The following is a 48,869-nucleotide window of genomic DNA, read 5'->3' on the forward strand; positions in this document are numbered from 1 at the left end:
GTTGCTGTTGAAGTAGTAGCAGAACTCACCGCTCTCGCACACGCCGTTACGACCCGCCGCCGAAGCGGGCGCCGCGGTGACGAATGCCGTCCCGCCGAGCGCCATCATGGCGGTCGCCGCGGCGAGGATCCTGGTGAAAGTTCTCATGCTGTTCTCCTTGTGTCTGCTTCTGCCTGCGGAGCCTGGGGTTCGGACGAGTCAGCGACGCCGGTACTCCTCCCAGGTGCGGATGGCCACCTTCGGGCCGTCGTCCGGGCCACGGCCGGCGAGCCCGTTCAGGCCGAGGTAGTAGTCACCGACCTGGCGCTGGGCCTGGCCGGAGAGTCCGGTGTCGCTGATGGCGACGGCGTGGACGTGCCACGGCCAGTCGGCTTGATCGGGGCTACGCACCCATGCCGCGAAACCGACACGTCGCAACGCGCGGACGACCGCGGTGCGGGTGGCGGAACTCATCCCCTTGACCGAGATGTCGACGACGCCGCCGCCGTCGTGGGTGCCCGCGGACGTGGGGTCGCCGCCGGGGTTGTACGAACCCTGATCCAGCGTGAAGTCGCGGCCGAGCAGCCGCTTCGCCTCGGCCAGCATGCTTCGCGTGCGGGTGTTGACGACGAAACCGTCGGTGGACACCCGTGTGCCCGGGTCGATGACGTGGGTGACCCTGAAGCGGCCGGCTCCGAGCCTGGTGAGCGACGCCTTGCCCGGCAGGCCGTTGGCGGCGAGACCGGTGAAGCCGAGCGACTTCTGGTACTTCGCGAAGGCGGTGACCGTGGTGGTGCCGAAGTAGCCGTCCACCCACTTCGCGTCGAGCAGGCGCCGGTCGCGCAGCGCCCGCTCGACGAGGAGCACGCCGGCCTTGGCGCCCGGGGTCAGCGTCTCGTCAGGCCGCCGCGGGTCGATCTGGGCCGCCTTGACGGTGGCTTCCATGTTCACGCTCGGAAGGGCCCCGGCGTCGGCCGCCTGCGCCGCCGACATCCCGGACACTCCGGTCAGCGAAGCGAGCAGGGCGGCCGCCACGAGGGCAGCGGCGCGTGGAGGCAGCTTCATCGTTACTCCTGGTCTCAGGCGCTGGGGGCGATCCCTGTGCGGCCGAATCCAAGGTTTCGGTTTGCTCGCGTGTCCACAAGAAGATCTTGTTGTCAGCCTGTCCGACAGGCTTCCCGTACAGGCGTGCGCGCCATCTGACAGGTGATTCGACGGCGAATGAGACGCACAGCCCGCGACCGCGCAGGTTCTGGCCGGCGCGAGAACCTGCCCGAGCTTCGCGACGGTGTGATGGAACGTGACAGGACCGGTCGTACGTCATCCGCGTCGAGGACCCGGAGACCGCTGAGGGCAAGCCCGGGCGGGTGAGCGGCTTCGCCACGGAAGACGAGGCGAAAGCGGCCCGCGACGAGGCGCGCGTCAGCGCTCAGCGTGGTGAGTACGTCAACTCACGATCGAGGGATCGGCGGGCGCGATGCCCGCGTTCCCTTCGCCTGCTCCGGCCTTGGGCCGGGCCGTGCTGTTCTGTGCTGCACCATCATCAGTGGCTTGTAAGGATGCACCCGATGAACTTCCCGCAGGTGCTCGGACACGGCTGCTCTCGCGGTGGGTCGGCCTGGCCCCCGGCGGGTCCTGCCCAGGGCGGGCCGGAATCAGCCGGCGGTGCAGGTGACGGTGGCTCCGGTGCCGGTTCCGTTGCCCTGGAACCCGAAGTTGGTGCTCTGTCCGGCCGCCAGCCGCCCGTTGTAGCTCTGGTTGGCGACGGTCACGGTGCCGCTGGTGCCGGAGCTGACGCCGTTCCACAGGGAGGTGATCGTGGCTCCGCCGGGCAGGGTGAGGGCGACCCTCCAGCCGTTGATCGCGGCGCCGCCCGCGGTGACGTTGACGGCGGCGACGAACCCGCCGGCCCATTGGTCCTGCACCGAGTAGGTCGCCGAGCAGCCCTGGGTGCCGGGGCTGGGTGTCGGGGACGGGGACGGGGACGGGGACGGGCTGACGGTGGGTGACGGGGAGGGGGAGGGGGTGCCGCTGTCGAGCGTGAGGTTCTTCTGCTGGATCTGCCACTGGGTGCCGCACAGGCCGCAGTTGGGGCCGACGAAGTTGGCACCGGCCGTCGTGTCGCCCTTCAGCCGCCACTTGAGGTACAGCACCGCCACGCGGCCGAACTCGCCGCCGTTGGGCTGGCCGTAGGTGCCGCCGTGCCCGACGTTCAGATTGCCCATGAACGCGGGCAGCCCCGCGGGCAACTTGCCCCAGTCGTCGATGGCGTTCGGGTAGGCGATGTCACTGGGCCCGCCGATGAAGTAGGCGATCGGCTTCGTCAGCCGCCTGAGCTGGTAGTCGTCGGAGTCGTTCAACAACCCGCTGCTGAAAATGGTGGTCGTGGTGATACGTGGGTCGTTGGAGACGGCGTAGGCCTCCAGCCCCCCGCAGGAGAAGCCCCCTGCGGCGATCCTGCCGGTGTCGAGCCTGCCGTAGTACTTGCCGCCCTGGCGGCTGTTCTCCGCGACCGCCCAGTCGATGGACTGGGTGAGCATCTGGGACGTCGTCGAGCCGGAGCCGTTCGGGCTGCCGCTGGCGATGGCCAGGAATCCGTGCGAGGCGATCTCGCGGAGGAAGTTCAGCTGCGACGTCCCGTTGGCGGAGCAGCCTCCGTTGCCCCATACGAAAACGGGAAGTTTCTCGGACGGGAGGGTTTCTGGCCGGTAGATGGTGTGATTGGGCAGGCCGGTCGAGGTCTCGTAACCAGCCGGATAGGGACCCGAGTTGAGGGCCGCCGCGGCGCTCGGCGTCATGGTGAGCGCCGCTGTTCCGGCACCGACCGTGGCGACCACGGCCGCCACTACCGCGCTGATGATCGAGCGTTTTCTCATTTCGCCCTCCAAGGGTGTCAAGACAGCGCTCTACGTCCGATGTGGCATGCGCGGCGCACGCCGGCAGAGCCCGACAGCGGCACTACCACTCCCACCGCGGCCAGGCCGGCCGGCGCCGACCGAATCTGAAGATCGGTGTGGCGGACCATCGACGACAAGTCGCGCTCGTGTCGGGCGGAACGAGCCGACGAGAGCAACGTGCAGTTACTATCACTGCGGTGATAAAAAGTGTCAAGCAAGCGCACTCGGTCGGTTGAGCGGTACGCGCGCGAACCGGAAACGCCCCTGAGGCATTCGGCCCCGGGCGTGGGCCGGCCGATCACGCGAACCCTCGGGACGGCGCCACCAGTCCCCTGCCCGGCGATGGGAGGACGCGCCGGCGCAGGCGGCTCCAGCGCAGGTCACAACACCTGACCGGCCTGACGCTCCGGCGGGATCCCGGCGGCCGGCGGCCGGTCGAGAAGCCGGTGCGCCGCAGCCGTCGCGAAACGCGCCCTGGCGACCGGGCAGTCGTCCGAGTGAATGAAAGTTTCTTTTCAGCCGTCCCCGCCGGCCGGGGCCGATACGGAGTTCTCCGATGCCTCGAAGTGGGTGATCCAGGACGCGGCGTCCGGCCAGTACGGTGTCGCGACCCGGATGAGCCGCGCCTCGGCGAGCGAGCCGAGAGCGGAATGGATCTCCAGCATCAGGTCCCTGGCAGCCTTGCGGGGCCACGGTGCCGGCAGGAGGTGCTCGGGGAGGTTCGGGTCGATGTCAGGGAACTTCCGCCAGGAATCCATGACGGAGGTCCGTGCCACCAGCGCCCGGGTCGCGTCGACCTCCCCGTTGCGGACGGCCACCCGCAGGTCCGAGTACCGCGCGATGAAAGCCTCGTAGGCCGAGGCGAGGCCGGCCAGATCGTAGGCGGCGGCCGGACCGTGCGGGCCGGTCTCCTCGTCGAAACGGGCGTGCATCACCGACCATCGGCTGCCGTCGACGGCGTTCAGGATGTCGTGCAGCGCCTGAGCCACCGGACCGGAGTCGGATCCGGGCCGGATCCACACGCTGTCGTACAGCCGCGCGAAACCCAGCGACCCCAGAGCCTTGCGGACCGCGTGCCGTGGGGCCTGGCCGGACTGGGGGATCGAGAAGGAGACGGTCACCCAGTCGCCGGTCCACCGCGGCGGGCGTGCGCCGAAGCTCAGAAAGTGATCCATCCGGGAGCGGTGCCTGGCGATCGCCTGAGGCGTGAGGTGGTACACAGGCGGCCGCCTGGGTCCCCGCACGGCGATCAGGCCACGCTTGGTCAGCCGGGACAACGCGGCCCGCGCGCTGGACTCGCTGATGCCGAACTCCCTGAGCATCGCGACCACCGCCACCGACGGAAGGTCGGCATCCGAGGAGTCGAGGTACTCGCCGAGCAAGGTCGTCAGCAGGTGCTGCGGGTTGGGACCGGCCTGTGCCCGCGGGGCTCCGACGTCGTCCGAAGACACATGGACACTCACGTCATCAGCTTGCCTCACGACAACGCCCTTGCCGAACGGCTCCGGGCCCGTGCCGTCGCCCTGGAGTTCCTCCCGGCGAACTCGAGGCCCCTTTCGTGATCAGCCCCAGTACGGCGGGACGCAAGGAGGCCGTCCGTCCCGGCATAGCGGCGTCGGCCCGTGCGCGCGATACGAAGCGTCGGGGTAGCCCAGCGTCTGCCGCGGCGCATTCGACGGCCCGGTGATCAGCCCACGACGTGGCACCCCATGGCGCCTGACCTGGTGGCTGGTGATCGCCGTGGTTGTTTTTGGTGATGCGGTCCCTGCGCCGGCAGATCGGCCGCGCTGCTCGGTGAGCCGGGGCGAGGAACGAACCCCGGATCGTCGATCGCCACCGACCGCGGCGGACATCGGCCACCCGTGGCGATCACAGGGCTGTGTGAAAGCGGCGGCGCGGCCGAAGGCCGGCGGACTCACGCCCTGGTCGGGCGGTGGATACAGGCCGGGGGCGTGTGACCGTGTAAGAGGGTGTCGCTGTACGTCCCCTCCGTGGACGCAACCGGGACGGGTTCACTTCATCGGTTGCCCACCTTCCGGTAGAGCCGGAATGCCTACGTCGGTCAGTCCGCTGGGTGCGGCTCGACATGGTGATTCAGGTAGGGGTACCGGCCGGCGCCATGATCGACGACGGTGCTGCATCGGTACCGGATATCGTCGTCGCCCGGCTCGGCCACGCCGGCCCGTCCACCATGCTTCGCGTTCACGCCCACGTGGTTCGAACGGCGGAAGCCTCCGTGGCCGACGTCTTCGCGGATGCCGGTGGCGAGCAGGAGAAACGCCCTGTTGGCGAGGGTGTTGGCAAGAAGGCCCCTGATGGCGTAATGCCTGTTCAGGGGGCTTCTTGCATATGTGCGTCCGGAGGACTCGAAACCCCGACCGTATGATCCGCGGGGAAAGGCAGATGCCTCGTCAGCGGCGTCTCGCCCTGCTCAGATGGTGGTTACGGGCCGGTGGAGGGTGATCCTGCAAGGCGGTGCCGCCGTATCGACCGCTGTACGGCCCTCCCTCATGAGCTGTGACGTGATCTCTCGCTCAGCGCTCATCACACGCGGGAACTCCCTCGTCCGGGCCCCTCCGTGGCAAGTGTTCCGCGCCGCGTTCAGGGCCGGGCCGCCCGCTCCGGCGTTCGGACCGCGCACAGGCCGGTCGCCCTCCTCATGCCGACGCCGGCGGTCGGCCCGCACCGCCGCGGAAAGCGACCTCCCGTTCAGCCGACGGCCATCCGCTACCCTCGCTCAAATTGATCGTTTCCGGGAGAGGACGCCGTGACGCAAGAGCCCGGATCAGAAGCGCGATCACCAATGGCGGCGGTGCTGCGCTTCGGTGCGGTTCTGGCGGTGTCAGGGCCGGTGATCCTGATGACGTTCGGAGCCGGCAGGCAGAGCGTCGGCTGGTTCTGTTCCGCGACGGATTCCGCCCCCTACCCGGCGGGGGGTCCTTACGCGCTGGTGAGCGTGCCGGGAGAGTTGCTGTTCTGGGGTGTTCTCCTGCTGCCGGTCGTCGTGGCGGGTCTTCTCCTGCGCGGGTCACGTCGGGCCACGCTCACGGCGGTCGCCGCGGTCGGCGCTGTGCTCGCGTTCGGACTCTTCATCGCGTTTCTCCTGCCGGGCCCCGACCCGTGCACCGGGCAGGAGCGTATGGCCGTACCGCCCTGGCCCTTGATCGTCTGCTATTCGGTGGTCGCGGGGGCGCTGCTCCTGGCGGCCCGGTCACCACTGCACCGCAGACCGCCGCCCCCAAGATGGCACGAGACCATCATGTGGACGGGAGCCGTCGGCGCCGCGGCGTGGGCGGCGGCATTCCACCGCTTCCCGGTCACGTTCGGCAGTTTTCTCACGGTCGTCTACACCGACGCCGAGGCTCCGGAGTCGTTCTGGAACGACCTCGCATGGTGGTCCGGTTGTGCCGACATGATCGGCCTGCCGGTCGTTCTCGTCGCGTTGGCGGCAACCGCGAGAGCGGCGGCCTCCGCCCGATGGGAGCGACCGGCCGGCACCGCGGTCGCGGCGGTTCTCCTCCTCTTCCCGCTCCTCGACGTCGTGGAGTACGTCCGCTGGTACGGCGAGGACATCCAGATACCTCTCGTCGATTCGGTGCGGTGGCATCTGCTTCTCGCGGCCGTCCTCGTCGCGTCGGCCGTCTGGAGCCCCCGGCAGCGGATCTCCTGGGCCGGAACCGTTCGCCTGGCGCGGCACATGATCCGCGGACAATCGAAGGACGTGATTCCCGGACGGGCGAAGAACGTCGCCGTCGCGGTCGTGATCGCGGCCACCGCCGTCTGGCTGGTCGTCTCGTCTTTCACCCCGACACGGTAGGAGGAGCACAACGAGACAGATTTCACACGACACGGAGCAACATCTACGCCGGAGCACTCAGTCACGAGTGAACGACGCTACCCAGGTCGGCGAGTTCGCGGCCTGGTCGGACAGTAGAAGCGGACTGATGGGATGTGATCGGGTAAGGCGGTGTCGCCGTACAAGCTGCCGTACATCGTTCAGCGTGACCGATCAACGGCGGCGGCTCGTATGCCGATCTTTCTTCGCCGGCGGAGGCGATGGACACAGACACCGTTGATCGGCTACGCATGCTGATGCGCGCTCTCACAGCGCGCAGATCTTGATCCCCACCTGCCCGTCACCGTCGGTGACCTGCATGTGGCGGCGACGATCGACGTCAAGTGGGCCTGGCCTCGCCCAACCGCGACAATCGTCGTCGACCGGACCACAGCCGAACAGTGGCCACAGGATGCGCCGGCCGGCCTGATCGCCCACCAACTCGGCTACATCGCGCTGGGACACATCAGTTTCGAGGTGTACGTCTTGAGAGCCGCTCGGCACATCTTGCCGGTAGCCGCCGCGGTGATAGCCATATGGGGACTGATCGAGTTCACGATGCTGCCGGTGCTGCTCCCTGTCGGCGCCGGCCTGCTGTTGGCCTACCAGGCCGTACTGTGGATCTTGCGTCGCCGGGTGTACGCGTCCGATCGGTTCGCGGTCGACCTGGTGGGCGCCGCTCCGGCGCGGGCCATTCTGCGTCTGCTACGTGGAGGCGGCATTAGCAAGATCAGACTTATCGCCCAGCGATTTCCACGAAAGATCCCGTGGCGGCGGTTCTACTGATTTTTCGCGAACTCCACTCGCGTACCGTAGGTCGCGCGACCATGGCTGATCGCCGTATGGCGTCTGAGGAACAGGCCGTGGTGCCGGCCATGCCGGCGCAGGACTTCCCCGGAAGCGAGGATGTCAACGCCGTTCGAAATGCGATCACGCTTGTGAAGGGGCGCGGTAAGAGGCGTCTCGCGGCGTGGAGATCATGAGCGGATGACCGTGTCGACTGTCTGCTCTGTCGTTCGTCGCCATACACGCCTACTTTGCGGCTGGTGGCACGGACCTGAGTCGAAGGCCCTGACGGCGTCCTCAGAAGATCACCGAGAACTTGTCGGCGACCGGTAATGCTTCCGATATTCCGGACATGGACGGGTGACCGATGATCCATGTGAGGAGGCCGGATGGGATTCGATCCCCACGGCCGGTTCGTGCAGATATACGAACATGCCTATCGCCCCATACTCGGGTACGTCCTGCGCCGGTGCCAGGATCCCGACGACGCAGCCGACGTGGTGGCCGAGACGTTCGTCATCGCGTGGCGGCGGATCAACGAGATCCCGCCGGGGGACGAGGCCAGGCTCTGGCTGTACGGCGTGGCCCGCAAGGCTCTCGCCAACCACCGCCGCGGCGAACGGCGGCATGAGCGGCGCACCGCCGCGCTGCGCGAGCAGATCACCGCTTCTCCGGCGCTGGCCGGGCCGCCACCGGCCGAGTACACGCAGCTCGGCCGGGTCTTCAAAAGTCTGAACGACGATGACAGGGAGCTGCTGTCGCTGGTCGCCTGGGAGAAGCTCGACACCGAGCAGGTGGCCCGCACACTCGGTATCACCCGCAACGCCGTACGTGTCCGGCTGCACCGCGCACGCAAGCGGTTCGCGCGCGCCCTGGACGGCGCGGGGATCGACCTTCCGCTCTTCGAGAGGACCGCACTGTGAACATGGATGATCTCGCCAGGGTGCGCGACGACGACCTGAGCGGCGAGCCGGCCGGGCAGGCGTCTGGAGCGGGGGCCCAGGCGCTGCTGGCCTCGATCATGTCGGAGCCGCCAGGGCAGGGCCACAGGCCACGCGCCACGTGGCTGCGCGGGCCGATACCGTGGCTGGCATCGGCGGCGAGTGTGGTCGCCACGGTTCTGGTGGTCACCATGGTGACGGCGCCGGATGAGCAACGGCCGGCCCCTTCGCCGGCGGCCTCGACCAGCGCGCAACCGTCGGCCCGCCAGATGCTGCTGTCCGCCGCCGCCGCCGTCACCGCCACGAAGGCACCCGTGTCGGGGACGTACTGGCGTACCGGCACGGTTTCCGGCATGGACGCGATCTCCCCGGACCGCGGCTACGTCATCAGACGGCTCTCCTCTAAGGACCAGTGGCTGGCGCGCAGGCCCGGGGCGCAGAGTTGGTGGATCACGCAATTCCTCGGCGCGAAGCCACTCACCCCTGAGGACCAGGCCGCCTGGCGGAAGGCGGGTTCGCCGACCCGGTGGAAGTACCCGATGGACATGAGCGGATACGTCGGAGCCTCCTCGTCGGAGGTGGTGCGAGCCGAGGCGGAGGAGAAGACGGCCACACGATTGCGCGGCAAGTGGAAGGGCTCGGGCGGGGATCTGGCCAAGGAGCTCCTCACCTGGGAGGAGCTCCGCCGCGTTCCGAGCGGCGAGCGGGAACTGCGCGCCTACCTCGAGCAGCGCCTCACCTCCCAGACCAAGGCCGACTACGGGCAGGACCCGCGATCGCTGGAGGCGGCCCTGCGGGAACTCTGCATACAGGTCGTCTTCGGTCTGCCCGTCTCACCCGCCGTCCGCGCCTCCGCCTACCGCATCCTGGCCACCATGCCCACATTGGAGTCCCTGGGCAGGACGAAGGATCCGCTGGGCCGCACGGGCGAGGCATTCGGCTATCAAGTGACTCCCCGATTCGGGCAGAAGAGCGCCATCCAGGTCGCGTGGGTGATCGACCCCGCGACGGGCCTGCCGCTCACGCGCCTGACGACGACCACGGTCGAGCTCGCCGGCGGCCGTATCGCGAAGACCACCAGCTTCACGGCCTACCAGCGGGTGGGCTGGACCGATGCCGAGCCGCCGCTGCCCGCCAAGCGCAGTTGACTCCCTCCGTTCCCGGCCCAGGCCCGATGCGCAGCACAGGGCCTGGGCTCGCACCCTGGCGATGGAAAGGTGATCACCCGCCAAGTCGCCGCCATCGCGTCCTGAACGGACCTCCGCTCAAGTCCGTGTCACCAGCCGCGAAGTAGGCGCGACGGCATCGGACTCGCTGATCCGAAAATCGGACAGTGCGTGGGCGGGCGGCAGCGAACTGTTAACAAGAAGCTCGAACGACCAAGAAACCAAGAAAGCCCCTGATGGCGTAATTCCTGTTCAGGGGTCTTCTCGCATGTGTGCGGCCGGAGGTACTCGAAATCCCAACCTTCTGATCCGTAGGTTCCCAAACAAGGTCCAAAGTGTTCAGATCAGTTCGCCACGCAGGTCACGAACGAGCCGTCTGTTCACGTCAGTCCATCTCGGTCCGGGATCGTACGGCCCGATGGCTCCCAAGTTGGCTCCCAGGGTTGGAGCGTCGACGGTTTTACGGCGCGTCCCTGTTTACGATGCCTCATAGGCTGCGAACTGCAACAACATGCTTTCTGGTAGGCCGTTCGGCGGTGGCCATCCCGCGTATATCCCGTACCCTGTTGATCGAGCTCAGGCCCCGCAAGCCGGGGCTGACGGTCTCGGACTTAGACGGAGGCACCGTGAATGGCCACTGGTGAGCCTTGGACGGGTAACGATCGAGATCACAACGATCAGTGCCATTCGCGATGGGGTGCGTCGTTGAATCGCTCCACCGCCCAGCCTGAGTACCTGGAGGAGTGGTACTACGCCCAGTGCGGAGGATGCAGTTTCTGGATCGCGTTGAGCGGTCAGCTCGGCTTGGACTACGGCGCCTGCACCAACCCCGCCTCGTCGTTTGACGGGCGGGTGCGTTTCGAGCACGACGGCTGCGTGCGGTTCGTCGGCCGCGAGGACGGCTCGTTCGGGTAGCAACCCCAGCCAAGCGGCATGAAGCTGGATCACTACGTCGCGCGGATTCTCATCAGTGGTCGCTCCAGCTGACTGACGCTCCTATGTGCAAGGGCACTGCGCGGAGTTTCGTCACGAGCCGTGTTTGTCGGAGGACAAGGCCAGGTAGGCGGCGCCAGCCGAGTTTAGGACGTTGATCCACTCAGGATGGTCGAGATAGGCGTTGTCCGGAGCGGCAGGGCCGAGGTCATCGAGTACGTGCAAGAGGGCGTCGACCACCGTCTGCACGAGCTCGGCTTCTCGTTGATCAAAGAAGAGATGGGGGATCAGTGTCCGCGCGCCGTGTTGGTCGGTGAAGGTGTCGTCGATGAGCCAGTGCACGGTCGCGGTGAGGTCCGGCCGTCCTTTCCCGGATCGCCAGTGTTGGTCCTGATAGTCGCGGTCACTCAGGGCTCGTAGTGCCTCGAGTACGTCCTTGCGTCGCTCTGGCCAATGCGCGCGCTGTTTGCCCAGATGTTCTTCCTCCACAGGTGCCAAGCTAGTGCTCGGGGCTGAAACGTAGGCTGTTTAGTTCTTGGCGGAGCGCGTCGCGTTGATCGACTCGGTCATCTCGTCCAAGGTAAAGAGCGTCTTGGACGGGCCGCTCATGGTCCAGCCGTGCTCACCAGGCTCCCAGAAGATCTCAACCTCGGTTCCCTCGTGGGGGTCACCGCCCTTGGTCACGTCTTGTGTGGTCGTGACGTTGAGATTCTCGACGCGAAGGGACCAGTTGTCCCCATCGTGGACATCGATCACGACGGGAGTCTCGTCCGGAAGTCCTTCGAGGTAGTTAGAAAGCGCGCGCACGGTGAGCATGAATGCAGAATGACACGGTGCTGCTGTTCTGCGCACCGCCAACCCTGCCTGATCATGCCGTCGCTGTCAGCACTTGCCAGCAGTCATCGGGCAGAACCTCCACCTGGAGTGGAACACCGCCTACCGCTTCATGGCTCGATAACGCTTGAGGAGAACCGTGATCCTGCCGTAGTCACGGGCGCCGTTCAATTCGGTAAGCATGTCATCGGGGCATAACTCATAGAGGTCGCCCCACCAGCGACGCACCTTGTTGTCCCAGATCCGGTAGCCGCCGGGAACGCCTCTGGCGACGTAGCGCCTCCTGCCCATTGTTCACCATCCTGCAATCAGCCAGTCCAGGGGTCAAGCTCGGCGATCACCCACGCTGCTCGGTGAGCCAAGGTGAGGCACGAACCCTGGATCGTCGATCGCCCCAAGCACGTACGGCGGCCGGCCACGCCGTGGCGATCGTAAGGGCTGCATCTGTATGGCGGCGCGGCAACCCCGCCCGGAGCGATCGGTCAGTACGGCGCGGCAGGCGTGCGGTGCCCGGCCCGGTGTCCCGCCGCCGTCCGGGACCGGCCCCCAGGCCGCCCGCCCGGACGGCGGCGGGCGGAGGGCCGGGGGTACGGCGGCGCGGCGCGCCGCCGCTTGATGCTCGGCAACCTGTCCGACCCCGACACCTTCTCTCACCTATTCTCGAAATTGACGCAGAAGGCCGGCCTCGGTCACTGGCACCCGCACGAGCTGAGGCACTCCGGGGCCTCGCTCATGCTCGCCCAGGGCACACCGCTGCACGTCGTCTCCGACGTCCTCGGACACGCCAGCATCGAGATCACCAAGGATGTCTACGGGCATCTGACGGAGGGGGACAAGCGGGCGGCGTCGGCGGCGATCTCCGGGGCTCTGCTGAGCAGGCCCACGTCTTTGGCTCCCAAGTTGGCTCCCACAGACACCGAAGAGACCGGCTGAGCGACACAACGAAAAAGACCCCTGATGGCGTAACGCCTGTTCAGAGGCCTTCTTGCATGTGTGCGGCCGGAGGTACTCGAAACCCCAACCTTCTGATCCGTAGCCAGTTTGAGAACGTCCACCGACGTCCACAGGTGTCAGAAAAGGCTGCTCAGAGACGCCTCACACTTGATCGCCTTCCATAGATGTCCACCCGCGTCCAGGGACGGTGTTAGCACTTTCGTTAGCAGGATCAAGCGCATCGCAAAGGAGCGTTGTCGGACCCGATCGCTACTCTCCCGCGCATGGCAGTCCCCGAGATCATCCCCATCAGCTACGAACCCGACTACCGCACCGACACCATCGGCCTCTGGGAGGGCGGGCAATTCCTCGGCTCCGTCATCGCCGCCTTCCCCGACGGCTGCACCATCACCGATGACTGGCCCGCGCACCAGCGTTGGCACGCTGTCCTGCACACCTTCGACGCCGCCGGCCACCACCTCGACTCCCGCATCGAGCGCGCCGGAACCGACGACCACCACCGAACAGCCATCAACGCCGCGCAAGAGCGGTTGAAGCAGTGGCTCGCCATGCTCCCCGGCCTTCGCTTCGGCAACATCGCCATCCGCCCCTTCCGGCGAGAATTCAACGGCGTGCTGTTCGGCCTCGTCATCGAGACCTTCGAAGGCACCGAGCATGCCGAGCTCTACCCGGACAACCTCGGCTTCTACGAACCCTGGGACGGCTTATACGACACCTGAGCAGCTGACCCGAAGGGCAAGCAAGCGCCTCGTCCGAGGAGCCTTCCCGATCCGGTGGCTGCCACGGACCGGCGACATGTGATCATGTAAGGCGGTGTCGCTGCATACACCCGCCGAACGCGCCTCGGGCTGTACGGCACCGCATAGGATCGGCCACGATGCCATAAGTAGGAGGATTCCGGTTGACGAGCACGAGGGTACGCCCCCATGTCGCCCTCGTCCTGGGACGGACCCGCGCCGCGCTGTTAGCCTTCGACGGCACGATCTGTGACCTCTTCGCCGGCGTGGACACCGAGGCGATCGCCGAAAGGATTCGTGACCGGCTCTTCGCCCAAGGGCACAGGATGTCGCTCTTTACCTCCATCGAGGCCGACCCGCTGCGGATGCTGAGATACGCCCACCACGTCAGCCGGGCCTACGGCACCGAAGCCGAGGAAATCGTCCGGGACGCCGAGATGGCAGCGGCTCTGACGGCCGTACCCACCCCGGGAGCACGCGAGGCGCTGCAGGCCTGCCAGGCCGGCGGCAGACGCGTCGCCGTGGTGGGGGACACCTGCTCCGCCGCCATGGAGACCTACCTTGAGACACACGACCTACGGCACCTGGTGGGACCGGTCATCGGACGCGAGGAGCACCGGCCTTCGTCGAAGGAGCCGATCGGCCTGGCCCTCGCACGGCAGGTGGTGAAAGCACTGGGCGCGAACCCATCCGAGTGCACGGTGGTCAGCCAGTCCATTGAGGGAATGTACGCGGCGTCAAAGGCCGGCATCCAGGCGATCGGCGTGGTCGGCAAATACGGCAACCGCAAGCATCTCGCCGGCATCGGTGGTATCGATGGTATCGGCGGCTCAGTCGTCGTCTCCTCACTGTCTCAACTGGCTGGTGCGCTCACAGCTGTCCCCATCGCAGACGCCTTTGAGGCATCACCTGAGCGGCTCTAGCCACCGGCACGTCCATACGAGGCCGAAAACCATCCCCGCAACGTCATGGGCACTGGCCTGCTGAGCAGTCATCGCAAAACCACAAGACCCCTTCATTACGAGTCAACGGCACGTCCCAGGTTGGTGGCCTTACGTCCTGGTCAGACGGTAGATACGGGTCGGTGGCGTGTGGTCGTGTGAGGCGGTGTTGCTGTACGGGGCTGCTGTACAGCGCTCCTCTCCACGCTGCGACATGGCCACTCGATCACCGCTCGTGTAAGGCGGTGTTGCTGTATCGGCTGCTGTACGGCATTCCTCATCCCTCGTGAGGTGCGGCGTGGCCTTTCGCCGAATCGGCGTCGAGCGATTCCCCCAAGACCGGCTCTGAGCCAAGATGATCCGAGCACCGTGACATGGGAGGGCGCATGATCGTGTTCACGTGTGCGGGCTGTGACGCCTCGCTGACCTTGCCCGTGTCGCAGGTCGCGCTCCCCGCCCACGCCCATCGGAAGTACGGCCACGAACTCCTTCCTGTTCTCATGGAGCCTGGGACCTACGCGGTGGATCCGGAACCCTTCGGACCGCCGTGGCGGCGGTGGGAGGAGATCGGCGCGGAGGAGGCAGAGGCGCGCGGTGTGTACGCGCCGGTCTTCGCCCTGTCGTACGGGCCGCCGGGAGCGGTCGCGGTCGCACTGGGCGACGTCCGCGGGACCGTTCTGATTCCGGAGCGATGCGACGGCCGCTGCTGTGGTCTGGACAGCAGGAACGGCCCCAACCTGGCGTGCGCGCAGTGCGGTCGTGCCGTGGCCACCCTCATCGACGACTGCGGGCACTGGCAGGTGGTGTGGCTGGACCCACGCGCCGTACGTTCCCTCAACGTCGACGCGTCCGCTCACCGAGTGCTCAGCTGGGAGGAACTGCGAGAGCAGCCGGACAGACCGCCGGTTGATCCGATCGGGGCATGGAGCCCGGTGTGGGAGGCGGCGGTCTCGGTGGCGCTGGCCCACCTACTGGCCGCGTCGGGCGGTGCGCGGGTCGTGGTTCCCGACGGCCCTGTCGCCGACGCGTTCCGTCCGGCGCTCGACGCCCTGCTCCCGGCCGGGCCGCCGACGAGGAGCCTGGCCCTGGCCGGGCCGGGACTGCCCGCCACGGTCACGGACATCGCCTTGGTTCCACGGCACCCGCAGACTGGAGAGACATGGTCGACCGGCACGAAGGCGGCGGTGCCACTGGCTGCCGATGTGTGGGCGTACATGGCCTTCAGCCGAAATCGGCGGCTCCACCCCGCATCGGGCGGGCTACCCGACGGCGTCTACTGCGATGACCCACCACCACCGCCGCCTCGCAGCCCGTTCCGGCTCGACCGGGAAATGTTCCTCCACGCGCTGGCACGACTGCCGGAGGTTCGCGAGCCATGGCTGCGTACGGTTCACGACGACGTACAGGACCGCCGATGCAACCTCCCGTTCTGGTGGTAGGAAGACGCGCTCATGGCCGACGTCCCGGTCTGTTGCCGACGGCCCTTGGTAACGTCCAGCGGAATGGCGTGTGAGTTGATCTCCGCGTGATCCTGTTTCTGAGCTTCCCCCGCAGGACGAACACCTCGTCTGAGCCGAGGGCACTGACGGCGTCCTCAGCAAATCACCGAAACTTGTCGGCGACCGGCAATGCTTCCGATGTTCCGGGCATGGACGGGTGACCGATGACCCACGTGAGAAGGCGGATGGGATCCGATCCCCACGGCCGGTTCGTGGCCCTGCTGACGATCGGTGTCATCAGAAGTGGGCGGTAACTGTGCCCTCGCGTTCCGATATCACGCCTGCATGCCACCGCAGCTATCGGACATTCGAGTTGGCAGCGGCACTCTGCGTCACATACGCAGGCTCCAGTAAAGCCACAATGACCGCCAGATGGTGGGACATCGAGTACGCCTTCCACTGGGCACCAGATCCCGGACCGATGTCCTCGCGTGCGGCTAAGTCGATCCGCTGGTCTCCCCAGGAGAAGGTGGGGCCTTCGAGCGGCCAGTCACGGGATTTCAGCAGATCCCGACAGAGACGGTAAAACGAATGGTGTCTGCCGCTTGGATCCTTCGGCTGTCGATAGAAACGCCACTTCTCGGCCACGGTGTAGCGGAGGTTGGGATCGGGGCGCAATCCCTCCGACGGCGGGCCGGGGTGATCGACTCCATAGTCACCATAGTGGATTCCAGGCCAGCGCTGACAGATGTGAGTCCACAGCTCCGCCTCTAGCCTAGGGATTGACATAACTCTCTGGCGCGGAGTGTTAGCGAAGAAATCGGGCGCCGGGAACGAGCCGGCCGCGATGGTCACTGAGCACCAAGGATGGTCCTGCAGATGCCGCACAGGCCCAGATAGACGGGCGACCGTGTCACGAACGTCCTGGATGAATCCACAGTCAAGCACGACGTCGGCCCGCTCAACAGGTAGCCCCAGGGCATCGAGCTGCTCAAGGAGAATGCGCGAATCGCTGAGGTTATACACATAGGGCTCATTCACGCGAAGACATACGCCTATGTGATGGGCTCCCACTATGTGTCTCACTCCTTCGAGACTACGCGGATCGTCTTCGGGATAGACGACAGGCCGAAAGGAGAAGTTAAAAGCTCCAAGTTCTGCGTCAAGGAGATTCAGAGCCTCCATCGGGGCTGACCCCCCGAAACGTACTGCCAGAGGTGCCGCATCAAACGCAAGAACCAGATCGTGCAGGCCATATGTTTTTATCTGTTTTGCAATTCTCTTCACAGTGGTTTTGATATCGCCGTCGCCGTCTCGTGGTACGACCTCGACAATTGGACGGATGTTACGCCTGACCAGGTCGCTCGCATTTTCCAGCGCCTGCAAGTTGGGCGAGCGACCTTTCATGATCGGCACGTATACCGCCATAACTCGGTTCTCCGAAGGGGTTGGCGAACCTGTCTCCGGCGCAGCGGCCCTGTACCATAGGCGGCCACCTCGCCCGGTCATTTCTGACGATGAGGCCAGCCAGTAGAACCGTCAATGTCCACGACGACATACTTCGCAATCGCGCACTACTAGAGATGCTCGTGAGACTAGATTGGCGACAGAATACTGCTAAGTGCATAAAAATAGGAAAACCGTTCTGACATAAAGAATCGACCCGACACTATGTTCCCGCACCCGAGAACGGCTCCCTACGGGGCACTCAGCATCCCTATTTACAGCGGCTGGCCGACATCGGCGAGACCCGCAGTTGCCGGGCCACCTCGGCCTGCGACGTTCCCTGCGCGAACACCTCCGCCGCCCGCAGGCGCACCGCCTCACGTCGCACTCTGTCTTTGGCGGTCAATCCACCGCCCTCCGGATACCTCGTAACTCCGGCACACCGAACGCGAGGTCATCCAACGGTCATGAATCACCATTGATGATCTAATTCCCGAGCTTCAACTTCAGTAGGTCCACACGGACCGACCGAAGAAAGCCTTCCAGGATGCTCCGGGGAGGCTTTCGTCGTGAGTCTCGCGGACTCACCACTCGGGAAGTTCGTGAGCGTCGGGATAGAGCACGATGATCTTCTCCAACAGCTCAGGGCCGCCTGTCTGCACATCCCAATGACCGCTGTCGAACGCCCGGATCCTCACCTGCGGTTCCGACGAACTGTCGGCATAGCCCACCAGCTCCCCATCGATGAGCTGGCCTTCCCCGCTGAACAGGTCGATGAGACGACTCGTGGTCACCAGTGAGTTCGCCCTGGCCTCGGTGATCGCTTCGATCTCCGGAGAGACGAGCCAGTCGATGATCAATCGCCAGCGATGCCCCTCGATCAAGGTACCGAGGGAAGCGAGGACCTCCGCCAGGCCGACGTAGTGGCCTCCTTGCCAAGCCGCGAACGAGAGGACACGGATCCCGGTCACGTGCTTCACCCTCCCCTGCGGCGGACGCCTCTCACGCGGAGCAGACCCAGGACACTCGATCAGTGGCGGCCGTCAAACCCCGTTGCTGTATTTCGCTGCTGTACGGGTACGAAAAAGGCCCTCCGGGATCATCCCGGAGGGCCTTTGACCTGCTGTGCGGCCGGAGGTACTCGAAACCCCAACCTTCTGATCCGTAGTCAGATGCTCTATCCATTGAGCTACGGCCGCTCGCTGCGTAAGCAAGCATAGCGGGTTTTGGGCGATGCCTCGAACCGGTTAAACGATCGCCCTCCGATCCGCGCGTCGACGCCGGGTTCCTCGGTGGGGACGGGGATCCGGGCAGGGTGCCGAAGAGGCCGTACCTCGGCGGGCGGGAGGATCGAGGTGAGGACGCCGGGGAAACGGATCTCCATCTCGGCGAGCCGGAGCTCGTGGCGGCGGAAGCCGCCTTCCGGGGTGACGCGGAGGAGGCCGGCCTCGCGGAGGGCTTTCAGGTGGTGGGAGAGGGTCGGCATGCTCACTGGGACGTCGAACCGGCCACAGACCACGCCTCCGGCCTCGGCGGGCCGGCGGACGGCCGAGAGGCGCACCTCGTCGGCGAGGGCGTTGAGCATGCCGGGGAGTGTGACGGAGGCCACGCATTGGGATCGCCGGTGACCCCGGCCTTGATCCCGGCGTCAACGGCTCTTCTCGGGAGATTCCGCAGTACCCCTACCGCGCCCGGGGCATCGTCGGCGCTGATGAGGTGCCGATGGGCCGGATACATCCTTGTGTGTACGGGTGACCCGTCCCGAGCCGGACCCGCGGGCCTCATCGGGGTGATGAGATGGGAGGCATGAGACGAGACGACGCGCTGTGGGCCGTGGCGTGCTTCGTCAGCGGTCTCCTCCTGCTCGCCGCGGGCGCCTACCAGCACCGATGGGCCTCCGCTCCGCTGTTCGCCGGACCGCTGGCGATCGCGTGCGCAGGGGTCGCGGTACGGCGGAGCAGGCCGCTGCTCTCGCTGGGACTGGGGGTCGCGGCCTTCCTCGGCGACTTCGCGATGGGCCCGTCCCTGGGCACGGTGCTGATCATCACGGACAACCTCTACGCGGGGGTCAGGTACGGTCCGCGGGCGCTGGGCCGGTGGATGCTCGGCATCACCTCGGTGATCGCCGTCGTGGCGGGCGTGATCGCGGGGGCCCTCTTCAGGCACTGGTCGGCCGCCGCCATCTTCCTCGTCCAGGGCGGCCTGGTCGGGGTGACCCCCGTCTTCACCGCCATGCTCACGAGGCAGCTGCAGGACCAGGCGCTGTCCGAGCGCGCGAGGGCCGAGCAGGTGGCGCGACTGGCGGAGCTGGACCGGGCGGCGGCGGTGCAGGCAGAGCGGACCCGGATGGCGCGGGAGCTGCACGACATGATCGCCAACCACTTCAGTGCGATCGCCATCCAGTCCACCGCCGTCCTCTCCCGCAGGGACCTGGACGCGCGAGCCGTACGGGAGGTGCTGGCGTCCATCAGGGAGAACAGCGTCGAGGGCATGGGAGAGATGCGCGCCATGATCGGGTTGCTCCGGCAGGACGGCGAGGAGCCGGAGGCGACCAGGCGGCGGTTGACCGAGGCCGGAGAGCTGGCCGAGCGGGCACGGGAGGCGGGACTCGACGTCCGGATGCGCGTGGACGGCGAGGCAAGGGAACTGCCCGCCTCGGTCGACCTGGCCGGTTACCGGATCGTCCAGGAGTCGCTGACCAACGCGCTCAAGCACGGCGGCAAGGCCGCCGACGTGGTGATCGGCTACCGGCCGGGGCTGGTCACGTTGACCGTGGACAACCCGATCGACGGCGCGGGGCGGGGGCTTCCCGGCGCGGGTGCGGGGATCATCGGCATGCGGGAGCGTACGGCCCTCGTCGACGGGGTCTTCGAGGCCGGGCCGTACGACGACGGCTGGCGCGTCCGCGCCGAGCTGCCCACCCGGGAGATCGCATGACCACCCGGCCGCCCAGCGGGAGATCGCATGACGACCCGACCACTCGGCCGGGGGATCGCGTGACCACCCGAACGCCCGCCCGGGAGATCGCATGACCATCCGAGTCCTCGTCGCCGACGACCACGCGGCGGTCCGTGCCGGGATCGTCCTCATCCTCGACGGCCACGAGGACGTCGAGGTCGTCGGCCAGGCGGCCAACGGGGAGCAGGCCGTCGAGATGGCCCTCGATCTCCGTCCCGATGTGGTCCTGATGGACATCCGGATGCCGAAGCTCGACGGGATCTCCGCGACGCGCGAGCTGAGCGGGATCACCGACGTGCTGATCCTGACCACGTTCGACCTCGACGAGTACGTCTTCGGGGCGCTGCGGGCCGGAGCCGCCGGGTTCCTGCTCAAGAACACCGACGCCGACGCCCTGGTGGACGCGGTGCGGGTGGTGGCCAGGGGCGAGGGGCTCATCGCGCCCGCGGTCACCCGGCGGCTGATCTCCGCCTTCGGCGCGTCGGTGCCCGAGCGCAGGTCGTACGAGGTCGGCGGTCTCACCCCGCGCGAGCGCGAGGTACTGGCCTGCATCGGGCGAGGCCTGTCGAACGCGGAGATCTCCGCGGAGCTGGACATGGCGGAGGCGACGACGAAGACCCATGTCAGCCGGTTGCTGAACAAGCTGGGTCTTCGCAGTCGCGTTCAGGCCGCGATCCTGGCCCAGGAGCTCTCCGCCGAGAAGTGATCCGTCCTGGCCCACGGGCACTCCACTGGAAAGTGACGCGGTCTGGCCGGGAACCCTCCGCCGAGAGGTGACGCGGCCTGGCCAGGAGCTCTCCGCGAAAACCTGGTCAGGAACCCTCCGCGGAAAGGTGATCCGGGAGAGCCCGGGTCAGGAACCCTCCGCCGGGACGTACAGGGAGAGGGTCTCCGCGACACAGGCCGGTTTCCTCCCGTCCTCGATCTCCACGGTCATGCGCACGTTCGACAGGTAACCCGAGGGGGTGCCCTTGAGGTCGACGAGCTCGGCCCCGGCGCGGATCCGCGCGCCGACCGGGACCGGCGCGGGGAATCGGACCTTGTTGAGCCCGTAGTTGATGCCCATGGCCAGGCCGCCCACCTGGATGAGTTCCGACATCAGGGAGGGCAGCAACGACAGGCTCAGGTACCCGTGGGCGATGGTGGCGCCGAACGGCCCCTGCTTCGCCCGTTCCACGTCCACGTGTATCCACTGGTGGTCGCCGGTCGCGTCGGCGAACAGGTTGACCTGCTCCTGGGTGATCTCGCGCCACTCGGTGTAGCCGAAATGTTCCCCGACGGCGGCCTTGAACTCGGTGATGTTGGCGAAAGTTCTCATGTCCGGAACTTTATTTCGTTGAGGGTACGGCGAGAAGGTTCACCACCGTGAACTCCTTGCCGCCGCCCACTTCCCTCGTCGTGCACATCGTGCCGTTCCCGGTGGGGGCGGGCGCGCCCGACGGGCGGGGACGGCCGCCGGCGTCGGCCGTCCCGCAATCCTCGACGGTCCTCTCGTCGGCGTCCCAGTAGAGGATCGAGCTGGGCGAGGAGGAGATTCCCGTCCCGTAGCCCCCGCCCCCCTCCCGCATCCGGGACATCCCGGCGGCGAGGCCGGTGACCGCGTCGTACACCGTCACCAGGGGAATGTACGCGTCCCGCTCCCCGCTGAAGGGGGACCCCATCATCCCGAACCTGTCGACGACTCCTCTCCCCGCGCTGAACCCCGGCAGGAGCCTGCGGTCAGAACCGTCCGGCCGCTGGACCACCGCCGTGTCCCCCTGTTGCCCGAAACACCAGACGGGGCCGCACCGGAAGCCGCTCCCCCCTGCCGGGACGCTCACCTCGGTGGTCCGGCCCGTCTCCAGGTCGACCGTCCTGGTCTGGTTCTCCGGCCCGCCCTCGCCCTCCCTCCCCCCGACGTCGACGGCCAGCGGCCAGGTCAGCAGGTGGAGTCCGTCGGTGTTCCCGAGCCTTTCCGGGGTTCCGCCGCTCACCGGCATGCGGTAGATGCCCCCTCCGCTCACCGACCACAGGAGGAAGTTCGAGTCGACGGCGATCCGCGTCACCTTCGCGAGGTCACCGGTGACCTCGCCGACCCGCTTCGCGACGCCGCCGGAGCGGGGAACGACCCAGAAGTCGGCCCATTCGTCGGAGTCGTTGGGCGTCTCCCCCCACCAGGCGATGTAGTCGGAGCCCACCTCGAAGTCCTGCACGAAATAGCCCTTCACCCCCGTGACGGGCATGGTCGTGAGCACGGTGCTGCTGCGGTCGGCCGTGTCGTACACCTCCAGGCGGCCCGATCTCTCGAACGACGACTCGGCCGAGAGCAGCAGCTTCGTGGCGCTCAGGCCGGTGACCGGGCGGTACCTGTGGCCGTCCGCGGCCCGGACGGGAATCGTGGAGACCGCCATGGGCCAGACCTCCGCGACGGGCCGGACGTCGATCGGCGCGGTCTCTTCCCTGTTCGCCGGTCCTCCCGCTCCGTTCTGGACCGGCTGCTCGGTGTCTCCGGCCGCGCCGCCCGATGGCGCCGCCTGGGTCAGGCTCACACCCTCTCCGCCCCTGTTGGGGAGGGTGTCCCTGACCACCGCCATGCCACCGACCACCGCGATCATCCCGGCGACCGCGAGCACCGACTGCGTCCGCACGCGCCGGCGCCGCCTGCGCTGCCTGCCGATCGTCACCACCAGGTCCTCGACCGGCTCGGGCGCGGACCGCGCCGCGCAGGCCAACGTACGGACCAGCGCCTCCTCGTCCCTGTGGCTCATCACACTCGCTCCCCCTCAAGAGCGGCCGCCCTGATCCTGAGCTTGTCCAGCGCGCGGGCCGCCTGGCTGCGCACCGTGCCCCGCGAGACACCGAGAAGATCGGCGATCTCCTGGTCGGAGAGGTCCTCGTAGTAGCGCAGGACCAGTACCGCCCGCTGTTTGGGCGGCAGGCGCTTCAGCTCGTTCCACAGGCCGACCTCGTCTCCGAGACGGTCGTCGGTGTAGGCGGCCTCAGGCACCGTCGCGACCAGCCGTTCCCTGTGCAGCCGCCGCCAGACGCTGATGTGCAGGCGGGCCATGGTCGTACGGACGTACCCTTCCGGATCCTCCCTTCTCCTCACTCTCGGCCACGCGTCCCCCAGACGCATGAGGGCCTCCTGTGTCAGGTCGGCCGCGTCCTCGGCGTTCCCGGTGAGTACGTAGCCGTACCGGTACAGCGCCCTGCCCCGTGCGGCGACGAAATCGGTGAACTCCACGCATCCAGGGACGCTTCAGGGACACGTTCTGTTGCATTCCTTTTCATCTGTCTCCGGCATGCCGCTTTCCGGCTGGCTTCTGCCAGCTTTTCGTACGGTCCGCATCTTGTTTTCGCTGTACGGCCCGCGACGCAACACCGGCCGTTCACGCGGGTTCCCTAGCGTGCCGCCATGAGACGACGCATGACGATCACCATCGGCGCGGCCGTGCTGGCACTGGCGGTGTCCGCACCGGCGGTGGCCGACCCCGGGCAGCCCGGCTCGGGCCTTCCCACCTCCGGCGGCGCCGGTACCCAGCAGGCGGATTCACAGCAGTCGGGTTCCGGTCACTCCGGCCACTCTGGATTCGGGCGCGCCACGCTCACCGGGTTCGCATCCCTGCCCGCGCTGACCTTCGTCCCCGGCAGCGAGCCGTCGGGGTCCCAGCTCGGCACGGCTCCCATCAACGGGGTGACCCCGCCGTTCGCCGGGCAGCCGGTGCAGGGCTTCAGCGGCATCGTGCGGCGGCACGACGGCACCTTCGACGTGCTGTCCGACAACGGTTTCGGCGCCAAGGACAACAGCGCCGACTTCCTGCTGCGGGTGCACCGGGTGAAGCCCGACTTCCGTCGTGAGAAGGTGTCGGTGCTGGGCGGGTTCAACCTGAGCGACCCCGACAGGCGCGTCACCTGGCCGCTGACCCGGCCGGACCGGAAGCTGACCGGCGCCGACTTCGACGTGGAGTCGATCGTGCGGACCCTCGACGGCACCTACTGGATCGGGGACGAGTTCGGCCCGTTCCTGCTGCACTTCTCCTCCTCGGGCAGGCTGCTCGAGGCTCCGGTCCCGCTGCCCGGCGTGAAGGCCCCGGAGAACCCCTCCCTCAACGGCGAGCAGCCGAACCTGGGACGGAGCAAGGGCTTCGAGGGCATGGCCCGCTCGGTCGACGGCCGCACGCTGTACCCGCTGCTCGAAGGCACCGTGACCGGCGACGCCGCCGGGACGCTGCGGATGAACGAGTTCGACCTGCGCAGGCGGGCCTACACCGGCAAGCGCTGGACCTACACGCTGGAGAGCCCCGACAACGCGATCGGCGACATGATCGCGGTCGACCGGCACCGGTTCCTCGTCATCGAGCGTGACAACCTCCAGGGGGACGCGGCCAGGACCAAGCGCATCTACATGGTGGACACCCGCCACGCGGACCTGCGCAAGACCCTCGTCGCCGACCTGCTCGACCTTGCCAACCCGCGCGGCCTGGGCGGGTTCGGGGAGACCTTCCGCTTCCCGTTCCAGACCATCGAGGACGTCGTGATCCTCGACGACCGGACCCTGGGCGTGCTGGACGACAACAACTTCCCGTCCTCCGCCGGCCGCACCCCGGGCAAGCCCGACAACAACGAGTTCATCACCGTGCGCCTGTCGCGCCCGCTCCAGGCCGACATCCGCGTCTATCTGTGACGCCCGTGGGCCCTTCCTCCCCGCTCCGCGAGCCCTTCCTCCCTTCCGGGAGGGAGGGCTCGTCCCTTCGCGGGAGGAAGGGCCCGGCTCTTCCCGAGGGGCCCGGCGCTGAGCCGTCGCGCTCCTGGCGTGATCCGACCCGGTGAACATTCCCGGCATTCCCGTTTCCCTTGCCGCGCGAACAATTACGACAAAACAGCAAATAACAATAGATAAGATCTCATCAGTCTTCACGGCGCCATTTATTTGCTCTGCCCCAACCGTTTCAATGCGCTATCTCATGGTCCGGGGGGTATCTCCTAGCTGCTGTCACTTATGGGGCAGTGAGGGATATCAGATGTTTTCGGAACCAGAAATGAGATGGGGAAATAACGTGCTTCCTCGAAAGAGCGGACGGACACCGGGGGCGAACTCCGGCAGGCAGGTGGGCGTCCTCGCCATCGCGGCAGTCGCCGGCATCCTCATGACGTCGAACCAGGTACCGGCCGGCGCCACCATCGGGCAGGCCCGGGTGCTCGGCTCGATCTCACAGCTGAATGCCGACAGCACTCCCGGCGACCGGTTCTCCGGCCGCCCCGACCCCTCCCGCCGCCAGCATCGCGGGCACGAGACGAGGCCTTCCGACAGGTGGCGGGGAAGGTCGCAGCGCCACCAGGATCGTCCCTACGACCGCTACCGCGGACGCAGGGGCGACAACGCCGCACCCGCCGGGCGCCAGCGCCTTTCCCGTTCCGAGCGGATGATGCGGGAGCTCCAGGAGGACCCGTCGTTCCCGGAGATCATCGTTCGCGAGAAATGAGCCCGATGGGCGACCGCCCGTACCGGCCGTGACAAGGCGCGAGAGGACGAGGTCGAGAGACGGGGCGCCGGACCTCGCGCGCCACAGGGGCGAGGACGGGGCGCCGGGAACCGGCGGGTGACCGGTACGGCAGGACGAAGAAGAGCGGCCGGCCGCCCCGGCACCGGATCGGGCGCCACCGAGTCGCGGAAGGAACGCGCGTGCCGTACCGGCGCGTATCGGTGCGCATCGGTACGGCACACATCACCTCGTCCCCCTCCCGGCGACCCGACTCCCGTCCCCCCGGCCCCCTCCTCCCTCTGCCAGCTGAAATCATCCATTGAACGCCATGGATGAATAATCATTACAAATACGACTAAATCATAGATGAGGTGCAGGTTTTCCTTCACAACACTGTTTATTTGCTCTTCCTGAACTATGACGGCGCGTTATCCGAATAAGCCTCGGGTATCTCCTGTCCGTCGTCACTTCCGTGACCGCATGACAGATCCGAATGTTTTCGGAATTAGCAATGATATGGGGAAATAACGTGCTTCCTCGTAGTAGCAGATGGGCGTCAGCCCTTTCCGGTAAGCGCGCCGGCGCTTTGGCCGTCGCAGCGATGGCCAGCATCCTCATGATGTCGTCGAATCAGGCGCCGGCGAACGCCACCGGGGGGACGAACCTTCTCGATCTCGCCCCCTACAGCGACACCGGGGGCGCCGGCGGCAAAGCCCGTTCTCGACATTCCGCGCACCCTGGCGAGAAGCCCCTTCTTCGCCCGTGCCGGCCCTGCCGATGCCCCAAGGGTGCCCGTGACTGTGACTGCCCGGGCGGTCGCGGCGGGGACGGGTGCGGCAGGGACGACCGGGATCGGGACCGAGACCGAGACCGGGACCGGGACCGAGAGCGGGACGACGATGACGATGACGCAGTGATCGCCATTCCTGTCCCCATCCGTACACCTGTCAGGCCGGCCGGCACTCCCGTCGGCACTCCCACCAGGTCCGACCCCGGGCCCGCAGGACCGGCAGGACCCGCGGGACCGGCAGGACCCCCAGGACCCGCAGGACCCCCAGGACCCGCGGGACCGGCAGGACCCGCAGGACCCCCAGGACCCGCGGGACCGGCAGGACCCGCAGGACCGGCGGGACCCGCAGGAGCGGACGGACTGGACGGACCCGCAGGACCGGCAGGACCCGCAGGAGCGGACGGACTGGACGGACCCGCAGGACCCGCAGGACCCCCAGGACCCGCAGGACCGGCGGGACCCGCAGGAGCGGACGGACTGGACGGACCCGCAGGACCCGCAGGACCGGCGGGACCCGCAGGAGCGGCGGGACCCGCAGGAGCGGACGGACTGGACGGACCCGCAGGACCGGAAGGACCCGCGGGGCTGGCAGGCCCTCCGGGACCGGCGGTACTCGTGGAGTCACCCCGTCCCACGGGGTGCGCGATGGCCAGTCCCCTGGTCGTTCTCCAATCCATGTGCGCGGTCGCTCCTGTCAGCTTTCCCGTCGTTCCCGTCGCCCTTTCCGGGCCTCTCTGCGTCCCCGCTCCTGTCAGCACCATCGACGTTCTCCACCTGTCAGGAAGCATCGGGTGCGTGTAGCTCGTGGCGGGGCGGCGCACTTCCGTGACCCGCACGGGACAGGACGCGAACCGCTTCGACACGGGCACGACCTCACGGAATCCGTACGGCACCGGACCGCGCCGTCATCAAGCCCGATGACGGCGCGGCCGTAGCCGACCGGCACGGCCACCGATGTGATCCATCCGGGATGGGAACCGAAGATCACGCGGTGGCCGTGCCGGCGCGCGTCCACGGCCCGGCAGCCGAGCGTCGCCCTTTCCAAGAGCACGGCAAGCCGGTTCCAAGGTGGTTCTCGCAGACTTGGTCCGCCGCCCTTGGCACAGGACGAAAGATGCTTGCGATGAATGCCACAGAACGCCCGTACACCCACGAGATGGTGGTAGTCCACCGCGTCTTCCGGCGAGAGTCCGGTTTGATGCCGAGATTCGTCAGGGCGGTGCCCGAAGGCGACACGGCTCGCGCGGCCGAGATCGCCGAGCACTACCTCGACTACGCCGAGGGACTGCACCACCACAGCGCCGAGGACGAGCTGGTGTGGCCACTGCTGCTGTCTCGGGTCCGTCTGGAGAGGGACATGGTGGTACGGATGGAGGACCAGCACGGCCGGATCGCCGAGACCCTGACCCGGATCGCCGAGGTGCTGCCCGAGTGGCGGCGCACCGCCTCGAAGGGAGCCGGTGAGAAACTCGCGATCGCGATGGAGGAGCACCGTACCGCCCTGGTCGAGCATCTGGACGACGAGGAGCGGTACGTGCTGGCGCTCGTCGCCGAGCACATGTCGGTCGCGGAGTGGGAGGCCGTCGGCGCCCGCGCGGTGGAGCAGATCCCCAGGAAGAAGCTCCTGCTCTCGATGGGCGCGATCCTGGAGGAGACCACCCACGAAGAGCGCGGGTTCTTCCTCGGCAAGTTGCCGGCCGTCGCCCGGCTGCTGTGGAGAACCGTCGGCCGCCGCCGGTACGCCAAGCAGGTGTCGCGTCTCCGAGGGCCGCTGGCGGCGTGAGCCCGGCCGGCGGGGCCGCCCGATGAGCCCCCGGCCGGAGTCGGGGAACGAGCCTCGCTCTGGAACCGGGTACGCGTCAGGGTCTCCATCAGTCCCGGGTCGTTTCAGTCCCGGGTCGTTTCAAGCCCGGCTGGTTTCAGGTTCGGGTCGTTTCAGGTCCGGGTCGTTTCAGGCCGACAGGGCCGCGCGGGCCGCCCTGAGGCGTTCCGTCTCGTCGCGGTCCGAGTCGTCGCCCGAGACCTCGTCGGCCCATGCGAGCAGGCGGTGCAGGTGGGAGTCGGTCATGGCCGTGACGACGCGGTGGCTGCCGACGAGGACCTCTCCGCCGGTCCCGTCGATGGTGATGAACGTGCCTTCCGGGACGGTGTGCCCCCCGGCTCGCACGCAGGCGGCGGCGACGTCGACCGTGAGGTCCGCGGCTCCCACGACGGCGGGCTTGCCCATCGCCCTCGCGACGACGGCGGCGTGGCTGGCCGGCCCGCCGCGCGCGGTGACGACCCCCGCGGCGGCGGCCAGGCCGTGCATGTCGAGCGGGGAGGTGTGCGGGCGCACCAGGATGACCGGGCCGTCGGCGGCCATCCGCACCGCCCTGTCGGCGGTGGTCGCCACCCTGCCGACCGCGACCCCCGGGCAGGCGCCCAGCCCTCGGGTGAGGATGTCACCCGCGTCGGCCGCCTCGATCCGGGGCGTGCGAGCGTGGCGAAGATGGTGCGGAGAGATCCGGAGCAGCGCCTCGCGGCGGCTGATGACGCCCTCGTCGGCCAGCTCCACCGCGACGCGGACGGCGGCGCGTCCGACGAGGTTGCCGGGCCGCACCTGCAGGACCCACAGCTCACCCGCCTCGAAGGTGAACTCCAGGTAGCAGGTGTCGCGGTAGTGCTCCTCGATCCGGCTCATGGCTTCCAGGAGGCCGGCCCACACCGCCGGCTCCCGTTCGGCCAGCTCGGACAGTGGCCGGGTCACCGACCTCCCGGAGACGACGTCCTCACCCTGGCGACCGAACAGGACCTCGCCGAACGGAACGCTCTCGCCGGTGTTGGGGTCGCGACTGAACGCGACACCGGTGCCACTGTGGTCGTCGCGGTTCCCGAACACCATGGCCTGCACGACGACGGCCGTGCCGAGCTCGTGCGGGATGTCGTGCAGTTCGCGGTAGGTCTTGGCGCGCGGCGTGTCCCAGGACGAGAACACGGCCCTGACGGCCGGCTCCAGCTGCCTCGTCGCGTCGTCCGGCACCGGCCCGCCGGCTCGTTCGCGGATGAGGGCCTCGACTCCCCGGATCGCGTCGGCGAGGCGCGTCCCCTCGTTACCGGCCCCGCTACCGACCTCGTTCCCCGCGCCGCGCTCGGCCGCTCCACGCGCGGCGGCTTCCAGGCTCTCCGGTTCCGTGCCGAACACCGCCGAGGCGTAACTGGACAGGAAGCGCAGGCGCGAGTCGAGCGCGAACCGCGGATCGCCGGTCTCGGCCGCCAGCCCCGCCGTGGTCTCGGCGGTGAGACCGAGGTTGAGGATCGTGTTCATCATGCCGGGCATCGACACGCTGCCGCCCGAGCGGACCGACACCGTCAGTGGCCGGTCGGGCCCGCCGAGGCGCCGTCGCGTGGTGGCTTCGAGACCGGAGACGGCGGCCGCCAGCTCGGCGTCGAGCCCGCCGGGAAGCTCCCCGTCACGCAGAAAGGCGCGACACGCCGCGGTGCCGACGACGAACCCGGGCGGCACGGGCACGCCGAGACGTCGCAACACGACAAGGCCGTACCCCTTGCCCCCGAGGACGCTCGCGTTCTCCTCGACCTCGGCAGAAATCGGGTGAATCCACACCATCGATGTAGCATATCGACGTGCCGAACCCACCCCATGTGACCAGCGTCGACCTGTTGACGCTCCACACGCTTCGCTGCATCGGATTCGCCGGCCTCGCCCGCGTGGCCCGGGCGACGGGACTCCCCGAGCCCGACGTCGAATCCGAACTGATCGATCTCGCGGTGGCCGGCCTCGTCACGCATGCTTCGGGTGACTTCGGCGGGTGGGGGCTCACCGAGGCCGGTCTCGCCGCGGACGCCGAGCGGATCTCCGCCGAGCTGGACGCGGCGGGCACCCGGGCGACGGTGGCCAAGGCGTACGACGGCTTTCTCGTGCTCAACCCGGAACTGCTCGATCTCTGCACGGCGTGGCAGATGCGATCCGTCGACGGTGTCGCGGTACCGAACGACCACACCGACCCCGCCTACGACTCACGGCTCCTGGAGCGGTTCGCGGACCTCGACCGGCGTGTCGACGACGCCTGCGCGGATCTGTTCGCGGAGATGCTCCGGTTCCAGCGGTATCGGACCCGGCTCACCACCGCGCTCACGCGCGCCAGGTCCGGCGCGCTGGACCACGTGTCGGACGACCTCGAGTCCTACCACAGCGTGTGGTTCCAGCTTCACGAGGACCTGCTCGTCACCCTGGGCATCCCGCGACACTGAACCGTCCCGGCCCGTCCGGAGGTCTCCTTCCCGGTCAGGTCCCGACGGCCCTGTTTCAGGTCCCGACGGTCACGGTCAGATCCCAACGGTCCCGGCCAGGTCCCGACGCCGCTCTCCGGTCAGGTCCCGGCGGTCGTCCTCGAACCGTCCGATGGTGAGAACCCGGCCCGTCCGATGACGGGAACCCCGCCGCGTCCGGTTGGGCGCGGCGGGGTTCCCGTGGCTTACTTGATCCCGTAGGCCCTGATGACGGTCTCGGTGAAGGCGTTGCCACCGGTGTCGGCGGCCTTGACGCGCAGCGAGGCGAACTTGCCGCGCGCGCCGGCCGGGTGCCAGGTCTCGGCGGACCAGGTGCCCTTGCCGGTCGGATGCACCAGCGTGGGCCACCAGGTGCGGCCGTCGTCGTAGGAGATCTCCGCGGAGAGCGTGCTCACCCTCAGGTCGGGTGAACCCTCCTGGCGCTGGACCCGCAGCGGGATGCGCATGTGGCCCGTACCGGCATAGTTGCGGTCGTCCAGCTCCGGGCTCATCCTGACGACCATCAGCGGCAGCACCTGTCGCTGTCCCGGGTCGGGGGTCTTGGACCTGAACCGCCACTCGGCACTGACCCGCGTGGAGAACTTGGTCATGGCCGGATCGCGGTCGGCGGTCTTGGTGAGCCGGTACTCGCTCTCCTTCCCGTCGGCGGGCACCTCGATGTTGCCGGGCAGGTAGGTGTCGGTGAAGATCTCCTTGCCGTCGCGATAGAGCTTGGCCTGCGGGGCGGTGTACTCGCCGTAGGAGAGGCGCTCGGGCACGCTGTCCTCGAACAGCCCGCCGGCGAACTGCAGCATGTTCTCCTCACGCCAGGAGTAGTCCCCGCCGGGCATGAGCCCTGCCGCGAAGACGCCGGCGTTCCAGCGGTCGGAGGCCTTCTGGCCTGCGCGGTAGACGGTGGTCTCGCCGAAGAAGAACTGGTCGATGTTCTCCACGATGTCCAGTGCCTTGTACTGGATGAAGGAGGGGTACCAGCCGGTGTCGCCGGGCGTGTAGTACTCGGTCCGCTGGAACGGGAGCGGGAAGTGGGACAGGCTGCCGTACGGCATCCAGGCCAGCTCCGTCCCGTACAGCACGGGCAGGGCGAAGTGCTCGCCGAACTTGGCGTCCTGCTGGGTGGCGTACGTGGAGGTGACCTTGGCGAGGTCGCGACCGCGCGGGCGGTAGCCGGGGTCGGCGGGGATGCGCGGCTCGGCCTTCATCAGGTGGTAGAAGTAGGGGCTGTCGTTGTAGGTGCCGTCGCCCTTCGGCTTGGCCCACTGCGTCCAGCGGTAGTAGGCGAACTTCTTGCTCGCCGTACGGGTCGTGGGGATGGCCTTGATGCCCTCGATCCGGTCCGCGCCCCACATGTCCGCCAGCTCGACGTCCACGCCCATCGGCTGGACGCCGTCGGCGAGCTGGATCATGCCGAGCATGCCGATGGCCAGTCGCGCGGTCGGCTCCTCGGTGCGCACGTCCACCGGCTTGGCCTTGCGGGCGTCGGCGGTGACGGTGCGGTCGGCGTCGAGGGTGAACTCCGGCTCCGCGGACATCACCAGGGTGCCGTCGTGGTCGAGCATGAGGGCGACGATCGTGTAGCGGCGTCCCTTCTGCAGCCTGAGGTCCAGCGTGCCGCCGGAGATGTCGTAGTTGACCTGCTCCTTGGTGTCGAGGTCGATCACTCCGGCGAAGGAGTTCTGCACGGGCTGCCCGTCCGAGCCGGTGAAGGCCAGCTTGAGCCCGTGCTTCTCCGGCTCGACCCGCATGCCGATGCCGGTACGCACGGAGACCTCGCCACCGGTGGCGATGACCGTGCCGCTGTACATGCCGATCGCGCCCGGTTCGGCGGTCACCTCGACCTGCGCGGTGCCGTGCGCGGGCACCTCCACCGTGGTGGCACCGAGCTTGAACGGCGTCACCGTCTCACCGCGGCCGTCCTTGGCCTTCACGCTCAGGTCCAGCCGTACGGCGGCGTCACCGTCGTTGCGGTAGGTGAGCGTGCTCTTCCTGGGCTCGGAGGCGGGCAGCTCGACCTCTCCCAGGCTCAGCGAGGCGGGCTCGGCCGTGACCTTCTGGGCGACGGCGCGGGCGACGTCCACGCGGCCGGAGCCCTGGACGTAGGCGCCGAGCTCCTCGCCGGGCGCGGTGGAGGCCATCAGCGCCGCCTTGATCCGGTCGGCCTTCCAGTCGGGGTGCAGACCCGCGACGATCGCCGCCGCTCCCGCGACGTGCGGGGTGGCCATGGACGTGCCGCTCATCTCCGTGTACGAGTCGTCCGCCGAGATGCCTCCGGCCCTGGCCGCGACGATGCCCACGCCGGGCGCGATCAGGTCGGGCTTGACCGCGGCGTCGCCGACGCGCGGGCCGGTGCTGCTGAACTGGGCGACCGTGTCGGCGTCACGGTAGGAGGCGCCGACCGACAGCGCGTGGTCCGCACTGCTCGGCGAGCCGAGCGCCTGGGGGCCGTCGTTGCCCGACGCGATGACGAACAGCGTGCCGTACCGCTCGGAAAGCGTGTTGACGGCCTGCTCCAGCGGGTCGACGCCGGGGATGTCGGGACCGCCGAGGCTGAGGTTGGCGACGCGGGCGCCGCTCTCCGCCGCCCAGGTCATGGCCTCGATGATGCCCGAGTCCGGGCAGTTTCCGCTCTGCTCGCAGACCTTGCCGATCAGCAGCTTCGCGCCGGGGGCGACACCCTTGTACTTGCCGCCGGAGGCGGCGCCCGATCCGGCGATCGTGGAGGCGACGTGGGTGCCGTGGCCGTTGAGGTCGCGGACGTCGGGCTCGGAGGTGAAGTTCTCGGTCTTGGTGACCAGGCCCTTCAGGTCGGGGTGGTCGGGGTCGTAGCCGCTGTCGAGCACCGCGACGGTGACGTCCTTGCCGGTGTGGCCGGCCTCCCAGGCCTTGGGCGCGCCGATGTGCGGGACGCTGACGTCGAGGGACAGCCTGGCCTTGCCGTCCAGCCAGATCTTCTCGGGCGCGGACGCCGCTCCGGCCTGACCGGACGCCTGCCCGGACAGGGACTTCCAGAGCGTGCCGGCGGCGGCGCGGGGCTCGCTCCTGGCGATGCCGTTGATCGCGGGCAGCGGACGCCCGCCGGCGGCGCGCAGCGTGGCGGCGTCGGTCTGGCCGGAGTACGTCACGATCAGCGGGAGCGCCGGGCTGGCGGCGTCGTCGTAGCCGAGCTCGGCGAGCCGGGTGACGTTGAACAGACGGGGGTCCAGCCTGCCTTCGGCCAGCAGGGGCATCGCGTCCACGGGGACGATGCTGAGCCCTTCCTTGGCCCGGCGGTGGACGAACTTGATCTTCTCCCTGCCGGGGCCCGGCTCGACGTCGAGCTGGGTCTGCTTGCCGGGGAGCACGCGGAGCGTGACCTTGTCCCCGGTGATGAGAGTGATCGTCTTGGGCGGTCCGGCCTTCGCGGCGGCCTGCCCGGCCTGGGGGGAGGCCGAGGTCTTGGGGGTGGGGGCGGGGGTGGGGGACGCCTGGACCGGCGTGGCGGCCGCTATCAGGGCCGTTACCACACTGCCGATAAGGACGGTTCTCTGAAGCACAACCCGATTTCTAACGGTATGCGAATTTTGGTGACAAGGTGGTTTCTGTGGCCTATTGCGGCAACTGCCGGAAGTGGCCAAGCTCGTAGGCATGCTTGATGACGGTCCGGCGCTGGAAGTGGTGGGGATCAGCGCGTTCGACGAGCGGATCTACCGTGAGGTGCTGGCCTGCCCCGGCATCACGGTGCAGGAGCTCGTCATGAGGAGCGGGGAGAGCTCGGGGCGCATCCAGGCGTCGCTGGGCAGACTTCGCGCCAAGGGCCTGATCAGCCGCCTGTGGGGACGGTCGCCCCGCTGGACGGCGACGAACCCCGGGACCGCCATCCGCTCGCTGGTACGCGGCATGCAGAGCAACCTGGACCGGCTCACCGACACGGCCGACCAGCTGGAGGAGACCTTCCGCACCGCCGGCCAGGACCTGGAGGAGGGCGGCCAGTTCGAGGTCCTGGCGGGGCCCGAGGAGCAGGCCCGATGGTACGTCCGGCTGCAGCAGGAGGCCAAGGAGGAGGTGCTGACCTTCGACCGGCCTCCGTACGTGCTGGACTATCACAACCCGGTGCAGACCGGCCTGCTCCGCAAGGGCGTTCGCTACCGGACCATCTACGTGCCCGAGGCGTTCGACCACGCGGGGGCACTCGACGAGGTGGGCAGCCTGGTCAAGGCGGGCGAGGAGGCGCGGGTCCTGCCCGAGCTGCCGTTCAAGATGGCGCTCGTCGACCGGCGGCAGGCGGTCATGCCGCTGCACATGGACCCGCCGCTGACACGCGGCGTGCTGATCAAGGGGTCCACCATGGTGGTGGCCCTGGTCGAGCTGTTCGAACGCCTGTGGCAGGAGGCGCTTCCGATCTACCCGCAGCCCGCGTCCCGTGACGGCGCTCCGGAACCGGCCGGCGGACCCGGCCACACCGACGAACAGGGGTGGGCGGAGCTCGACCCGGACGATCGCCGGCTCCTGGCGCTGCTCTCGGCCGGGCTCAAGGACGACGCCATCGCCCGCCAGCTCGGCACCAGCCCGCGCAGCCTCCGCCGCCGCCTGCGCCACCTCCTGGACGAGCTGAACGCCGAGACCCGCTTCCAGGCGGGCGCCCAGGCCAGCCGCCGCGGCCTCGTGTGACCTCTGGAACGGAGGTTTCCGGGTTTCCGGGTGAGGGTCTTCGAACCGCGAGGGCCCGGCCACCGGGCCGTGCCCTCCCAGCTACCGGCGAGGCCTCTCGGGTTCGTAGGGCGCGCCGGTGAGCTCGCGCGCCTGGACAGGCTCGCCGTCGACGAGAACGAGATATCGATCCGAGCGGTCCTGCGCGCCTCGCTCCGCCCGCTGAGCGAACCGGTCCGCGCCATGTTCCGGCTGCTCGGGCTGCATCCCGGCCCCGAACCGTCACTGGCCGTCGCCGCGGTCCTGTCGGGCATGACGGCCGATGAGGCGCGAGAGCCGCTCGACCAGCTCGTGTCCGTCCACCTGCTCGCGCCCGTGTCCGGCGACCACTACGCGATGCACGACCTGACGCCTCCCCCAGGCCATGAGCCACTACCTGACCTCCCTGGAGGTCAGCGAGACGAGCTGTGGCGATCGGGACATCGCCCAGATCCTGGTCAGCATGAGCACGCTCCATTCACGACATGGGCGCGTGCGAGGAGGCGACATCGTGCGGGGAACGCGCCCTCTCTCTCGCCACCTGGACCGGTGACACCCTGCTGCGGGCGGAAGCGTACGAGGCGCTCGGCCTCGCCCACGCCTCGCTGGAACGCGCCGGGGAGGCGGTGGCCCGTCTCGAGGCCACCCTGGCGCTCTTCGAGGACCTCGGGCACCGCAAGGCCGGAGTGGTGCGCGACCACCTCGACCGGCTCGGTGCCGCCCCGCCGGGTTGACCGTCCTCCCGGGGCGGGGCTCCGGCGTCCCTCCGGGGGCGGGCACTCGACGTCGAGCGTAACCCCGACGCAGACCAAGGCCCCGTAACCCGTACACACGGGAGCACCCGTTCCCTTCGTGGGGGCGGGTGCTCTTTCTCGCGTCGGGACAGGGGCGGCGGGGAAACGGCACGACCGGTACACCGCCCGCAAGCGGTCGCCGCCGACCGGCAGGATGCTCGCGCGCGGGTCCGCGCGCCCAGATTCGGCCGGGCCCACCCGGTCGCCGGACGCCCTCCGAACAAGCAAGCGTGCGATTGGAATCAAGGCGATGCGCGATCCTCCAAGAAAACACGAGTCGGCCTCATAGAAATCTTGACGCCACTGGCGCAACATGTTGTGATCTAGGCAGTCGTTGTTCCATGGTCATTTAGTGGGAAATGGGGCAGTTGTGAGGGTTCTCCGGCGTGCGGCCGCGATGGTCGCGCTCCTGGTGGGCGCGGTCGGCGTCCAGGTCATCCAGGGCGGAGCGGCGCAGGCGGCTCTGCCCACCGCCGCCGTCGCGCTCGGCGACAGTTTCGTCAGCGGGGAGGGCGCGGGAGACTACCAACCCGTCGTCGACACCTCCGGGACGGCACAGGGCTTCCCCGGCTGGTCGGCGGCGAACAGCAACGCCTACTTCTGCCACCGGTCGGCGAACGCCTCGTTCTTCAAGGCGTCGTTCCCCGGCATTCAGGACCGCTTCAACCTCGCGTGTTCCGGCGGCCGGCCCGCCGACATCGCCAACGCCTCCAGCGCCCGCCCCAACGGCCGCTCCGTCGCCTCGCAGCTCGACCAGCTGCGCGCCGTCGCCCAGACCCACGACATCGACGTCGTCCTCATCGGCCTCGGCTCCAACAACAGCCAGTTCACCTTCGGCGACGTGGCCACGCTGTGCGCCAACCGCTTCATCGCCGACGCCTGGACCGGCTGGTGGGAGTTCTGGGCCTACCTGGGCGGCGACGTGCCGCAGGAGCCCTGCACCGTCTCGGACCTGGCCTCCGACGCCGAGGTGGCCGCCGCCACCACCGAGACCACCGCCGCCCTGCGCCAGATCCTCGACACCCTCGCCCAGGTCGACGCCGACGGCGTCCACCAGGTGGTCCTGCAGAACTACACCAACCCGCTGCCGCTCGACGTCGCCCCGGAGTACCGGGACGAGGACAACCGCACCGACACGCGCGACAAGTTCCGCGACCTCGGCGCCGAGCGGTACGCCGCCGGCTGCCCGATCCACCGCGCGAGCCTCGCCCCCGGGCACGTGTTCTCCCAGAACCTCGGCAACCTCGTCAGGAACGCCTACAACACGCTGGCGGCCGAGCGTCCGGCGGCCAACCTGCGCGTCCTGGACGTCCAGAAGGCCTTCGACGGGGCCCGGCTCTGCGAGAACCCCGGCAGCCCGGAGAACGCGCTCGCCACACCGGTCCGGATACAGGAGTCGCCGAACGGCAACTTCGTCACCAGCCTGTCCGGCTGGGACAAGATCCGCGTCCAGAAGGCGGCGAACACCTGCGGCACCTACTTCCAGACCTGTCAGGAGGCGTGGCACCCCAACGCCGCGGGCCACGTCGTCCTCGGCCAGTGCCTGACCGGCGCCCTCACCGCCGCACCCCGCACGGTCGTCACGTGCGCCCGTAACCCGAACGGCTCGCTGACCATCTCCTGACGTCTCCTCTCGACGCACGACGGCGCGCGCCCCTCCTCCGGGGCACGCGCCGTCCCGCGTTCCGCGACGACCGGCTCGGCCGATGCTCCCCATAGTGTGATCCCGTGACCAAGAACTTCGTGATCTTCCAGGCTTCCGTCGACCATGGGGATGTGCTGGGCGAGATCCACGCGGAGTCCTGGAAGGCGGCCTACGCGGGCTTCTTCGCCCCGGAGTTCTGCGCCGAGGCGGTGAGACACCGGCGCGGGAAGTGGCACGACGTGCTCGCCAAGGGGCAGGACACCGTCCTGCTCGCCGCGCTGGACGGGCGTCCGCTGAACTTCTCCTACTTCGGTTCCTCCCCGACGCGGCCGGGAGCGGCCGAGATCTTCGGCTTCTACGGCCACCCGGACGGCTGGGGCACCGGCAGCGCGGGCGCCCTGATGACCGCGACCCTGCGCAGGCTGCGCGAGACCGGCTTCAGCCGGGTGCACCTGTGGACGCTGCGCGATACGTCCCAGTCACGCCGCTTCTACGCCAAGAGCGGCTTCACCGAGTCGGGCGCGGTCCGCGGACACGACTTCGGTGACGGCAACCTGATCGACCAGGTCGAGTACGAGTTCGCCCTGACCGCGAGAACGCAGGAATGACCCCGCGGTAACGAACCCGTTCTCCGCCGAGTCCGCCTCGGCATGCCGGCCCGTCACGACACCTCGATGACCGGCCGGCCGTACTCGCCGCCGGCGACAGGGGCACACCGGAGCGGCACCGCCGCCAGGCACCTCCTCCCGTGGCCACCCTCCCCGATGCCGATTCCCGATCTTGACAAGTATCAGTCGGTGCCAAATACTCGGATCCGACTGATAGGAGGCGATCGATTGAGTACGACTGGTCGGCGCCCGGTGTCCAACTCGCTGGGGTTGGCGGTGCTGGGATTGCTGATGGAGTCGCCGGCGCACCCCCACGCCATGGCAGCCACGCTGCGGGAACGTGGCATGGACCGGGTGTTCAAGGTGACGACCGGCTCCCTGTACGACGTGGTCCGAGCGCTGGAACGCGCCGGATGGATCGAGACGCGGGAGACGGTCCGGGTCGGTGCCCGGCCGGAGCGCACCGTCTACCAGCACACCGCGCTGGGGCGTACGGAGTTCGTGCGCTGGGTGGACGAGCTGATCCGCGTCCCGGCCGACGAGTACCCGAAGTTCCTGTCGGCGGTCAGCTATCTCGGCGCGCTCGGGCCGGACGGCGCCGTGGCGGCGTTGCGGGAGCGGACCGGCCGGGTGCGCGCGTCGCTGGAGGAGGTCCGGCAGGGACACCGCGAGGTGTTGGAGGCCGGCGAGGTGCCGCGCCTGTTCGTGGTGGAGGCCGAGTACGCGGTGCGGATGCTGCAGGCCGAACTGGACTGGCTCGAGGAGATCACCGCCGATATCGAGACCGGCCGGTTGGCCTGGCCGGAACCCGTGACCGGCTGGGTCCGCACGAGTGGTGAGACCCGGTGAAGGAAATGTCGACGCGAGGAGGTTCGATGAAGGTCATGGTGGCCGGGGCGGGACCGGCCGGGTTGATGCTGGCGGCGGAGCTCGCACTGGCCGGGGTCGAGGTGACGGTGGTGGACCGGCTGCCGCGACGATCGCCGTTCTGCCGCGGCTTCACTCTCAACGCCCGCAGCCTGGAGCTACTGGACCGGCGCGGCATCGCCGACCGCTTCCTGGCCGAGGGCCCGGCCGTGCCCTACGGCATGTTCGCCGATCCGAGCCGGCCGCTGGACCTGACCGCCATGGACACCGATCACCCGTACGTGCTCGGCATCGCGCAGACCCGGGTCGAGGAACTCCTGGAGCAGTGGCTGGCCGAGCTGGGTGTGACGGTGTCCTGGGGACACGAGGTGACCGATCTCGCTCAGGACGGGGACGGTGTCGAGGTGACCGTCCGGGCCGGCGGCCGGCACCATCGCCGGCGGGTCGGCTATCTCGCCGGCTGCGACGGCAGCCGCAGCGTCGTGCGCAAGCTCGCCGGAATCGGCTTCCCCGGCACCGCGGCCACCACGTTCGGCCTGCTCGCCGACGTGGAACTGGCCGACCCCGCCGACCTGCCCTTCGGGATGACCGACGGCGAGCACGGCACGGTGTTCGTCATCCCGCGGCCCGGCTACGTACGAATCGTGCTCGACGAGCCGGCCCCGCCCGCCGACCGCGACGAGCCGGTGCGGCCGGCCTACTTCCAGCGGGTGCTGAACGAGGTGCTCGGCCGCCCGGTGGAGCTTCGCGACCCGCGCTGGCTCACCAGGTTCTCCGACTCGGCCCGGCAGGCGGACCGCTATGTCGCGGGACGGGTCGTGCTGGCCGGGGACGCCGCGCACATCCACCCGCCGGCGGGGGCGGTGGGGGTGAACGTGGCGTTGGCGGACGCCGTCAACCTCGGCTGGAAACTCGCCGCCACCGCGCTCGGCCACGCGCCGGACGGCCTGCTGGACAGCTACCACCGGGAGCGGCACGAGGTCGGGGCTCGCGTGCTGCGGACCACCCGCGCGCAGGCGATCCTCGGGCGACGCCTCCCGGAGCTCGGTCCGGTCCGGGAGCTGTTCGGCGAGCTCACCGGCCTGCCGCAGGTCGGTACCTACCTCGCCGAACTGGCCACCGGGGTGAGCACCCGGTACGACCCCAGGATCCCCGGCGAGCACCCGTGGCTGGGCAAGCTCGCGCCGAACCTGAAGCTGGCCATGGGCGAGAGACGCACCAGCGTCGCCGAACTGCTCCGGCCCGCGCGTCCGGTGTTCCTCCGATTCGGCGATCGCGTCCTGCCGACCGGCGCGGACGGCGCAGTGGACACCTACCACGTCCGCTGCCCCGAACACCCTGAGCTCGAGGAGCTGCTGCTCCGCCCCGACGGACACACCGCCTGGATCTCCACCACCACCGACCCGCAACCCACCGGCACCCTCGCCACCGCCCGGGCCACCTGGTTCGGTGTCCCGGCGCACTTCTCGCACGGCCCGGCCGAGCGGGCGAATTCCGGCCCCACCGTCACGTAAGGACGCGGGCACGAACCCCCGGGCGACCGGGGCCACCCGTGGTGTCCCGATCTTCGACGGGCCGATGCCGAGCAACGAGGCGCCGGACCGTCGATCGCCTCCAGCCTCGTACGGAAATCAGCCGCCCTCAGGTGATCATGAGGCCGATCTCATGGCATAACCTGCGAAGGCGGGCAAGTCGACGGGAAAAGGGAGCGGCGAAATGTACATGGGGATGACGGGCTGGTTCGCGCTGGCGGTCTTCTGGCTGATTGTCGGCCTTATTCTGTTTTTCATCATCTATGGAGCCGTGAGACTGGCTCTCAAGCATGACCGTCGAAGTCGAGGGCGCTGAAACGACGAAGAGCGGCCGACCCGGCAAGGCGGGGAAGGCCAGATTCTCTGCTGAGCCCTGAATGATGTGTCACCACACGAACAAAGGCAGCATGTTGGACTTCACGGTCAGATACGAGCCCACTCCCGATGAAGTGGCGCGAGCACTCGGACAGGGAATCAGGCAGCAACTCAAGATCGCCTATCTGGTGCTGCCGTCGGTCCTGATCGCGTCAGGGCTTGGCTGCGTTCTGATCGGCTCCACATCCACGGGCGTCGCCATGCTGGTGGGAGCGGTCGTCTTCCCGCTCGTGCTGACCTGGTCGATCCGACGTACCGGCAAGCGGCAGCTCGCCCACCTCTGCGTGCCGACCACCCTCCGGTTGACCAGCGACGGATACGAGTGCCGAACCGACCAGTCCGCCACCACGATGCGATGGTCGCTGTTCGGACGGATCGTCACCGGCCCCGAGTTCTGGCTGTTCTTCGTGAACAGGCAGTTCGCGGGCTTCCTCCCCAGGCGTGCTTTCAGCAGCGAGCAACAGACCGAGCTTGATGACTTCATAGCCTCTCGGCAGAACACGAGGATTTCCTGATCGCCGGTTTCCACCTCCTCTTTTCGCCCTCCTGGCGGGTTGCACAGCAGGCGCGGTTCGACCTTCCGATCCGTAGATCCTCGAACGGTCTCCAGGATCGTTCGGATCCGTCCGGCTCAGGTCGCAATCGCCTACTCGGGTAGCTTCCAAGATGGCTCCGCGGCACAAGGAGTGGGCTGGGGCGACGCTCAAGGTCAGGTCAGGGCGCTCCGGATGGTCACCTCCGTGAACGACCGTCGGCTCCGTTCGGCCGTCGCTTCTTCGAACCGCGGTGAGATCCTGCGACCGGACGCACCCGTGTGGAGCGGGCCGCGCTGATCGCTGGGCTCACCAAGTGATGGAGAGGTGATCGGTCGAGCCGGTCAGGGCGGGAAAGAGAAGGGGCTCGGATCCTGGCCGTTCGGATCGGTTCAATCTGGACCAGCGGACCAGCGCGCTCAGCCGGTCTGTCTGGAACGGCGTGGTGCGGCGGTGAACCGCAACCCGAACCGGGTCGTCACTTCACAGACACGCGTACCCCATCCGCCTGCTCATTCAGTCTGCCGCCGCCCTGCCCGCAGGGAAGCGGGGCGGATCCGAGGTCAAGGTGAAGCGCCCTGCCGGAGGTCGGCTGCCGGTTCCGCTACGTCTGGGCCTGGACCTTCGAAACCGTCCGTATGACGTCGGTGTTCGTCCATCGGTCGTGAAGCGCCCGGCCTTCAGGGTCGAGAAGCGCCCACACCCCATCCACGATGAGAACGGCGGGCCCGGCGAACGGCACGAAGATCAGGAGCGGGAAGATCAGCGTGCGAAGAGCCGTCCTTCCCACCGCCGGCCGTACCGTCGTCCTCGTGGAGACGAGGCCGATGCGCAGCAGGCGCTTGCCTGGTGTCCGTCCCCACAGGCTGTGTTGCGCCCAGAAGTACAGAAACACGAGGAACAGGACGAGTAACGGTTCGGGATCTGCGTTGTCCAGCGACAGCCCCGCCTCGTTCAAGAGCCCGTAGCCCAGGTGGATGGAGGGGAAGAACTCGTCGACGCCGGTCAGCACCAGGATGGGTTGGACGACGAAGGTGAGGACCACGATGACGATCGCGTAATCGACCAGTAGCGCCACCGGCCGGCGCCAGGTGACACCGGCCGACGAGGCGACCTCCGGCTGTTTCGAGGTGGCACCGCTCATCGTCTGGGTGACGAGCAGGACGAGCGCGGCGGCGCCCAGGAGGCAGAGTTGGGTGCTTCCCCAACTGCTCATCACCGTGGCGAACCACTCGGCACTGAGGATGGGGATCGGACCGCCGCACTCCTCCGCCGAGGTGTAGAGGGGAGTCGCCGGTTTGATGACCGCGATCAGAACGAGAACGCCCGCCGTTCGCCGGCCCACGCTCCGTGGATCCCTGCGGCCCAGGCAGGCGAGAAATCCCCCCAGGACCAGCAGCGCGGGGATGGCCCATGCCTCCACGTTCTGCATGATCCCGTCGAGATCGCCTCGCAGGGGGTCCAGGGGCGATGTCTCCCACACCCCGGAGCTCATGCAGACGTGCGTCTCGACCGGACCGGAGTGAAGCCGAAAGTGCCACTCCTCCCAGGTCGGGAAGGCGGCGACGGCCGCGGCCACCATCCAGGTCGGCAATGCCGGTCTCGACAGCCGGGGGAAGTTCGACAAGGTGGTCCTTTCACAGGCTGCGGCACACCTTAGCGATCTTGGGACGACATGCGCCGATGACCGACCGGGATCAGTGGAGAGGTGTTCCGACCGGTGGAACCCAGGAGGCTCATACTCCTGACATCCTGCTTGCGAAACGGCAGTGGCCTGGTCAGGCCGTCCGAGCTTTCATGGCGCGCCAGCCGAAGGTGGCGGTGCCGGCCAGGAGCACCACCCCGGACAGCACGCCGCTGACGAACGGTACCCAGGCGACGGCGGCCGTCGACGCCAGGACAAGACCGGCGGCGCCGAGCAGGGTGAGAACCACACCGGGTACGGCGATGCCCCGGTCCTTCCAGACCGGCGCCAACGCGATGAAGTGCACACCGACCACGAACGCCACCCAGGCCACGTTGGTCTGCTCCGGACGTCCCCAGGCGGCGAACATCCGGATTCCGCCGAAGAGCGGGATCGCCTCAGCGACGACGATCAGGTGGCCACGGCCGAACATGTTCCGGTGCGGGCCTGCGGTGGGCTGCTCCTTCCGGGCTGTGGCGGACCACATGGCGATGACGCTCGCGGCCCCCGGACAGGCGCGGCCACCCGCAGGAAGTTCACGGTCACGGTGTTCAGCGGGCTTTGCGCGTTGACGACGAAGACCGCGCCGACCAGTAATCCAGTCATCCGTTGCATGACCTCATTGAAATCGTGCCGGATTCCGCCCACATGGGGGCCAGGGCGAGGATGAGGTCCGCCTGGCACCACCGCGCCGCTCCGCGCAGCTACGCGAGCACCGCCGGCACCCGCCGGTTGTCGTCCTGAGTCACGGGCGGCTCGAGCTTGACGAACACGCCGGCCACATGCTTGCCGACGGCCGCCTCCATGATCGACAACGCGCGGGCGACAGCACTGTCGGAGCGCCCTTCGGCGAGCAGAGCGAGCACCTCGCGCTCGCGCGGGGTCAGCCGGTGCCGGCTCAGTGGCCTCCATTGCCCCTGGCCCAGGTCCGTTCGAACAGGTCGATGAGGATGGTGATCAGACCCTGCTGCCTGATCACCAGGGCGCCCGGCGAATAAGCCACGGGGATGATCCGGACGAACGCCGCTGTGCGCTCGAAGACGAGCACCTGCTGGATCGGCTCGTCGACGATCCGGTGCGAGTCACCGACGGCATGCGGTTCCCTGACCCGGGCCGCCTTACGAGGATCGTCCAACACGCGCGCGTGAACGATCGTGCGCATCGTCATGCCGCGCCGCAGGGCGTCGAGCACGCTGCGCCTGCTCTTCTGCTCCTGGCGGCCCTTCTCCGGCGAGCCCACCGGATGCATGGCGCGCAGCTCGCCCGCCGAGTGGGTGGCCTGCGCGATCCGCCGCCGGACGAGCTCATGGAGCGAGGCTCGACCGGCCCAGGCTTCACGACCTGCGCCATGCCTGTGCCTCGTTCCCGCTCACCTTGGGTGCCTCGCCTCGGGCCGTGACGAAGGCGCCGGGTCACAGCCGGATCGGGCTGATCATGAACACGTAGACGCATGTGCTCCCGGACGTCGAAGGAGACCTACCAAGACTTGAACCAGTCAATATCTTAAATTATTCATGTTCATGAGGGTATGTTGGAGTCATGACCGCATCCCAGCCCCCGACCACCGCCGAGGAGCTGCGAGGTGCCGGCCTACGGGTGACGGCGGCCCGTGTCGCGCTGCTCGAAACCGTCCGAAACGGCGACCATCTCGGTGTCGAGGCGCTCACCTCGGGAGTGCGTGACCGTATCGGCCAGGTCTCCCTGCAAGCCGTGTACGAAGGCCTCCACGCGCTCACCACCGCGGGGCTCGTCCGCCGTATAGAACCGCCGGGCAGTCCCGCCCTGTTCGAGGGGCGGGTCGGCGACAATCACCACCACATCGTGTGCCGATCGTGCGGTGTCGTCGCCGACGTCGACTGTGCGATCGGTGAGGCGCCCTGCCTGACGGCGTCCAACGATCACGGCTTCGTGATCGACGAGGCCGAGATCATTTACTGGGGCGTGTGCCTCAACTGTTCCACCGCCAGCTGATCCGGAAGGATTTCCATGACCGAGAACCACGACGCGATCGTCAACGACACGAAGAGCGGGGGTGAAGCAGGCGGCTGTCCGATCGCGCACGACTCCGTGACCGCGCGTGGCAGCGAGAGCGAGAACCCGGCCATCGACTCGCCGACTCCGAAGACCGGCGGTCGTCCGCACACGAACCGGGACTGGTGGCCCAACCAGCTCGACCTCTCGCCATTGCGCGCGCACTCCTCCAGGAGCAACCCGCTGGCAGAGGACTTCAGCTACGCCAAGGAGCTCGAGCAGCTCGACGTCGAGGCCCTCAAGCAGGACATCATCGAGGTGCTCACCACCTCGCAGGACTGGTGGCCGGCCGACTTCGGCCACTACGGCGGCCTGATGATCCGGATGAGCTGGCACGCCGCGGGCACCTACCGCATCCACGACGGTCGCGGCGGGGCCGGCGACGGCTCCCAGCGTTTCGCCCCGCTCAACAGCTGGCCCGACAACGCCAACCTCGACAAGGCCCGCCGGTTGCTGTGGCCGGTCAAGCAGAAGTACGGCCAGAAGATCTCGTGGGCCGACCTGCTCGTGCTCGCCGGCAACGTCGCCCTGGAGTCCATGGGGTTCAAGACCTTCGGCTTCGGTTTCGGCCGCGAGGACATCTGGGAGCCGGAGGAGATCTTCTGGGGTCCGGAGGACGCCTGGCTCGGCGACGAGCGCTACGTCACCGAAAATGAGATGTCGCCGGACGTCGGCGCGACCGAGATGGGTCTCATCTACGTCAACCCGGAGGGTCCCCGCGGCAACGCGGACCCGGCCGCGGCGGCGTATTTCATCCGCGAGACCTTCGGACGGATGGCGATGAACGACGAGGAGACCGTCGCTCTCATCGCCGGCGGCCACACGTTCGGCAAGACCCACGGCGCCGGGAGCGCGGACGGCCATGTGGGGCCGGAGCCCGAGGGCGCGCCGCTGGAGTCGCAGGGGCTGGGCTGGCTGAGCACCTACGGCAGCGGCAAGGGCAAGGACACGATCACCAGTGGTCTCGAGGTGACGTGGACCGACGTGCCGACACAGTGGAGCAACCGTTTCTTCGAGATCCTCTTCGGCTACGAGTGGGAGCTCACCACGAGCCCCGGTGGCGCGAAGCAGTGGGTCGCGAAGGACGCCGAGGCGATCATCCCCGACGCCCACGACCCGTCGAAGAAGCACAAGCCGACGATGCTCACGACCGACCTGTCGCTGCGCGTCGACCCGGCGTACGAGAAGATCTCCCGTCGCTTCCTGGAGCACCCCGACGAGTTCGCGCTGGCCTTCGCCAAGGCCTGGTACAAGCTGCTGCACCGCGACATGGGTCCGGTCAGCCGCTTCCTCGGACCGTGGGTCGCCGAACCCCAGCTGTGGCAGGACCCGGTGCCGGCCGTCGATCACGAACTGGTGGGTGACGGCGACATCGCCTCCCTGAAGGCCAAGGTCCTGGAGTCCGGCCTCACGACCGCCCAGCTGGTCTCCACCGCCTGGGCCTCCGCCGCGAGTTTCCGGTCCACCGACAAGCGCGGCGGCGCCAACGGCGCCAGGCTCCGTCTGGAGCCGCAGCGGAGCTGGGAGGTCAACCAGCCCGAGCAGCTCGCGACGGTCCTGGAGACCCTCGAGGGCATCCAGCGTGAGTTCAACGAGGCCGGCGGCGCGAAGATCTCGCTTGCCGACCTGATCGTGCTGGCCGGCTCGGCCGCCGTCGAGAAGGCGGCGCGTGAGGCCGGCGTGACGGTGACGGTGCCGTTCCGCCCGGGCCGCACCGACGCCACCCAGGAGCAGACCGACGTCGAGTCCTTCCGGGTCCTCGAGCCCCGCGCCGACGGGTTCCGCAACTACCTGTCCTCCGGCGAGAAGACCCCGCCGGAGGTGCTGCTCGTCGACCGCGCCTACATGCTCAACCTGACCCCGCCCCAGATGACCGTCCTCATCGGCGGCCTGCGCTCTCTCGGGGCCAACGTCGGCGGTACCCGGCACGGCGTCCTCACCGACCGGCCCGGCGTGCTCACCAACGACTTCTTCACCAACCTGCTCTCCCCGGGCACCCGGTGGAAGGCATCGGAGTCCGAGGAGCACGTGTACGAGATCCGCGACGTGAGCACCGATGAGGTGAAGTGGACCGCCACCGCGGTCGACCTCGTCTTCGGCTCCAACTCCCAGCTCCGAGCCCTCGCGGAGGTCTACGCCAGCAAGGACGCCTCCGACAGGTTCGTGACCGACTTCGTCGCGGCCTGGACGAAGGTCATGGAACTCGACCGGTTCGACCTCGCCTGATCCGTTTCCACCCGACGAGCCCGGTCGAGCCACCACGCTCGACCGGGCTCGTCCGCTGGCGGACCCGGCCAGACCACGCGCGGGTCACGGGAGACGCGCGGCGAGCCATGGGCGCCACCGGAGGCGGTGAAATGCTGCGCGATCGCCGCATCCAGATCGGCACGCCGCCGCTCACGAGCGGTGACAGCGCGGTCTTTCCACTTGTAGAACCAGGATCGCGAGACTCCCAACGCCCGGCAGGAAGTGATGCGGCTGATGCCGTGCTCGGTCTTCCGGGGGCGGGTGAAGGCCACCGTGCTCACCGGCCCATCGCCTCGTTGACCCATACACCGAGCGCTTGAGGACATCCCGCTCCATCTCCAGCTCGGCGCGTTCCTTGGCCCACTCAGCCCGCTGCCTGCGTAGCCTGGCGAGTTCCTCCCGCTCCGATTCGGCCAGTTCCCCGCCGTTGGTGTCCTGCTCGCGGGCCAGCCGATCCATCTGCATCCAGTTGGCCAGCGTGCCCGCGTTGATGCCCAGATCCTTCGCGACCTGCGCGATCGGCTTTCCTGTCTCCCGCACGATGCGGACTCCGCCCGCCCGGAACTCCGGGTCGAACCTGCGTCTGCTCTCTCCCACGACCCGACCTTCTCCTTAGGTCAGGTCTCCACGCTAGGAGGGGAAGTCCAGCAAAGGTAGGTGGACCTGTGCAGCAAGGGTTGTGTTGCCTTGCTGCACAGGAGCTTTGGCATCTGTTCCGTTTCTGTCCGCGTGGCCCTCGGCCGGGTGTCGTGGTGATGGTCAAGGAGCTGAGCGGTCGCGGGTCAGCGATCGATCAATTTGCGGTGTACGCACCCGAGGTTGCGTCCGCCTTCACGGCGTTTGTGTTGTGGCTGGGCAGGCCGGTGTTTCGAATGTCACGCCGTCCAGAAGGTTGCCGGTCGCCGGGTTACCACCTGCGGTCGACACCGACTCGAAGGAGAACCGGGTGACGGTCTGTCCCGGCGGGACGACGTAGGTCCCGGTGTAGCGGCGCCAGGCGGTGTTGCCGTCGGTGATGTCGGGGGAGGTGGCTCCGGCGGGGGTCTGGGCCACGGCCGCACCGGGAGCGCCGATGAGCACGTGCATCACGTCCGTGCCCGCGACGCCCCGGTGATACAGCGACCAGGTCATGACCGTTCCGGGAACGGTGGGCAGGTCCTGATACAGCGTGGAGAACTGGTTGGCGTTGAGTTCGGCGAACTGCTGCCCATCAGCTGATGGGACCCCGGTGTAGCCGGTACGCCAGAACTCCACCAGGCGGTCGCCGGCAGTGGTCTGCCAGCCGATACTCGGGTTGATCGAGGCATCGGGGAGCATCTGGAACCCGGTCACAGGTGGCGCCTCGAAGCTGCCGTTGACCAGGCGGATGGGCGTATCGGTGCAGGGGATGGTGACGGTGACGGTGGCAGTGGCAGTCCCGCAAGCAGTAGTGATGGTGTAGGTGAAGGTGTCGGTGCCGACGAAGCCCGGAGCGGGGGTGTAGACCACGTTGGTGCCGGAGATGGT

At 68.3% G+C, this 48,869-nt stretch carries 44 protein-coding genes and 1 tRNA gene; 25 read left to right on the forward strand and 20 right to left on the reverse strand.

Annotation, left to right across the window (positions count from 1 at the left end; genetic code table 11):
* Positions 1-198: 198 nt before the first annotated feature.
* The 3 genes from ACTOQ3_RS41325 to ACTOQ3_RS41335 all read right to left on the reverse strand — a co-directional run bounded on the left by ACTOQ3_RS41325 (position 199) and on the right by ACTOQ3_RS41335 (position 4,339).
* A complete protein-coding gene (locus ACTOQ3_RS41325) occupies positions 199-1,044 on the reverse strand; it encodes a peptidoglycan-binding domain-containing protein (protein ID WP_440089361.1) in 846 nt (281 codons plus the stop codon).
* A 590-nt stretch (positions 1,045-1,634) separates the two neighbouring features.
* Positions 1,635-2,855 (reverse strand): cellulose binding domain-containing protein, encoded by a 1,221-nt coding sequence (locus ACTOQ3_RS41330; protein ID WP_440089363.1) that lies wholly within the window; start codon positions 2,853-2,855, stop codon positions 1,635-1,637.
* 536 nt (positions 2,856-3,391) lie between these two features.
* Positions 3,392-4,339 (reverse strand): PaaX family transcriptional regulator, encoded by a 948-nt coding sequence (locus ACTOQ3_RS41335; RefSeq protein WP_440089364.1) that lies wholly within the window; start codon positions 4,337-4,339, stop codon positions 3,392-3,394.
* A 611-nt stretch (positions 4,340-4,950) separates the two neighbouring features.
* On the opposite strand from ACTOQ3_RS41335, the gene ACTOQ3_RS41340 reads away from it, so the two are divergent.
* From ACTOQ3_RS41340 to ACTOQ3_RS41365, 6 genes are all read left to right on the forward strand, one after another.
* Complete coding sequence (locus ACTOQ3_RS41340) at positions 4,951-5,262, forward strand: hypothetical protein (protein WP_440089366.1); 312 nt, start codon at positions 4,951-4,953, stop codon at positions 5,260-5,262.
* A gap of 474 nt (positions 5,263-5,736) precedes the next feature.
* Positions 5,737-6,693 carry a hypothetical protein gene (locus tag ACTOQ3_RS41345; RefSeq protein WP_440089367.1) on the forward strand — a complete coding sequence of 319 codons (957 nt, stop codon included), beginning with the start codon at positions 5,737-5,739 and terminating at the stop codon, positions 6,691-6,693.
* 339 nt (positions 6,694-7,032) lie between these two features.
* Positions 7,033-7,497, forward strand: coding sequence for a M48 family metalloprotease (locus ACTOQ3_RS41350; protein WP_440089368.1), 465 nt, complete (start codon positions 7,033-7,035; stop codon positions 7,495-7,497).
* Positions 7,498-7,886: 389 nt separating this feature from the next.
* Positions 7,887-8,420 carry an RNA polymerase sigma factor gene (locus ACTOQ3_RS41355; protein ID WP_440089370.1) on the forward strand — a complete coding sequence of 178 codons (534 nt, stop codon included), beginning with the start codon at positions 7,887-7,889 and terminating at the stop codon, positions 8,418-8,420.
* 2 nt (positions 8,421-8,422) lie between these two features.
* Positions 8,423-9,586 (forward strand): CU044_5270 family protein, encoded by a 1,164-nt coding sequence (locus tag ACTOQ3_RS41360; protein ID WP_440089423.1) that lies wholly within the window; start codon positions 8,423-8,425, stop codon positions 9,584-9,586.
* 648 nt (positions 9,587-10,234) lie between these two features.
* Positions 10,235-10,519 (forward strand): DUF3027 domain-containing protein, encoded by a 285-nt coding sequence (locus tag ACTOQ3_RS41365; RefSeq protein WP_440089371.1) that lies wholly within the window; start codon positions 10,235-10,237, stop codon positions 10,517-10,519.
* A 111-nt stretch (positions 10,520-10,630) separates the two neighbouring features.
* Here ACTOQ3_RS41365 and ACTOQ3_RS41370 read toward each other — a convergent pair whose 3' ends face one another.
* Both ACTOQ3_RS41370 and ACTOQ3_RS41375 read right to left on the reverse strand, forming a co-directional pair.
* Entirely contained in the window at positions 10,631-11,026 is a 396-nt protein-coding gene (locus ACTOQ3_RS41370; RefSeq protein WP_440089372.1) for an SCO4402 family protein, read from the reverse strand.
* 39 nt (positions 11,027-11,065) lie between these two features.
* Positions 11,066-11,353 (reverse strand): hypothetical protein, encoded by a 288-nt coding sequence (locus ACTOQ3_RS41375; protein WP_440089374.1) that lies wholly within the window; start codon positions 11,351-11,353, stop codon positions 11,066-11,068.
* Between the two features lie 633 nt (positions 11,354-11,986).
* Between ACTOQ3_RS41375 and ACTOQ3_RS41380 the strand changes: the two genes are divergently transcribed.
* The 4 genes from ACTOQ3_RS41380 (at position 11,987) to ACTOQ3_RS41395 (ending at position 15,442) form a co-directional block, all read left to right on the forward strand.
* Positions 11,987-12,304, forward strand: a complete 318-nt coding sequence (locus ACTOQ3_RS41380) for a tyrosine-type recombinase/integrase (RefSeq protein ID WP_440089375.1) — start codon at positions 11,987-11,989, stop codon at positions 12,302-12,304.
* 284 nt (positions 12,305-12,588) lie between these two features.
* Positions 12,589-13,044, forward strand: a complete 456-nt coding sequence (locus ACTOQ3_RS41385; protein WP_440089377.1) for a hypothetical protein — start codon at positions 12,589-12,591, stop codon at positions 13,042-13,044.
* Between the two features lie 182 nt (positions 13,045-13,226).
* Entirely contained in the window at positions 13,227-13,985 is a 759-nt protein-coding gene (locus ACTOQ3_RS41390; protein ID WP_440089379.1) for an HAD hydrolase-like protein, read from the forward strand.
* A 404-nt stretch (positions 13,986-14,389) separates the two neighbouring features.
* Positions 14,390-15,442: a hypothetical protein gene (locus ACTOQ3_RS41395; RefSeq protein WP_440089380.1), complete on the forward strand. Its 1,053-nt coding sequence runs from the start codon at positions 14,390-14,392 to the stop codon at positions 15,440-15,442.
* A gap of 357 nt (positions 15,443-15,799) precedes the next feature.
* Here the strand turns inward: ACTOQ3_RS41395 and ACTOQ3_RS41400 are convergent, their stop codons facing one another.
* The 4 genes from ACTOQ3_RS41400 to ACTOQ3_RS41415 all read right to left on the reverse strand — a co-directional run bounded on the left by ACTOQ3_RS41400 (position 15,800) and on the right by ACTOQ3_RS41415 (position 18,473).
* The gene (locus tag ACTOQ3_RS41400; RefSeq protein ID WP_440089424.1) at positions 15,800-16,849 is read right to left on the reverse strand and encodes a beta family protein; all 1,050 of its coding nucleotides are present in this window, start codon (positions 16,847-16,849) and stop codon (positions 15,800-15,802) included.
* A 623-nt stretch (positions 16,850-17,472) separates the two neighbouring features.
* Complete coding sequence (locus tag ACTOQ3_RS41405; RefSeq protein ID WP_440089382.1) at positions 17,473-17,859, reverse strand: hypothetical protein; 387 nt, start codon at positions 17,857-17,859, stop codon at positions 17,473-17,475.
* 155 nt (positions 17,860-18,014) lie between these two features.
* A tRNA-Arg gene (locus ACTOQ3_RS41410) sits at positions 18,015-18,087 on the reverse strand.
* Positions 18,078-18,473, reverse strand: coding sequence for a helix-turn-helix domain-containing protein (locus ACTOQ3_RS41415; RefSeq protein WP_440089384.1), 396 nt, complete (start codon positions 18,471-18,473; stop codon positions 18,078-18,080). Before ACTOQ3_RS41415 ends, ACTOQ3_RS41410 begins: the two co-directional genes overlap by 10 nt.
* 221 nt (positions 18,474-18,694) lie before the next feature.
* Here ACTOQ3_RS41415 and ACTOQ3_RS41420 point away from each other — a divergent pair, with 221 nt between their 5' ends.
* Positions 18,695-19,825 (forward strand): sensor histidine kinase, encoded by a 1,131-nt coding sequence (locus ACTOQ3_RS41420; protein ID WP_440089386.1) that lies wholly within the window; start codon positions 18,695-18,697, stop codon positions 19,823-19,825.
* 91 nt (positions 19,826-19,916) lie between these two features.
* Positions 19,917-20,552 carry a response regulator gene (locus ACTOQ3_RS41425; RefSeq protein WP_440089388.1) on the forward strand — a complete coding sequence of 212 codons (636 nt, stop codon included), beginning with the start codon at positions 19,917-19,919 and terminating at the stop codon, positions 20,550-20,552.
* A 147-nt stretch (positions 20,553-20,699) separates the two neighbouring features.
* Here the strand turns inward: ACTOQ3_RS41425 and ACTOQ3_RS41430 are convergent, their stop codons facing one another.
* Genes ACTOQ3_RS41430 through ACTOQ3_RS41440 form a run of 3 tightly spaced genes read right to left on the reverse strand, consistent with a single transcriptional unit; the run spans position 20,700 to position 23,069 of the window.
* Positions 20,700-21,164 carry a MaoC family dehydratase gene (locus ACTOQ3_RS41430; protein ID WP_440089390.1) on the reverse strand — a complete coding sequence of 155 codons (465 nt, stop codon included), beginning with the start codon at positions 21,162-21,164 and terminating at the stop codon, positions 20,700-20,702.
* Between the two features lie 10 nt (positions 21,165-21,174).
* The gene (locus tag ACTOQ3_RS41435) at positions 21,175-22,593 is read right to left on the reverse strand and encodes a hypothetical protein (protein WP_440089392.1); all 1,419 of its coding nucleotides are present in this window, start codon (positions 22,591-22,593) and stop codon (positions 21,175-21,177) included.
* Positions 22,593-23,069 carry a SigE family RNA polymerase sigma factor gene (locus ACTOQ3_RS41440; RefSeq protein WP_440089394.1) on the reverse strand — a complete coding sequence of 159 codons (477 nt, stop codon included), beginning with the start codon at positions 23,067-23,069 and terminating at the stop codon, positions 22,593-22,595. Before ACTOQ3_RS41440 ends, ACTOQ3_RS41435 begins: the two co-directional genes overlap by 1 nt.
* 171 nt (positions 23,070-23,240) lie before the next feature.
* On the opposite strand from ACTOQ3_RS41440, the gene ACTOQ3_RS41445 reads away from it, so the two are divergent.
* The 3 genes from ACTOQ3_RS41445 to ACTOQ3_RS41455 all read left to right on the forward strand — a co-directional run bounded on the left by ACTOQ3_RS41445 (position 23,241) and on the right by ACTOQ3_RS41455 (position 27,881).
* Positions 23,241-24,509, forward strand: a complete 1,269-nt coding sequence (locus tag ACTOQ3_RS41445) for an esterase-like activity of phytase family protein (RefSeq protein ID WP_440089396.1) — start codon at positions 23,241-23,243, stop codon at positions 24,507-24,509.
* A gap of 373 nt (positions 24,510-24,882) precedes the next feature.
* Positions 24,883-25,308: a hypothetical protein gene (locus tag ACTOQ3_RS41450; RefSeq protein WP_440089398.1), complete on the forward strand. Its 426-nt coding sequence runs from the start codon at positions 24,883-24,885 to the stop codon at positions 25,306-25,308.
* Between the two features lie 1,946 nt (positions 25,309-27,254).
* The gene (locus ACTOQ3_RS41455) at positions 27,255-27,881 is read left to right on the forward strand and encodes a hemerythrin domain-containing protein (protein ID WP_440089426.1); all 627 of its coding nucleotides are present in this window, start codon (positions 27,255-27,257) and stop codon (positions 27,879-27,881) included.
* A gap of 168 nt (positions 27,882-28,049) precedes the next feature.
* Here ACTOQ3_RS41455 and ACTOQ3_RS41460 read toward each other — a convergent pair whose 3' ends face one another.
* Positions 28,050-29,702 carry a pyruvate, phosphate dikinase gene (locus tag ACTOQ3_RS41460; protein WP_440089400.1) on the reverse strand — a complete coding sequence of 551 codons (1,653 nt, stop codon included), beginning with the start codon at positions 29,700-29,702 and terminating at the stop codon, positions 28,050-28,052.
* 17 nt (positions 29,703-29,719) lie between these two features.
* On the opposite strand from ACTOQ3_RS41460, the gene ACTOQ3_RS41465 reads away from it, so the two are divergent.
* Positions 29,720-30,346 carry a transcriptional regulator gene (locus ACTOQ3_RS41465; RefSeq protein ID WP_440089401.1) on the forward strand — a complete coding sequence of 209 codons (627 nt, stop codon included), beginning with the start codon at positions 29,720-29,722 and terminating at the stop codon, positions 30,344-30,346.
* Positions 30,347-30,570: 224 nt separating this feature from the next.
* Here the strand turns inward: ACTOQ3_RS41465 and ACTOQ3_RS41470 are convergent, their stop codons facing one another.
* Positions 30,571-33,885 carry a S8 family serine peptidase gene (locus ACTOQ3_RS41470; RefSeq protein ID WP_440089402.1) on the reverse strand — a complete coding sequence of 1,105 codons (3,315 nt, stop codon included), beginning with the start codon at positions 33,883-33,885 and terminating at the stop codon, positions 30,571-30,573.
* Positions 33,886-34,006: 121 nt separating this feature from the next.
* Here ACTOQ3_RS41470 and ACTOQ3_RS41475 point away from each other — a divergent pair, with 121 nt between their 5' ends.
* The 7 genes from ACTOQ3_RS41475 to ACTOQ3_RS41505 all read left to right on the forward strand — a co-directional run bounded on the left by ACTOQ3_RS41475 (position 34,007) and on the right by ACTOQ3_RS41505 (position 41,383).
* Positions 34,007-35,029 (forward strand): TrmB family transcriptional regulator, encoded by a 1,023-nt coding sequence (locus tag ACTOQ3_RS41475; RefSeq protein ID WP_440089404.1) that lies wholly within the window; start codon positions 34,007-34,009, stop codon positions 35,027-35,029.
* A 503-nt stretch (positions 35,030-35,532) separates the two neighbouring features.
* Entirely contained in the window at positions 35,533-35,781 is a 249-nt protein-coding gene (locus ACTOQ3_RS41480) for a hypothetical protein (RefSeq protein ID WP_440089405.1), read from the forward strand.
* Positions 35,782-36,211: 430 nt separating this feature from the next.
* Entirely contained in the window at positions 36,212-37,465 is a 1,254-nt protein-coding gene (locus ACTOQ3_RS41485; RefSeq protein ID WP_440089406.1) for a hypothetical protein, read from the forward strand.
* Between the two features lie 104 nt (positions 37,466-37,569).
* Positions 37,570-38,094, forward strand: a complete 525-nt coding sequence (locus tag ACTOQ3_RS41490) for an N-acetyltransferase family protein (RefSeq protein ID WP_440089408.1) — start codon at positions 37,570-37,572, stop codon at positions 38,092-38,094.
* Positions 38,095-38,322: 228 nt separating this feature from the next.
* A complete protein-coding gene (locus ACTOQ3_RS41495; protein WP_440089410.1) occupies positions 38,323-38,943 on the forward strand; it encodes a PadR family transcriptional regulator in 621 nt (206 codons plus the stop codon).
* Positions 38,944-38,969: 26 nt separating this feature from the next.
* The gene (locus ACTOQ3_RS41500) at positions 38,970-40,475 is read left to right on the forward strand and encodes an FAD-dependent monooxygenase (protein ID WP_440089411.1); all 1,506 of its coding nucleotides are present in this window, start codon (positions 38,970-38,972) and stop codon (positions 40,473-40,475) included.
* Positions 40,476-40,900: 425 nt separating this feature from the next.
* A complete protein-coding gene (locus ACTOQ3_RS41505) occupies positions 40,901-41,383 on the forward strand; it encodes a YcxB family protein (protein ID WP_440089413.1) in 483 nt (160 codons plus the stop codon).
* 622 nt (positions 41,384-42,005) lie between these two features.
* On the opposite strand, the gene ACTOQ3_RS41510 is transcribed toward ACTOQ3_RS41505, so the two are convergent.
* The 4 genes from ACTOQ3_RS41510 to ACTOQ3_RS41525 form a co-directional block, all read right to left on the reverse strand.
* Positions 42,006-43,028, reverse strand: coding sequence for an RDD family protein (locus ACTOQ3_RS41510; protein WP_440089414.1), 1,023 nt, complete (start codon positions 43,026-43,028; stop codon positions 42,006-42,008).
* A 151-nt stretch (positions 43,029-43,179) separates the two neighbouring features.
* Positions 43,180-43,572: a hypothetical protein gene (locus tag ACTOQ3_RS41515; protein WP_440089416.1), complete on the reverse strand. Its 393-nt coding sequence runs from the start codon at positions 43,570-43,572 to the stop codon at positions 43,180-43,182.
* 217 nt (positions 43,573-43,789) lie between these two features.
* Positions 43,790-44,011: a response regulator transcription factor gene (locus tag ACTOQ3_RS41520; RefSeq protein WP_440089427.1), complete on the reverse strand. Its 222-nt coding sequence runs from the start codon at positions 44,009-44,011 to the stop codon at positions 43,790-43,792.
* Complete coding sequence (locus tag ACTOQ3_RS41525) at positions 43,984-44,334, reverse strand: hypothetical protein (protein ID WP_440089417.1); 351 nt, start codon at positions 44,332-44,334, stop codon at positions 43,984-43,986. The genes ACTOQ3_RS41520 and ACTOQ3_RS41525 overlap by 28 nt, the downstream gene beginning before the upstream one ends.
* Positions 44,335-44,624: 290 nt before the next feature.
* Between ACTOQ3_RS41525 and ACTOQ3_RS41530 the strand changes: the two genes are divergently transcribed.
* Together ACTOQ3_RS41530 and katG are read left to right on the forward strand one after the other, a co-directional pair.
* The gene (locus ACTOQ3_RS41530; RefSeq protein WP_440089418.1) at positions 44,625-45,056 is read left to right on the forward strand and encodes a Fur family transcriptional regulator; all 432 of its coding nucleotides are present in this window, start codon (positions 44,625-44,627) and stop codon (positions 45,054-45,056) included.
* 15 nt (positions 45,057-45,071) lie between these two features.
* Positions 45,072-47,342, forward strand: coding sequence for a catalase/peroxidase HPI (gene katG, locus ACTOQ3_RS41535; protein WP_440089419.1), 2,271 nt, complete (start codon positions 45,072-45,074; stop codon positions 47,340-47,342).
* Between the two features lie 171 nt (positions 47,343-47,513).
* Here the strand turns inward: katG and ACTOQ3_RS41540 are convergent, their stop codons facing one another.
* A complete protein-coding gene (locus tag ACTOQ3_RS41540) occupies positions 47,514-47,960 on the reverse strand; it encodes a transposase (protein WP_440089420.1) in 447 nt (148 codons plus the stop codon).
* Between the two features lie 234 nt (positions 47,961-48,194).
* Positions 48,195-48,869 (reverse strand): Ig-like domain-containing protein (locus tag ACTOQ3_RS41545; RefSeq protein ID WP_440089421.1); only part of this gene is annotated, 675 nt, incomplete at its 5' end.

Source organism: Streptosporangium sp. LJ11 (assembly GCF_051918945.1).
Classification (GTDB): domain Bacteria; phylum Actinomycetota; class Actinomycetes; order Streptosporangiales; family Streptosporangiaceae; genus Streptosporangium.

Bases quoted from the DNA above. Each gene is read 5' to 3' on its own strand.
- ACTOQ3_RS41325 (WP_440089361.1), bottom strand. From the start codon at position 1,044: ATGAAGCTGCCTCCACGCGCCGCTGCCCTCGTGGCGGCCGCCCTGCTC.
- ACTOQ3_RS41330 (WP_440089363.1), bottom strand. From the start codon at position 2,855: ATGAGAAAACGCTCGATCATCAGCGCGGTAGTGGCGGCCGTGGTCGCC.
- ACTOQ3_RS41345 (WP_440089367.1), top strand. From the start codon at position 5,737: ATGACGTTCGGAGCCGGCAGGCAGAGCGTCGGCTGGTTCTGTTCCGCG.
- ACTOQ3_RS41355 (WP_440089370.1), top strand. From the start codon at position 7,887: ATGGGATTCGATCCCCACGGCCGGTTCGTGCAGATATACGAACATGCC.
- ACTOQ3_RS41360 (WP_440089423.1), top strand. From the start codon at position 8,423: ATGGATGATCTCGCCAGGGTGCGCGACGACGACCTGAGCGGCGAGCCG.
- ACTOQ3_RS41365 (WP_440089371.1), top strand. From the start codon at position 10,235: ATGGCCACTGGTGAGCCTTGGACGGGTAACGATCGAGATCACAACGAT.
- ACTOQ3_RS41375 (WP_440089374.1), bottom strand. From the start codon at position 11,353: ATGCTCACCGTGCGCGCGCTTTCTAACTACCTCGAAGGACTTCCGGAC.
- ACTOQ3_RS41380 (WP_440089375.1), top strand. From the start codon at position 11,987: ATGCTCGGCAACCTGTCCGACCCCGACACCTTCTCTCACCTATTCTCG.
- ACTOQ3_RS41385 (WP_440089377.1), top strand. From the start codon at position 12,589: ATGGCAGTCCCCGAGATCATCCCCATCAGCTACGAACCCGACTACCGC.
- ACTOQ3_RS41395 (WP_440089380.1), top strand. From the start codon at position 14,390: ATGATCGTGTTCACGTGTGCGGGCTGTGACGCCTCGCTGACCTTGCCC.
- ACTOQ3_RS41400 (WP_440089424.1), bottom strand. From the start codon at position 16,849: ATGAAAGGTCGCTCGCCCAACTTGCAGGCGCTGGAAAATGCGAGCGAC.
- ACTOQ3_RS41415 (WP_440089384.1), bottom strand. From the start codon at position 18,473: ATGCTCAACGCCCTCGCCGACGAGGTGCGCCTCTCGGCCGTCCGCCGG.
- ACTOQ3_RS41420 (WP_440089386.1), top strand. From the start codon at position 18,695: ATGAGACGAGACGACGCGCTGTGGGCCGTGGCGTGCTTCGTCAGCGGT.
- ACTOQ3_RS41425 (WP_440089388.1), top strand. From the start codon at position 19,917: ATGACCATCCGAGTCCTCGTCGCCGACGACCACGCGGCGGTCCGTGCC.
- ACTOQ3_RS41430 (WP_440089390.1), bottom strand. From the start codon at position 21,164: ATGAGAACTTTCGCCAACATCACCGAGTTCAAGGCCGCCGTCGGGGAA.
- ACTOQ3_RS41435 (WP_440089392.1), bottom strand. From the start codon at position 22,593: ATGAGCCACAGGGACGAGGAGGCGCTGGTCCGTACGTTGGCCTGCGCG.
- ACTOQ3_RS41445 (WP_440089396.1), top strand. From the start codon at position 23,241: ATGAGACGACGCATGACGATCACCATCGGCGCGGCCGTGCTGGCACTG.
- ACTOQ3_RS41455 (WP_440089426.1), top strand. From the start codon at position 27,255: ATGGTGGTAGTCCACCGCGTCTTCCGGCGAGAGTCCGGTTTGATGCCG.
- ACTOQ3_RS41460 (WP_440089400.1), bottom strand. From the start codon at position 29,702: ATGGTGTGGATTCACCCGATTTCTGCCGAGGTCGAGGAGAACGCGAGC.
- ACTOQ3_RS41475 (WP_440089404.1), top strand. From the start codon at position 34,007: ATGCTTGATGACGGTCCGGCGCTGGAAGTGGTGGGGATCAGCGCGTTC.
- ACTOQ3_RS41480 (WP_440089405.1), top strand. From the start codon at position 35,533: ATGGGCGCGTGCGAGGAGGCGACATCGTGCGGGGAACGCGCCCTCTCT.
- ACTOQ3_RS41500 (WP_440089411.1), top strand. From the start codon at position 38,970: ATGAAGGTCATGGTGGCCGGGGCGGGACCGGCCGGGTTGATGCTGGCG.
- ACTOQ3_RS41505 (WP_440089413.1), top strand. From the start codon at position 40,901: ATGTTGGACTTCACGGTCAGATACGAGCCCACTCCCGATGAAGTGGCG.
- ACTOQ3_RS41515 (WP_440089416.1), bottom strand. From the start codon at position 43,572: ATGTGGTCCGCCACAGCCCGGAAGGAGCAGCCCACCGCAGGCCCGCAC.
- ACTOQ3_RS41525 (WP_440089417.1), bottom strand. From the start codon at position 44,334: ATGCATCCGGTGGGCTCGCCGGAGAAGGGCCGCCAGGAGCAGAAGAGC.
- ACTOQ3_RS41530 (WP_440089418.1), top strand. From the start codon at position 44,625: ATGACCGCATCCCAGCCCCCGACCACCGCCGAGGAGCTGCGAGGTGCC.
- katG (WP_440089419.1), top strand. From the start codon at position 45,072: ATGACCGAGAACCACGACGCGATCGTCAACGACACGAAGAGCGGGGGT.